The 56826-nt window shown below is 64.0% G+C and carries 55 protein-coding genes (2 of these 55 cut by a window edge); 30 read left to right on the forward strand and 25 right to left on the reverse strand.

The features are described 5' to 3' along the window. Positions 1-548, reverse strand: partial view of a DNA repair protein RadA gene (radA, locus tag V2I30_RS07795; RefSeq protein ID WP_330661549.1) — the beginning only. 835 nt of this gene lie to the left of the window's left edge; 548 of the gene's 1383 nt are visible here — the first part of the coding sequence; the start codon lies at positions 546-548; its stop codon lies beyond the left edge, outside the window. Between the two features lie 76 nt (positions 549-624). On the opposite strand from radA, the gene V2I30_RS07800 reads away from it, so the two are divergent. Then, entirely contained in the window at positions 625-2946 is a 2322-nt protein-coding gene (locus V2I30_RS07800; protein WP_330661646.1) for a patatin-like protein, read from the forward strand. Here V2I30_RS07800 and V2I30_RS07805 read toward each other — a convergent pair. The 4 genes from V2I30_RS07805 to dnaK all read right to left on the reverse strand — a co-directional run bounded on the left by V2I30_RS07805 (position 2943) and on the right by dnaK (position 8322). Beyond that, positions 2943-3839, reverse strand: a complete 897-nt coding sequence (locus tag V2I30_RS07805; RefSeq protein ID WP_330661550.1) for an MBL fold metallo-hydrolase — start codon at positions 3837-3839, stop codon at positions 2943-2945. The genes V2I30_RS07800 and V2I30_RS07805 overlap by 4 nt on opposite strands. A gap of 66 nt (positions 3840-3905) precedes the next feature. Then, the gene (locus tag V2I30_RS07810) at positions 3906-5141 is read right to left on the reverse strand and encodes a putative 2OG-Fe(II) oxygenase (RefSeq protein WP_330661551.1); all 1236 of its coding nucleotides are present in this window, start codon (positions 5139-5141) and stop codon (positions 3906-3908) included. A 24-nt stretch (positions 5142-5165) separates the two neighbouring features. Next, positions 5166-6314 carry a molecular chaperone DnaJ gene (dnaJ, locus tag V2I30_RS07815; protein WP_330661552.1) on the reverse strand — a complete coding sequence of 383 codons (1149 nt, stop codon included), beginning with the start codon at positions 6312-6314 and terminating at the stop codon, positions 5166-5168. A gap of 73 nt (positions 6315-6387) precedes the next feature. Beyond that, entirely contained in the window at positions 6388-8322 is a 1935-nt protein-coding gene (dnaK, locus tag V2I30_RS07820; RefSeq protein ID WP_330661553.1) for a molecular chaperone DnaK, read from the reverse strand. Positions 8323-8510: 188 nt separating this feature from the next. Here dnaK and V2I30_RS07825 point away from each other — a divergent pair, with 188 nt between their 5' ends. The 3 genes from V2I30_RS07825 to V2I30_RS07835 all read left to right on the forward strand — a co-directional run bounded on the left by V2I30_RS07825 (position 8511) and on the right by V2I30_RS07835 (position 10098). Continuing rightward, positions 8511-9005: a copper chaperone PCu(A)C gene (locus V2I30_RS07825; RefSeq protein WP_330661554.1), complete on the forward strand. Its 495-nt coding sequence runs from the start codon at positions 8511-8513 to the stop codon at positions 9003-9005. 65 nt (positions 9006-9070) lie between these two features. Then, positions 9071-9526 carry a vgr related protein gene (locus tag V2I30_RS07830; RefSeq protein WP_330661555.1) on the forward strand — a complete coding sequence of 152 codons (456 nt, stop codon included), beginning with the start codon at positions 9071-9073 and terminating at the stop codon, positions 9524-9526. Further along, positions 9523-10098: a hypothetical protein gene (locus tag V2I30_RS07835; protein ID WP_330661556.1), complete on the forward strand. Its 576-nt coding sequence runs from the start codon at positions 9523-9525 to the stop codon at positions 10096-10098. The genes V2I30_RS07830 and V2I30_RS07835 overlap by 4 nt, the downstream gene beginning before the upstream one ends. 65 nt (positions 10099-10163) lie before the next feature. Here the strand turns inward: V2I30_RS07835 and V2I30_RS07840 are convergent, their stop codons facing one another. From V2I30_RS07840 to hrcA, 3 genes are read right to left on the reverse strand one after another with little or no spacing between them, the layout of a single operon-like run. After that, a complete protein-coding gene (locus V2I30_RS07840; protein WP_330661557.1) occupies positions 10164-11363 on the reverse strand; it encodes a threonine synthase in 1200 nt (399 codons plus the stop codon). Between the two features lie 3 nt (positions 11364-11366). Beyond that, positions 11367-11999 (reverse strand): nucleotide exchange factor GrpE, encoded by a 633-nt coding sequence (grpE, locus tag V2I30_RS07845; RefSeq protein WP_330661558.1) that lies wholly within the window; start codon positions 11997-11999, stop codon positions 11367-11369. A gap of 18 nt (positions 12000-12017) precedes the next feature. Beyond that, the gene (gene hrcA, locus V2I30_RS07850; RefSeq protein ID WP_330661559.1) at positions 12018-13073 is read right to left on the reverse strand and encodes a heat-inducible transcriptional repressor HrcA; all 1056 of its coding nucleotides are present in this window, start codon (positions 13071-13073) and stop codon (positions 12018-12020) included. A gap of 78 nt (positions 13074-13151) precedes the next feature. On the opposite strand from hrcA, the gene rph reads away from it, so the two are divergent. From rph to V2I30_RS07870, 4 genes are read left to right on the forward strand one after another with little or no spacing between them, the layout of a single operon-like run. Next, on the forward strand, positions 13152-13865 hold the full coding sequence (gene rph / locus V2I30_RS07855) for a ribonuclease PH (protein ID WP_330661560.1): 714 nt from the start codon (positions 13152-13154) through the stop codon (positions 13863-13865). Then, a complete protein-coding gene (gene rdgB, locus V2I30_RS07860; protein WP_330661561.1) occupies positions 13862-14497 on the forward strand; it encodes an RdgB/HAM1 family non-canonical purine NTP pyrophosphatase in 636 nt (211 codons plus the stop codon). The genes rph and rdgB overlap by 4 nt, the downstream gene beginning before the upstream one ends. Before the next feature lie 49 nt (positions 14498-14546). After that, positions 14547-15698 carry a radical SAM family heme chaperone HemW gene (gene hemW, locus V2I30_RS07865; protein ID WP_330661562.1) on the forward strand — a complete coding sequence of 384 codons (1152 nt, stop codon included), beginning with the start codon at positions 14547-14549 and terminating at the stop codon, positions 15696-15698. Beyond that, positions 15695-16606: a tyrosine recombinase XerC gene (locus V2I30_RS07870; protein ID WP_330661563.1), complete on the forward strand. Its 912-nt coding sequence runs from the start codon at positions 15695-15697 to the stop codon at positions 16604-16606. The genes hemW and V2I30_RS07870 overlap by 4 nt, the downstream gene beginning before the upstream one ends. Before the next feature lie 29 nt (positions 16607-16635). Here the strand turns inward: V2I30_RS07870 and V2I30_RS07875 are convergent, their stop codons facing one another. From V2I30_RS07875 to rsmI, 4 genes are read right to left on the reverse strand one after another with little or no spacing between them, the layout of a single operon-like run. Beyond that, positions 16636-17115: a hypothetical protein gene (locus V2I30_RS07875; RefSeq protein ID WP_330661564.1), complete on the reverse strand. Its 480-nt coding sequence runs from the start codon at positions 17113-17115 to the stop codon at positions 16636-16638. A 55-nt stretch (positions 17116-17170) separates the two neighbouring features. After that, the gene (gene gshB / locus V2I30_RS07880; RefSeq protein ID WP_330661565.1) at positions 17171-18130 is read right to left on the reverse strand and encodes a glutathione synthase; all 960 of its coding nucleotides are present in this window, start codon (positions 18128-18130) and stop codon (positions 17171-17173) included. A 23-nt stretch (positions 18131-18153) separates the two neighbouring features. Next, complete coding sequence (locus V2I30_RS07885) at positions 18154-18510, reverse strand: YraN family protein (RefSeq protein ID WP_330661566.1); 357 nt, start codon at positions 18508-18510, stop codon at positions 18154-18156. Further along, positions 18507-19394 (reverse strand): 16S rRNA (cytidine(1402)-2'-O)-methyltransferase, encoded by an 888-nt coding sequence (rsmI, locus tag V2I30_RS07890; RefSeq protein ID WP_442896913.1) that lies wholly within the window; start codon positions 19392-19394, stop codon positions 18507-18509. The genes V2I30_RS07885 and rsmI overlap by 4 nt, the downstream gene beginning before the upstream one ends. Before the next feature lie 37 nt (positions 19395-19431). Here rsmI and V2I30_RS07895 point away from each other — a divergent pair, with 37 nt between their 5' ends. The 5 genes from V2I30_RS07895 (at position 19432) to V2I30_RS07915 (ending at position 25350) form a co-directional block, all read left to right on the forward strand. Then, a complete protein-coding gene (locus tag V2I30_RS07895; RefSeq protein WP_330661567.1) occupies positions 19432-20643 on the forward strand; it encodes a penicillin-binding protein activator in 1212 nt (403 codons plus the stop codon). 78 nt (positions 20644-20721) lie between these two features. Further along, positions 20722-22698 (forward strand): DNA topoisomerase IV subunit B, encoded by a 1977-nt coding sequence (parE, locus tag V2I30_RS07900; RefSeq protein WP_330661648.1) that lies wholly within the window; start codon positions 20722-20724, stop codon positions 22696-22698. Continuing rightward, positions 22698-23072 (forward strand): hypothetical protein, encoded by a 375-nt coding sequence (locus tag V2I30_RS07905; RefSeq protein ID WP_330661568.1) that lies wholly within the window; start codon positions 22698-22700, stop codon positions 23070-23072. Before parE ends, V2I30_RS07905 begins: the two co-directional genes overlap by 1 nt. 34 nt (positions 23073-23106) lie before the next feature. Next, positions 23107-24426 (forward strand): serine hydrolase, encoded by a 1320-nt coding sequence (locus V2I30_RS07910; RefSeq protein WP_330661570.1) that lies wholly within the window; start codon positions 23107-23109, stop codon positions 24424-24426. Between the two features lie 381 nt (positions 24427-24807). Next, on the forward strand, positions 24808-25350 hold the full coding sequence (locus V2I30_RS07915) for a hypothetical protein (RefSeq protein ID WP_330661571.1): 543 nt from the start codon (positions 24808-24810) through the stop codon (positions 25348-25350). Between the two features lie 24 nt (positions 25351-25374). On the opposite strand, the gene V2I30_RS07920 is transcribed toward V2I30_RS07915, so the two are convergent. Further along, a complete protein-coding gene (locus V2I30_RS07920; RefSeq protein ID WP_330661572.1) occupies positions 25375-25821 on the reverse strand; it encodes a hypothetical protein in 447 nt (148 codons plus the stop codon). 257 nt (positions 25822-26078) lie between these two features. On the opposite strand from V2I30_RS07920, the gene V2I30_RS07925 reads away from it, so the two are divergent. Further along, complete coding sequence (locus V2I30_RS07925; RefSeq protein WP_330661573.1) at positions 26079-26948, forward strand: AAA family ATPase; 870 nt, start codon at positions 26079-26081, stop codon at positions 26946-26948. A 22-nt stretch (positions 26949-26970) separates the two neighbouring features. On the opposite strand, the gene V2I30_RS07930 is transcribed toward V2I30_RS07925, so the two are convergent. Further along, on the reverse strand, positions 26971-28398 hold the full coding sequence (locus V2I30_RS07930; protein ID WP_330661574.1) for a methyl-accepting chemotaxis protein: 1428 nt from the start codon (positions 28396-28398) through the stop codon (positions 26971-26973). Positions 28399-28524: 126 nt separating this feature from the next. On the opposite strand from V2I30_RS07930, the gene V2I30_RS07935 reads away from it, so the two are divergent. Both V2I30_RS07935 and V2I30_RS07940 read left to right on the forward strand, forming a co-directional pair. Further along, positions 28525-29709 (forward strand): vWA domain-containing protein, encoded by a 1185-nt coding sequence (locus tag V2I30_RS07935; RefSeq protein ID WP_330661576.1) that lies wholly within the window; start codon positions 28525-28527, stop codon positions 29707-29709. 59 nt (positions 29710-29768) lie between these two features. Beyond that, positions 29769-30173 carry a hypothetical protein gene (locus tag V2I30_RS07940; RefSeq protein WP_330661577.1) on the forward strand — a complete coding sequence of 135 codons (405 nt, stop codon included), beginning with the start codon at positions 29769-29771 and terminating at the stop codon, positions 30171-30173. 3 nt (positions 30174-30176) lie between these two features. On the opposite strand, the gene V2I30_RS07945 is transcribed toward V2I30_RS07940, so the two are convergent. Beyond that, positions 30177-31193, reverse strand: coding sequence for an aspartyl/asparaginyl beta-hydroxylase domain-containing protein (locus tag V2I30_RS07945; protein WP_330661578.1), 1017 nt, complete (start codon positions 31191-31193; stop codon positions 30177-30179). A 4-nt stretch (positions 31194-31197) separates the two neighbouring features. After that, entirely contained in the window at positions 31198-32424 is a 1227-nt protein-coding gene (locus V2I30_RS07950) for an exo-beta-N-acetylmuramidase NamZ family protein (RefSeq protein WP_330661579.1), read from the reverse strand. An 83-nt stretch (positions 32425-32507) separates the two neighbouring features. On the opposite strand from V2I30_RS07950, the gene V2I30_RS07955 reads away from it, so the two are divergent. After that, the gene (locus V2I30_RS07955; RefSeq protein ID WP_330661580.1) at positions 32508-33005 is read left to right on the forward strand and encodes a TspO/MBR family protein; all 498 of its coding nucleotides are present in this window, start codon (positions 32508-32510) and stop codon (positions 33003-33005) included. Here the strand turns inward: V2I30_RS07955 and V2I30_RS07960 are convergent. Beyond that, positions 32984-33520 (reverse strand): hypothetical protein, encoded by a 537-nt coding sequence (locus V2I30_RS07960; protein ID WP_330661581.1) that lies wholly within the window; start codon positions 33518-33520, stop codon positions 32984-32986. The genes V2I30_RS07955 and V2I30_RS07960 overlap by 22 nt on opposite strands. Positions 33521-33650: 130 nt before the next feature. Here V2I30_RS07960 and tyrS point away from each other — a divergent pair, with 130 nt between their 5' ends. The 4 genes from tyrS (at position 33651) to cysK (ending at position 37685) form a co-directional block, all read left to right on the forward strand. Next, the gene (tyrS, locus tag V2I30_RS07965) at positions 33651-34877 is read left to right on the forward strand and encodes a tyrosine--tRNA ligase (RefSeq protein WP_330661582.1); all 1227 of its coding nucleotides are present in this window, start codon (positions 33651-33653) and stop codon (positions 34875-34877) included. 142 nt (positions 34878-35019) lie between these two features. Next, the gene (locus V2I30_RS07970; RefSeq protein ID WP_330661583.1) at positions 35020-35358 is read left to right on the forward strand and encodes a PilZ domain-containing protein; all 339 of its coding nucleotides are present in this window, start codon (positions 35020-35022) and stop codon (positions 35356-35358) included. Positions 35359-35445: 87 nt separating this feature from the next. Beyond that, a complete protein-coding gene (locus tag V2I30_RS07975) occupies positions 35446-36768 on the forward strand; it encodes an MFS transporter (protein ID WP_442896914.1) in 1323 nt (440 codons plus the stop codon). Further along, positions 36765-37685: a cysteine synthase A gene (cysK, locus tag V2I30_RS07980; protein WP_330661585.1), complete on the forward strand. Its 921-nt coding sequence runs from the start codon at positions 36765-36767 to the stop codon at positions 37683-37685. Before V2I30_RS07975 ends, cysK begins: the two co-directional genes overlap by 4 nt. A gap of 139 nt (positions 37686-37824) precedes the next feature. On the opposite strand, the gene V2I30_RS07985 is transcribed toward cysK, so the two are convergent. The 5 genes from V2I30_RS07985 to V2I30_RS08005 form a co-directional block, all read right to left on the reverse strand. Beyond that, positions 37825-40104, reverse strand: a complete 2280-nt coding sequence (locus V2I30_RS07985) for a penicillin acylase family protein (RefSeq protein ID WP_330661586.1) — start codon at positions 40102-40104, stop codon at positions 37825-37827. 160 nt (positions 40105-40264) lie between these two features. Beyond that, positions 40265-42070 (reverse strand): acyl-CoA dehydrogenase C-terminal domain-containing protein, encoded by a 1806-nt coding sequence (locus tag V2I30_RS07990; protein ID WP_330661587.1) that lies wholly within the window; start codon positions 42068-42070, stop codon positions 40265-40267. Between the two features lie 55 nt (positions 42071-42125). Further along, complete coding sequence (locus V2I30_RS07995) at positions 42126-42584, reverse strand: MerR family transcriptional regulator (RefSeq protein WP_330661588.1); 459 nt, start codon at positions 42582-42584, stop codon at positions 42126-42128. Positions 42585-42616: 32 nt separating this feature from the next. After that, positions 42617-43018 carry a phosphoribosyl-AMP cyclohydrolase gene (gene hisI, locus V2I30_RS08000; protein WP_330661589.1) on the reverse strand — a complete coding sequence of 134 codons (402 nt, stop codon included), beginning with the start codon at positions 43016-43018 and terminating at the stop codon, positions 42617-42619. Positions 43019-43358: 340 nt separating this feature from the next. Further along, positions 43359-44213 carry a ComF family protein gene (locus tag V2I30_RS08005; protein WP_330661590.1) on the reverse strand — a complete coding sequence of 285 codons (855 nt, stop codon included), beginning with the start codon at positions 44211-44213 and terminating at the stop codon, positions 43359-43361. Between the two features lie 59 nt (positions 44214-44272). Between V2I30_RS08005 and V2I30_RS08010 the strand changes: the two genes are divergently transcribed. Continuing rightward, on the forward strand, positions 44273-45037 hold the full coding sequence (locus V2I30_RS08010; RefSeq protein WP_330661591.1) for a methyltransferase: 765 nt from the start codon (positions 44273-44275) through the stop codon (positions 45035-45037). Here the strand turns inward: V2I30_RS08010 and ppdK are convergent. From ppdK to V2I30_RS08025, 3 genes are all read right to left on the reverse strand, one after another. Continuing rightward, on the reverse strand, positions 45034-47721 hold the full coding sequence (ppdK, locus tag V2I30_RS08015) for a pyruvate, phosphate dikinase (RefSeq protein WP_330661592.1): 2688 nt from the start codon (positions 47719-47721) through the stop codon (positions 45034-45036). The genes V2I30_RS08010 and ppdK overlap by 4 nt on opposite strands. Before the next feature lie 54 nt (positions 47722-47775). Continuing rightward, positions 47776-50145 carry a glycine--tRNA ligase subunit beta gene (gene glyS / locus V2I30_RS08020; RefSeq protein WP_330661593.1) on the reverse strand — a complete coding sequence of 790 codons (2370 nt, stop codon included), beginning with the start codon at positions 50143-50145 and terminating at the stop codon, positions 47776-47778. Between the two features lie 120 nt (positions 50146-50265). Further along, entirely contained in the window at positions 50266-51162 is an 897-nt protein-coding gene (locus tag V2I30_RS08025) for a glycine--tRNA ligase subunit alpha (RefSeq protein WP_330661594.1), read from the reverse strand. 327 nt (positions 51163-51489) lie between these two features. Here V2I30_RS08025 and V2I30_RS08030 point away from each other — a divergent pair, with 327 nt between their 5' ends. From V2I30_RS08030 to V2I30_RS08065, 8 genes are all read left to right on the forward strand, one after another. Continuing rightward, entirely contained in the window at positions 51490-51618 is a 129-nt protein-coding gene (locus tag V2I30_RS08030) for a hypothetical protein (protein WP_330661595.1), read from the forward strand. A 273-nt stretch (positions 51619-51891) separates the two neighbouring features. Then, positions 51892-52092, forward strand: coding sequence for a helix-turn-helix transcriptional regulator (locus V2I30_RS08035; RefSeq protein ID WP_330661596.1), 201 nt, complete (start codon positions 51892-51894; stop codon positions 52090-52092). After that, positions 52089-52535: a hypothetical protein gene (locus tag V2I30_RS08040; RefSeq protein WP_330661597.1), complete on the forward strand. Its 447-nt coding sequence runs from the start codon at positions 52089-52091 to the stop codon at positions 52533-52535. Before V2I30_RS08035 ends, V2I30_RS08040 begins: the two co-directional genes overlap by 4 nt. An 81-nt stretch (positions 52536-52616) precedes the next feature. Further along, positions 52617-53594, forward strand: a complete 978-nt coding sequence (locus V2I30_RS08045; protein ID WP_330661598.1) for a TraB/GumN family protein — start codon at positions 52617-52619, stop codon at positions 53592-53594. Between the two features lie 195 nt (positions 53595-53789). Further along, a complete protein-coding gene (locus V2I30_RS08050) occupies positions 53790-54482 on the forward strand; it encodes a 50S ribosomal protein L25/general stress protein Ctc (protein ID WP_330661599.1) in 693 nt (230 codons plus the stop codon). 211 nt (positions 54483-54693) lie between these two features. After that, entirely contained in the window at positions 54694-55797 is a 1104-nt protein-coding gene (locus V2I30_RS08055; RefSeq protein WP_330661600.1) for a serine hydrolase domain-containing protein, read from the forward strand. Between the two features lie 30 nt (positions 55798-55827). Continuing rightward, positions 55828-56400, forward strand: a complete 573-nt coding sequence (gene pth, locus V2I30_RS08060; protein ID WP_330661601.1) for an aminoacyl-tRNA hydrolase — start codon at positions 55828-55830, stop codon at positions 56398-56400. 28 nt (positions 56401-56428) lie between these two features. Then, positions 56429-56826, forward strand: the beginning of a protein-coding gene (locus V2I30_RS08065; RefSeq protein ID WP_330661602.1) for an SDR family oxidoreductase. Its footprint extends 598 nt past the window's final position; only the first 398 of its 996 coding nucleotides appear in the window; it begins with the start codon at positions 56429-56431; the stop codon falls past the right edge of the window.

Raw genomic sequence — 56826 nt, forward strand, 5'->3', positions numbered from 1 at the left:
TGCATGGTCTGGATCGAATCTATGACAAGCAGCGCGGGCGGATCGCCCTCGCCCAGCGTCGTCAGGATGTCGCGCACCGAGGTTTCCGAGGCGAGCCGGATCGGCGCATCCGCTACCCCAAGGCGTTGCGCGCGCAACCGCACTTGGCCCGCGGCCTCCTCGCCGCTGACATAGACGACGTCGCCGCCGGGCTCTCCCTTGCGACCGCGCGCGATGCTGGCGGCGGTTTGCAGCAGCAGGGTCGACTTGCCGATGCCTGGATCGCCGCCCATCAATACTGCCGAACCTGGCACGATCCCGCCGCCCAGCGCCCGGTCGAACTCGGCAAGGCCGGTCGATTTGCGCACCAGCAATTCCGCCGGACGATTGAGCGGCACGAACTCGATGCCGCGACCGCCGCGCGACAGATCGTGCTTTTGCGAAAAGACCGTCGCGGGTACATCCTCGGTCAGCGTGTTCCACTCACCGCAATCGCCGCATTGCCCCTGCCAGCGCGGGGTCACCGTGCCGCAATTCGCGCAGACATATCGCTTTTTCGCCTTGGCCATGGGCGGGCACTGGTATCAGAACATTTGCGGAACGCAATTGCCAAGCGGCGTTTTCCTCGGCATCACGCGCTTCGCAATGCGGCAGAAGGAACTCCGGATCGCGCTGGTCTGTTACGGCGGCGTCAGCCTCGCGGTCTACATGCACGGCGTTACCAAGGAGGTCTGGCACCTCGCCCGCGCCAGCCGCGCGCATCATGCGGGCGAGAAGCTCGACGGCGTCGCCGCCGCGTATCAGGCGCTGCTCGAGGATATCGAGGCCGAGCAGGCGCTCAAACTGCGCATCCTGCCCGATATCCTCACCGGCGCCAGCGCGGGCGGCATCAACGCAGTGTTTCTGGCACAGGCGGTGCATTCGGGCTGTTCGCTCGAACCGCTAACCGATCTGTGGCTCGAAAATGCCGATGTCAGCGAACTGACCGATCCCGATGCGGAGCCGGTCTGGCGGTTCGCGAAGCTGTGGGCGCAGCCGATAGCCGAATGGTTCCTGAGCCGCCCGGGGAACGCGGTGAGCGAGAGCGTGTCGCCCGAAACCCGCAACGAAGTGAGAAACAAGGTATCACGCCTGGTGCGCGGGCGCTGGTTCAGCCCGCCTTTTTCCGGGGCGCGGTTTTCCGCGATGCTGTTCGAGGCGCTGCAGAGCATGGCGGCGGGCGGGCGCGGGCCGGTCCTGCTGCCGCCGGGCCATCCGATCGACCTGCTGGTGACGGTCACCGATTTTCGCGGGCACCCGGAAATGCTGCGGCTCAATTCGCCGCCGGTCGTGCGCGAGACCGAACACCGGATGCCGATCAGCTTTCGTGCGCTCGCGGGCGAGACGTTCGAGGGGCCGCTGGCCGACCCGCTCGAACTGGTGCTCGCCGCGCGGGCGACCGCCAGCTTTCCCGGCGCGTTTCCGCCGCTGACGCTGAAGGAGATCGACCGGCTTGGGCGCGACAACGGCCACGCCTGGCATACGCGGGGTGAGTTTCTTTCGCGGGTCATGCCGGTCCATGTCCAGGAAGGCACGGCCGAGGACATTGCGCTGATCGACGGGGCGGTACTGGTCAACGCGCCATTCGGCGCCGCGCTGGAGGCGATGCGGGTGCGCACGTCGCAGCGTGAGGTCGACCGGCGCCTCGTCTATATCGAGCCGCGCCCCAACCGCACCCGGTTCGGCACGGCCGCACAAAACGCTGCGGCCTCAAGTCCGGTCAGCTGGTTCGGCGCGATCTTTGGTGCGCTCTCCACGATACCGCGCGAACAGCCGATCCGTGACGATCTCGAACGGATCGAGCAGCAATCGCGCGACGCGGCGCGGCTGCGGCGGATCATCATGGGGCTGAGACCGCAAATTGAGCATGTGGTCGAGACCTTGTTCGGGCGCACCTTTTTCCTCGACCGGCCCACGCCCAAGCGGCTCGCGAGCTGGCGTGCGCGGGCGCAGCAGGCGGCGGCGCAGGATGCAGGCTATGCCTTCGGCGCCTATGCCCAGGCCAAATTCAGCTCGATCGTCGATCGCCTCGCGGCGCTGACCCATGCGGCCGCGCCCGGCCTGGCGCTGCCCGATCCGGGACCAATCGCGGCCGCCCTGCGCAACGAACTGGCGGCGCGCGGGCTCGAGACGCTGACCGATGGAGCGGCGGGCGCGAGCGAGGCGGCGATTGCCTTTTTCCGCGCGCACGACATCGGTTTTCGCATCCGCCGGCTGCAATTGCTCGCCCGCCGGTTGTCGCGCGACTGGGAGGTCGATCCCGACATTCCCGACGACGCGCTCGATCTCGCGCGCGAGAAGATTTTCGATATCCTGAGCGTCTATCGCCGCGCGGATGACGATGCGATACTGGGCGACGCGTTCGCAGGGCTCGCGGCGCGGGTGTTCGAGGATCCGGGAGCGGTGCTGGACTATCTCGCCGATACGCGGCTCCTGCCCGAAACCGACCTGGAGGCGGAAATCCTGCTCGCCGACGCGCTGCAGGCGATGCCCAAGAACCTCAAGCGGCGGATGCTGCTGACCTATCTCGGCTTTCCGTTCTACGATGTCGCCACCCTGCCCCTGCTGCAAAGCGAGGGGCTCGACGAGTACAATCCGGTGAAGATCGACCGTATCTCGCCCGACGATGCACGCTCGATCCGCGAAGGCGGAACGCTTGCCACTCTGCGGGGGGTCGAATTCTACAATTTCGGTGCCTTTTTCAGCCGCGCCTATCGCGAGAATGACTATCTTTGGGGCCGGCTGCACGGTGCGGAGCGGATGGTCGATCTGATCGCCTCGACCGTCGAACAGGGCCTTGCCGAAGGGGCGATCCGGGCGGCGAAACGACGTGTCTTCCTCGCGATCCTCGACGAAGAAGCCGAAGCCGCGCGCTGCGGCGCCGGGCTGGTCGCGGAAATCCGCTACGAAGTCGACAAGAAGCTCTAATCCGCGCTGTTCCAGACCGCGGTGACGAAGGCGTCGGCGTCGATGAAACCGCCCTCGCCCCGATCGATATCGGCAAGCAGGTTCGCGGCGAGCGCCTGTTCGAGGGTCTGCCCCTCCGCGCGCGCCGCCTCGACCCGGCGCACCACCTCGCCGATCATCGCGCGGTAGGCGACGAGTTCGGCCTTGTCCGACATCGGACCGTGCCCGGGAATGACCTTGGTCTCGTCGTCGATCATCGCGATTACGAGATCGAGCGAGAGCATCGCTGCATAGACGCTGCCGCCCGAGGCGACGTCGATGAAGGGATAGCCGGGAATGGCGAAATAGAGATCGCCCATATGGACGATGTTCGCCTCTTCCCAAAGCGCAATGCTGTCCCCGTCGGTATGTCCCCCGCCAAGGAACATGAGGTTGATCGTATCGCCGTTGAGATGGAAGCGCAGTCCCTGCGGATAGGTGACCAGCGGCAGCGCTTGCGGCGGCGCCGGCGGGACGGTGGTGCCCGCCGCGGTGCCGCCTTCCATCATGCGGATGCGGACATTGTCATGCGCGAAGATGGTTGCGCCGGTCCCGCCGAAATGTTCGTTCCCGCCGGTATGGTCGAAATGCCAGTGGGTATTGACGACATATTTCACCGGCGTCGCGCCCAGATCGTCGATTGCCATCTCGATCTTGGCGGAGAGCGGCGCGAACTGATCGTCGATGATGAGGGTCGCATCCTCGCCGTGGCTCACCCCGATATTGCCGCCCGCGCCGAACAGCACGGCGACGCCTGGCGCAATTTCCTGCGCGGTCACCTCGACCTCGCTGAAATCGGGCTGCGCCGCGGCGGGCGCGGCGAGTAGCGCGGCGGCACCTGCCAGGGGCGCGATGTTGCGGGCGAATGAAGCCATGTCGATCTTCCTTGTTGCGCCTGCGGTCTAGCGGCCGCCCGCACCCCTTGTCGAGATCGTGTAGATCTAAACCGCGTCGAAAGCGACGCTGAGACGTTCGCCCGCGGCGAAAGGCGAGGTTGCGTGGTAGACGAAGCTGGGAAACAGAACGAGGTGTCCGGGCTTTGCCGCGAACCGCGCGAGGGGTTCCAGCGCGAGCGGGATGTCCTCGGGCGGGCGGCCGAGCTCGAGCGCCCCTTCGGCCTCGGCCAGAGCTGTGGGCACGGCAATATGCGCCGCCGAACTGACGCGCCCGCCATCGTGAAGATGCGGGACGTGCCGCCCTCCGGCGGTAAGGCGGATCGACCAGCTGGCGGTGATGCACGGAGTATTCTCTCGGATCGCGTGCATCGGGTGGTCCGCCGCGATATCGGGTAGGCTGGCGGCGTAGTGGCGCAGTGCCTCTCCGATCGCTTCGAACAGGGCGGCGATTGCGGGCTCGCGGCGTTGGCGCAGGTCGCCATGCGTCTGCGTGCTGCCCTCGACGCTTTGCCTGAGCGGGGTTGCATGCGCCGTGTGCAGCGCGCGCAAGGTGGAGGCGAGCTGCGCGAGGTCGGCCTCCGAAAGACCGAGTTGGCACTGAACCATGAGGCTGTCGCCCGGAACGAGCCAGTCATGTCGCGCATCGCCCCGCGCGCGCCAGGCCAGTTCGGCGAGCGCCCACGCCCCGATATCGCTCAGGTCGCGCGCCAGCTGCCGCTCGATCGCTGCGCTCGCGTCGTCGGGTGCATTTCGGCGCAGAGCATTGCGCGCATATTCGTAATCGCGTTCGGGCAGATCTGCGGGCAGGTCGTCGAGCAGGCGCTGCGCTTCCACCACTTCCCCGGCGAAGCCACGGTGGCGTGCTTCGAGCAAGCGCAATTGCGGCAGGTCGGCGATTTCGCGGCGTAGTTTGCGCGCATGACGCGCGGCGTCGCTGTGGCGACCCGCCGCGCCGAGCAACCCGAGATAGACCATCCAGAGTTTGGGATGTTTCGGCGCCTTGGCGATTGCCGCTTCGAGCGATGCGAAGGGTTGGCCATCGCCCGCTTCGACCTTCAGCCGGCACAATGCCTTGTGCCCCTCGACCCAGTCGGGCGCCCGTGCGAGCACACCTTCGATACGGTGAAAGGGGCGCTCTGCGCCAGCGCGAAGGAGCGCGGTGGCTTCGGCGATGAGCAGCGCGCCATCGCCGGGCGCCTCTTGCGCCGCCGCGCCGAGCCGCGCCGCCGCATCCTCATCGCCGCGCGCGAAGGCGGCAAGCGCTTCTTCGCGGCCGGGCAATGCTGATGCCCCGCCCGCCATCACTCAGGCGCCGAATGCGTCCTTCAGCTTGGAGAAAAAGCTGCGGCTTTCGGGACATTCATCGCCGGTTTCAGTCTCGCGAAACTCTGCCAGGATTTCCTTCTGGCGGCGGCTCAATCTGGTCGGGGTTTCGACCTTGATCTCGACCACCAAGTCACCGCGCCCGCGTCCCTGCAGCACCGGCATACCGGCCCCGCGCACGCGCAACTGTTTGCCCGACTGGATGCCCGCGGGGATGTCCACATTGTTGGTCGAGCCGTCGAGATCGGGGATAGCGATTTCGCCCCCCAAAGCGGCGGTGGTGAAGCTGACCGGCACGCGCGTCGCCAGTGTCGTTCCCTCGCGCTCGAACAGAGCGTGCGGTTTGACGTGAATGAAGATGTAGAGATCGCCCGCCGGCGCGTCGCGCTGTCCGGCTTCGCCCTTCCCCGAGAGGCGAATGCGCGTGCCGGTATCGACGCCGGGCGGAATCTCAACCTCGATCGTCTGTGCGCGATCGACGCGGCCCTCGCCGCGGCAATCGCCGCAAGGTTCCTCGATAACCGCGCCGCGCCCGCCGCAGGTTGGACAGGGGCGCTCGACCACGAACAGGCCCTGTTTCGCGCGCACCGCACCCTGGCCGTGGCACAGATTGCAGGTCCGCTCGCCGGTTCCAGGCTTGGCGCCGGTGCCCTCGCAGGTGTCGCATGGCTGGCTGACCTCGATTTCGATCTCGGTCGTCTTGCCGTCGAACGCCTCGTCGAGGTTGATCTGCATGTCGTAGCGCAGATCGGCGCCGCGGCGCTGCTGCTGGCGCCCGCCGGCTCGGCCTCCGCCGCCGAAAGCGCTGCCGAAGATGGTTTCGAAAATATCGCCGATATCGGCGAAATCCTGCTGGCCCCGGCCACCGCCAAAGCCACCGCCGCCGCCATTCATGCCCTGCGTAAATGCCTCGTGGCCGAAACGATCATAGGCGGCGCGTTTCTGAGGATCCTTGAGGCATTCATAGGCCTCATTGCAGGCCTTGAACTTCGCCTCCGCCTGCGCATCGCCCGGATTGCGATCCGGGTGCCACTTCATCGCGAGTTTGCGATAGGCGCTCTTGATCGTCGCCCCGTCGGCATCGCGCGCGACGGAAAGCGTCTCGTAATAGTCTGTCTGGGTAGCTGCCATTGTCTTGATCCCAAAAGGTCATCGCCACCGATGCGCTTTGGCATCGGCGGCGAGTACCATTTCCATCAGGACATCAGCCCTTCTTGTCGTCGTCGACTTCGGAGAACTCGGCGTCGACAACCTCTTCGTCGTCGTCCTGCGAGGCAGCTCCATCGGCATCGCCCTCGGCCGACGCCGCGGCGCCCGCTTCCTGCTCCTGCTTGTAGATCTGCTCGCCCATCTTCATCGCCGCCTGGGTCAGCTCCTGCGACTTGGCGTTGATCTCGTCGGCATCGTCACCTTCGAGCGCGGTCTTGGTCGCGGCGAGCGCTTCCTCGACGGCCGACTTGGTTTCGGCGTCGATCTTGTCGCCGTTCTCTTCCAGCTGCTTCTCGGTCGCGTGGACGAGGCTGTCGGCCTGGTTGCGGGCCTCGGCCTGCTCCTTGCGCTTCTTATCCTCGTCGGCGAACTTTTCCGCATCCTGGACCATCTGGTCGATGTCGGAATCGGAGAGACCGCCCGACGCCTGGATCTTGATAGTCTGCTCCTTGCCGGTGCCCTTGTCCTTGGCACTGACGGAGACGATGCCGTTCGCATCGATGTCGAACGTCACTTCGATCTGCGGCACGCCGCGCGGAGCGGGCGGGATCCCGACAAGGTCGAAATTGCCCAGCAGCTTGTTGTCGGCCGCCATTTCGCGCTCGCCCTGGAAGACCTTGATCGTCACCGCGTTCTGGTTGTCCTCGGCGGTCGAATAGGTCTGGGTCTTCTTGGTCGGGATCGTCGTGTTGCGATCGATCATGCGGGTGAATACCCCGCCCAGCGTTTCGATGCCGAGCGAAAGCGGCGTCACGTCGAGCAGCAGCACGTCCTTGACGTCGCCCTGCAGCACGCCCGCCTGGATCGCGGCACCCATGGCGACGACTTCATCCGGGTTCACACCGGTATGGGGCTTTGTGCCGAAGAAGTTTTCAACCACTTCGCGGACCTTGGGCATGCGGGTCATCCCGCCGACCAGGATCACTTCGTCGATGTCGTCCTTCTTCACGCCGGCATCTTCGAGCGCCTTCTTGCAGGGATCGAGCGTGCGATCGATCAGCTTGCCGACCAGCTTTTCCAGATCGGACCGGCTGATTGTCTCGACCAGGTGCAGCGGTGTGGACGAGCCACCTTCCATGCGCGCGGTAATGAAGGGCAGGTTGACTTCGGTCGTTGCCGAGCTCGAAAGCTCGATCTTGGCCTTTTCGGCGGCTTCCTTGAGACGCTGCAGCGCGAGCTTGTCGGTCCGCAGGTCCATGTTCTCCTTCTTCTTGAACTGGTCCGCGAGATATTCGACGATCGCGTTGTCGAAGTCTTCACCGCCCAGGAAGGTATCGCCGTTGGTTGACTTCACCTCGAAAACGCCGTCGCCGATCTCGAGGATCGAGACGTCGAACGTACCGCCGCCGAGGTCGTAGACGGCGATGGTCTTGCCGTCTTCCTTGTCCATGCCATAGGCAAGCGCGGCCGCGGTCGGCTCGTTGATGATGCGCAGCACTTCGAGCCCTGCGATCTGGCCAGCGTCTTTCGTCGCCTGACGCTGAGCATCGTTGAAGTAGGCCGGAACGGTGATGACCGCCTGCTTGACGTCTTCGCCGAGATAGCTTTCGGCGGTTTCCTTCATTTTCTGGAGGATGAAGGCCGAAATCTGCGAAGGCGAATATTCCTCGCCGCCCGCTTCGACCCACGCATCGCCGTTCTTGCCCTTGACGATGTCGTAGGGGACAATCTCCATGTCCTTCTTGGTCATCGGATCGTCGAAGCGGCGCCCGATCAGGCGCTTGATCGCGAACAACGTGTTGTCGGGATTGGTGACCGCCTGGCGCTTGGCCGGCTGACCGATCAGGCGCTCGTTATCTTTGGTGAAGGCGACGATCGAAGGCGTCGTGCGCGCCCCTTCCGAATTCTCGATAACCTTCGGTTTTCCGCCATCCATGACAGCGACGCAGCTGTTGGTCGTACCTAGGTCGATACCGATTACTTTACCCATGAGTTTCCCATCTCTTCAATCATTGTTGGACACCGCGCCTTGCGCCTCCCGTCCATCGGCAAGGCAGCTCGGCGGCTCGAATATGCTTCGCGATATAGGTGCGCTTTCTCTTGGCACAAGAACCGCAAGCGCCTAGTTTTCGGCCATCCACAAGACACGTGCCAGAAGAAGGGGCAAAGCGACCCGCGATGACCAACTCACTACCTTATCTGCGAATTCTTCCTGCGCTCGCGCTCGCCGGCGCGGCTCTGACGCTCACTGCCTGCGAGGAAGAGGCCGCGCCCCCAGCCCCCGCCGCCGATGTCGTCGAGGGTCTGACCATCACCGATCCGCGCCTCGTGCTGGCGCCGGTTTCGGGCAATCCCGCGGCAGTCTATTTCGACCTTGCCTATGACGGAACGCGCGCGCTGACGCTCTACGATGCCGAGGTCGAAGGCGCAGGGAGCGCGACCATTCACCAGTTCGGCGAATACGATTTCAAGGTGCAGATGATGGAGGCGCTGCCCATACCGCTGACGCAAGGGACTGAAATCGCCTTCGAGCCAGGCGACTATCACGTCATGGCGATGGAAGTCTCACCCGAGCTGGAAGCGGGCGGCACCGCGAAAGTCACGCTCAAGCTTTCGGGCGGCGGCACGCACAGCTTCGATGCCGAAATCCGCGCCGCCGGGGACGAGCGCTGAACGAAGCGCACCCGGTCGATGCATCGCAAGCCGCACCTGCCTGCCCGGTAGGCGGCGAGCGGCACATGACGACCGGCGAGGTCGAGCTGGCGCGCGGCGTGTTCGGCGACGCGATCGATTACGGCGCGGTCAAGCTCAAGCGGCGCAAGTGGTTCCCCTTCCAGCCGCGCCGCGTCACCATGGCTCCGCGCGGCCATCTCCACTTTCATCCCGGCGGCACGTCCTATTGCGACGATTTCGCGGCCGAGACGCTGGGGCGGCAGGGGCTGCTGATCCACGAGCTGACCCATGTCTGGCAGACGCAGACGCGCGGGGAATGGTATCTGGTGCTGAACCGTCACCCCTTCTGCCGCTACGATTACGCGCTCAAGCCCGGCCAGCCGCTCACCAAATACGGGATCGAGCAACAGGCGATGATCGTGCAACACGCCTTCTGGCTGCGAAATGGCGTTAAAATTGCCGGGGTCGCCGACCGGGCGGCTTATGATGTGCTGGTGCGGTTTCCGGGCGCGACGCGTTGATCGAGTTCGAATTCGTCTTCGTCCTCTACGCGCTGGTCCTGGGCCTTTCGATGGTCGAGCTGTTGTCAGGCTTCGGGCGGGCGATGGAATACAAGTTCGCCCGCGATGCCGCGCAGAAGGCATTCGAGATCGGATGGTTGACGCCGCTCTTCGCGATTTTCGTCATGCTCGACCTCATCAGCTTCTGGGTTTTCGCGTGGGTGGTGCGCGACCTCATCACGGTCGACAGCGTGACGATTGCTGGCGTCACAGCCTTTGCCGCCTCCTACTATCTCGCCGCGCGCCTCGTTTTTCCGACACAGCCGCAATCTTTCACCGATCTAGACGTGCATTTCTACCGCGTGCGACGGATCGTGCTCGGCATTCTCATCGCGCTCGTCGTGGTCCAGTGGATCTATCTGGCGACGCAGACGAGCCTCGGCGCGATCGCGTCCAACCCGTTCGCGATCGGAATGACGGCGCTTTTGCTCGTTCTCATGCTCCTGGCGATGATATGGAGAAACGACCGGCTCAACACCGCGCTGCTAGGCGCTCTCATCGCGCGCTACCTGTTTCTTTACTTCGTCATTTAAGGCGCCGGGGCGAGCGGGAAATGGTCCGGTCGGAGGAGCCTGACAGGACGTGTCAGCGCAGACGTTCACAGCGAAGAAAGATCGGGCAATGCGTTTTTGCGCAGGCTTCCCGCACGTTCGGCGAGCGGGTATTTAAGGCCCGTCGCGCAATTGAACAGAACGACATCCTCGCCCTCCCCGACCCATCCGTTTGCCAGCGCTTCGCGATATGCCAGCAAGGTCGTCGCGCCTTCGGGACATAGGAGCAGACCGTCTTTAGCCGCGATTTCGTCGCGCGCCGCCAGAATGTCTTCCTCTGGCACTGCGATGGCACTCCCGCCGCTTTCCCGCACTGCGCGCAGGATGAGGAAATCGCCGATCGCCTTCGGCACTCTGATGCCGGAGGCTATCGTCGAAGCGTTCTCCCACCGCTCGGCATGCTCCTCTCCCTTGCGATAGGCAGCCACAATCGGCATGCAGCCGGTCGATTGCACGGCGAACAGTTTGGGCCGGTCCGGCCCGATCCAGCCGAGAGCTTCCAGCTCCGCGAACGCCTTCCACATACCGATAAGAGCCGTTCCGCCTCCCGTGGAATAGAAAACCGCATCGGGCAGCTTCCACCCGAACTGGAGGGCAAGCTCCAGCCCCATCGTTTTCTTGCCCTCGACCCGATAGGGTTCCTTGAGCGTCGACATGTCGAACCACAGTCCTTGGGCGGCGCCGCGCGAAACGATCGCGCCGCATTCGTCGATGAGCCCGTCGACCCGGTAGACGCGGCCGCCATGCGCGGCGATTTCGCGAACATTGGCCTCGGGCGTTTCGAGCGGACAAAGTATGATGCACTCGATGCCCGCACGGGCGGCATAGGCCGACAGGGCCGCTCCCGCATTTCCGTTGGTGGGCATGGCGATGCGGGTGACGCCGAGCTCCTTCGCCATCGACACCGCCGCGGACATGCCTCGCGCCTTGAAAGAGCCGGTCGGCAGGCGCGATTCGTCCTTTACGACAACGCCGCGGCCGCCGGAGCGCGGGATCGGCACGAGCGGGCTTTCTATCTCACCCAGCGTGACGATGTTTCGATCGTCGCGCACCGGCAGCAATTCCCGCCACCGCCACATATCAGCCCGGCGTGACGCGATTTCCTCACGCGATACAGCCTTTCGAACCGCATCGAGATCATAGCGGGCGAATAGCGGCTTTCCGGCGTCCGAAAGGTTGTGCAGTCGGCCTTCGGGATAGCGTTCCCCGGTGAACGAACACTCGAGGTGCGTCGCATAGCCGCCCATGCGTCAGTCCGGCTTTTTCGCCACCCCGACCATGGCGGGACGCAGCAGACGGTCCTTGATCATCCAGCCCGACTGCATTTCCTGCACCACCGTTCCCGCTTCGGCATCGTTGCTGGGAATCTCGATCATCGCCTGATGCTGGTTGGGATCGAGCGGCAGGCCGACCGCCGCGACGCGGGTGATGCCGTGTTGCTTGAAAACCTTCTCGAGCTCGCGCTGCGTCGCTTCAATACCGGTCACCAAACCCTTCATCTTGTCGTCTTCGCGCAAGCTATCGGGGATCGCCTCGACCGCGCGCGACAGATTGTCCCAGACGCTTAGTATGTCTCGGGCAAAGCCGGTCGCGGCATAGTTGCGCGCATCCTGAATGTCCTTCTCCGCGCGCCGGCGCACATTCTGCGCCTCGGCCTTGGCGTAGAGGACTTCCTGTTCGAGCGTCCCGACCTGCGCCTTAAGCCCGGAAATCTCGGAGGACGCGGCGATCGCATCGTGATCGACCCCCTCGTCGAAATCATCGAAACCTTCTCCCTCGGGCAGGTCGTCGCCTTCGAGGAACTCCTTGGGCACGCCTTTCAGCTCTTCCTTGACTTCCTGGTCCTGCGCGCCGTCCGCGCGCGGCTTGTCGTTATCGGTCATTGCTCAAATACGCTCATATCATGTGATGAATTTGCCCAGCGATCGGGCGGTCAGGTCCACCATGGGGACCACGCGCGCGTAATTCAAGCGAGTCGGCCCGATCACGCCGAGCACGCCGACCACCCGCCCTTCGAGGTCGCGATAGGGCGAGGCGATGACGGCGGAACCCGACAGTCCGAACAGCCGATTTTCGCTGCCGATGAAGATCCGCGTCGCATTCGCCTCGCGCGCGCTTTCGAGGAGCATGCCGACCGATTGCTTGTCTTCCAGATCTTCGAGCAGCGAGCGCACCCGCTCGATATCGTCCTTCGCCGCCTCGTCCAGAAGGTTCGCCGCGCCGCGCACGATCAGCACCGGGCGGCGGTTCGCATCCGCGCTCCAAACGGCAAGCCCGCGTTCGACCAGCGCGCGGCTCGCATCGTCGAGCTGACTCTGCCCGGTCTCGATCTCCGCCGCGATGGCCTGCGCCGCTTCGGCTAAAGTGCGTCCGGCGAGCCGCGAGGTGATGTAATTGCTCGCCGCTTCGAGCGATCCGAAAAGCCCGGTATCGAGGTCGATCACCCGGTTTTCGACCCCGCCATCCTCGCCCACCAGCACCGCGAGCGCGCGCTCCTTTCCCTCCGGCCCGGGGGCGAGCGGGACAAGGCTGAACTGCGCCAGTCGCGTCTCGCGCGTCGGCACCATTACCATCCCCGCCGCGCCCGATAGCTCGGACAGGAGCGCGCTCGTCTGTTGCAGCGCCTGTTCGACGGGGCCGCCCTCGGACAGGCGCTGCTCGATCTGCGCGCGCTCTTCGGGTGTGGGTTCGGCCACGCGCATCATGCCGTCGACGAATATTCTGAGACCGAGATCGGTCGGCATCCGCCCCGCGCTCGTATGCGGCGCTTCGAGCAGGCCCAGCCCTTCGAGCTCGGCGAGAACCGAGCGGATCGAGGCGGGAGAAAGGTTCAGCGCGCCGCCCTGCGCCAGCGTCTTCGAGCCGACCGGCTGCCCATCCTCGAGATAGCCCTCGACGACACGGCGGAAGATATCGCGGGCGCGGTCCGTTAGTTCGGTGATCGGGGGCGAGGCCATCGCGCCAACATGCGTGTTTGCGCTTGCCGCGGCAAGCACGCGGTGCCTATGGGCGCAGCGAAAGCCACAGGAGTAGGAATGCGACCTTCAGGACGTAGCGCGGACGAAATGCGCGCCATCGACATCGAAACAGGGTTTACCAAGCATGCCGAGGGGTCGTGTCTCATCAGTTTCGGCGACACCCGCGTGCTGTGCACCGCCAGCGTCGAAGAGCGCATTCCGCCCTGGCTGCGCGGCAAGGGCGAAGGCTGGGTCACGGGCGAATACTCGATGCTCCCGCGCGCCACGCACACGCGCGGCAGCCGCGAGGCGGCGCGCGGCAAGCAGTCGGGACGCACGCAGGAAATCCAGCGCCTGATCGGACGAAGCTTGCGCGCGGTGGTCGACCTGAAGAAGCTCGGTGAGCGGCAGATCACATTGGATTGCGACGTCATTCAGGCCGATGGCGGCACGCGCACCGCCGCGATTTCGGGCGCGTGGGTGGCGCTACGGATCGCGGTCAACACACTGATGGAGCAAGGCGCGATCCTCGAAGATCCAATCACCGGCAAGGTCGCGGCAATCTCCTGCGGTATCTACGAAGGCACCCCGGTGCTCGACCTCGATTACGACGAGGACTCAAGCGCCGATGCTGATGCCAATTTCGTGCTTATCGAAGGGGGACAGATCGCCGAGGTGCAGGCCACCGCCGAAGGCGCGACCTACGACGAGGAAGGCCTGCTACGCCTCCTCCGCCTCGCCAATATCGGATGCGAGCGTGTCTTCAAGGCGCAGGCGGATGCGGTAAAGTGACCCGGAAGCTCGCCGGCGGATCGCTGGTTATCGCGACCCACAATGCGGGGAAGCTGAAAGAGATTTCCGCGCTGCTCGAGCCTTACGGGATGAAGTGCATTTCCGCAGGATCGCTCGGGCTGCCCGAACCGCCCGAAACCGGCAAGACCTTCGTCGAAAATGCGCTGATCAAGGCGCGCGCTGCTGCGGAGGCTTCGGGGCTCGCGGCGCTTGCCGACGATAGCGGGCTCGCCGTCGATGCGCTGGATGGGCGGCCTGGGGTCTACACCGCCGACTGGGCCGAGCGGCAATGGTTCGAGGGCGATCCGGGGCGCGACTGGTACATGGCGATGGGCAAGGTCGAGGGGATGCTGCAGGAACTAGGCCCAGATACCGACCGCAGCGCGGCCTTCCATTGCGTGCTCGCAGTCGCGTGGCCCGATGGTGAGTACGTGGTTTATGAAGGCACCTGCCCCGGCGCGCTGACCTGGCCGCCGCGGGGTGAGATGGGGTTCGGCTACGATCCGGTTTTCGTGCCCTCGAGCCGCGAGGGTAACGAAACCTTTGCCGAAATCGATCCAACGGAAAAGCACGCGATCAGCCACCGCGCCGATGCCTTTGCGAAACTCGTCGTCGATCAGTTCGGCGACTGACCCGGCATTCCCGTTGCCGCGCGCCGGTGCGCGGCGTAAACCGATATCGATGGCCCGCGCTCTTTACATACACTGGCCCTTCTGCGCGAAGAAATGCCCCTATTGCGACTTCAATTCGCATGTGCGCGAGAGCGTCGATGTGGCGCGCTGGCAGGCGGCGCTGATCGCCGACATGCGCGCCGAGGCTGCGGCCGCGGGCGGCGAGAAGCTCGGCTCGATCTTCTTCGGCGGCGGCACGCCCTCGCTGATGCCGCCCGCGCTGGTCGCCGCGCTGCTGGAAGAGGCGGAGACGCTGTGGGGCTTCGCGCCCGAGATCGAGATCACGCTCGAAGCCAATCCATCCTCGGTCGAAGCGGCGAATTTCGCGCGGCTTGCAGATGCCGGGATCAACCGCGTGTCGCTCGGCGTCCAGTCGCTCGACGACACCATCTTGCGCTGGCTCGGCCGGTTGCACGGCGCGGATGAGGCGATGCGCGCGCTGGAGACGGCGCAGGCGCATTTCGCGCGGCTCAGTTTCGACCTTATCTACGCCCTGCCAGAGCAGACCTCAGCCGCGTGGAAGAGCGAACTTGCGCGCGCGCTCGCCTTCGGCACCTCGCATCTCTCGCTCTACCAGCTGACGATCGAGCCGGGCACGCGCTTTGCGAGCGATTTTCGGCGGGGCCTGCTGACACCGCTCGGCGACGATGAGGCGGCGGACCTGTTCGCGATGACGCAAGACATGACCCGCGCCGCCGGCCTCCCCGCTTACGAGACAAGCAATCACGCGCGGTCCGGCGAAGAGAGCCGCCACAACCTCACCTATTGGCGCTACCAGGATTATGCCGGGATCGGACCGGGCGCGCATGGCAGACGCGGCGGCTTTGCGACGGTGCGACATCGCAAGCCCGAAAACTTCCTGCGCGCCGTCGAGGAACGCGGCCACGGCATCGTCGAGCAACGCCGACTTCCGGCGCCCGAACAGGCTTCCGAAGCACTGTTGATGGGCCTGCGTTTGGCCGAAGGGGTGGACCTGGCCGTGCTCGAAAACCGGTTCGGTATCGAGCGCAAGGCCCTGATCGATGAGGGCAAATTGCGGCATCTCGAACAGATCGGCATGGTCTGGCGGAATGGCGCGCGTGTTGGCGTGACCGGTGCCGGCGCGCCGCTGCTCGATGCGGTGCTGGGCGAACTTGTCGCGGGCGAGCTGGTGCAGGCGTGAGCGAGGCGGCGCTGCTGGAGCAATGGGGCGCACATCTGGCGCAGGGTCGGCGGCGTTCGCCGCATACGGTGCGCGCCTATGTCGCCACCGCCCGGCGGCTGATCGCGGCGCGCGGGCTGACGACGCTTTGCGAGGTTGCGAGGGTGGAAGCGCAAGATCTGCGCGCCCATCTCGCCGCGCGCCGGGCCGAGGGTCTCGCCAACAGCAGCGCCGCGCGCGAATTGTCGGCGCTCAAATCCTTTATCGCATGGGCGCGCGCCGAAACCGGCGATCCCGATCCGACCGCGCCGCGCCTGCGCGGACCGCGGCTGAAGAAGGGTCTGCCCCGCCCCGTCACACCTGACGAAGCGGTGAATATCGCCGAAGAGATCGATGGTAGCGCCCGCGCGGAATGGATCGGCGCGCGCGACCGGGCGGTGCTGCTGCTGATGTATGGATCGGGCCTCCGCATCGCCGAAGCCTTGTCGCTGACGGGTGCGGATGCGCAGTTGGGCGATGTGTTGCAGGTAACCGGCAAGGGCGGCAAGCAGCGGGTGGTACCAATCCTGCCGATCACGCGCGAGGCGGTCGCGGCCTATGTCACTGCCTGCCCCTGGCCGCTCGGCACAGACGAACCGCTCTTTCGCGGCGCCAAGGGGGGCGCGCTGGCGCCCGGCATGGTGCAGAAGGCGGTCGCGCGGGCGCGCACGGCGCTCGGTCTTCCGGCAAGCGCCACCCCGCACGCTCTGCGCCATTCCTTCGCTACGCATCTGCTAAGTGCGGGCGCGGACCTGCGGTCCTTGCAGGAATTGCTCGGCCACGCCTCGCTTGGCTCGACGCAGATTTACACGAAGGTCGATGCGGCGAGCCTGCTCGAAACCTATCGCGGCGCTCATCCGCGAGCGCATCGTCGCAAGGACGAAACCTAAGGCTCTCGCTAACGAAAGCGCGTGGAAAATCACTGAAGCTCGGAAGGGATGCTCAGTGCCCCATTGGTCGCGGTCGAAATCTTTCGTGCTACTCGGGCAATTATTGTCAGAGTGAAGGGATCATCCGGACCCGCTTGCAATCCACAAGCCTTTATGCCGGTCACTCTCATGGTCACCGCCACGGAAGTGATAGCATCCCACCGTAGGAAGATCGGCTTGAAGACAAGCGCAAGACCGGGCCAAACTGAAATCCGAAGTCCGCTCTTACAAGCGATCAGGCTCACAAAGCCCTGAATATACGGCCCGGGCAACGGCCTGCCCGGCTTTGCAACAAACAGGGATTGAAGATGGTAGCGCGAGATGACCGGATCATTCGGTCGATCCGGAAAAAGCTCTTCAAGCCGAGACCAACCCATGATTCGGCGAGCGAAAATAAGCACCAGTACGAGCAGTATCGCCGCGAACAGCAGCATTCCACCAATTGCGAACGGAAGATGAGAGTCGTCCATCGCGTCCCCCCTTGCGCAACGCGACCCGCGCAAGGTTGTGACCGAGATTCGAACCTCAATCAAGTGCTCGCAACCGCGCCTCGATCGCGTCCCAAATCATTCCGGCCAAATCCGTCCCGTCGAACTCGGATATCGCCACAATTCCGGTCGGCGAGGTCACGTTGATCTCTGTCAGGTATTTTCCCCCGATCACGTCGATGCCGACGAAAGTTAGGCCGAGGCGCTTGAGGTCCGGCCCCATCGCCTCGCAGATTTCTACCTCGCGCTCGGTAAGCGTCGTCGCCTCCGCACTTCCGCCCATGGCCAGGTTCGAACGGAACTCGCCTTCGCCCGGTATCCGGTTGATTGCGCCCGCTATTTCGCCGTCGATCAGCACGATCCGCTTGTCGCCGGTCGCGACTTCGGGGAGGAAGGGTTGCACCATGTGCGGCTCGGGCCAGGTCTGGTTGAAGACCTCGAACAGTGCGGTGAGATTGTCGCCATCCGCCGGCACGCGAAAGATCGCCTTGCCGCCATTGCCGTGGATCGGCTTCACCACCACCGCGCCGTGCTCGGCCATGAATCGCTTCACCTCGTCCACCGAGCGCGTGACCAGCGTGGGCGGCATGAAGCGGCGATAATCGAGCACCATCACCTTTTCCGGGGCGTTGCGCACGCTCGCCGGATCGTTGACCACCAGCGTCTCACCCGCGATCCTCTCGAGCAGGTGGGTGGCGGTGATGTAGCCCATGTGGAACGGCGGATCCTGCCGCATCAGCACGACGTCGATATCGCGCCCGAGATCGAGCCGCCGCGCCTTTTTCTTCTCGAAATGATCGCCCTCGACACGGCGGACGGTGACGGGAAAGCATTCGGCGAACAGGCGATCCCCGGCATCGAGCGTCAGGCTTTCGACGTGATATTCGAACACCTCGTAGCCCCGCTCCTGCGCGTCCAGCATCAACGCGAATGAGCTGTCGCCGGCGATTTTGATATTCTCGATCGGGTCCATCTGGACCGCCACTTTCAGGCTCATCCCAACTCCGTTTTTGGTGATGTTCAGGGCATCCACGCATTCTCGATGTGGCGGGGACGGGTGCCGGGCGCAAGCAGCAATACGTCGATGCGAATGTCGTCGCAGGGCCCGGCATATTCGTGCGCGACGATCTCGACCGCTGCGGCGACGCGCGCGAGGCGGCGTTCGTCGATGGCGGTGGCAAGATCGGCGCTGCGGGCGCGCCATTTGACCTCGATAAAGGCGGTCATGCCGGGGCGCTGTGCGATGAGGTCGATCTCTCCGAGCTTGGTTTTCACCCTTTCGGCAATCACCTGCCAGCCCTGCTGCATGAGCCATTGCGCCGCCTGCGCCTCGGCTTCGCGGCCTTTGCGGTCGGCGATAATCCGCTTTTCGTTCATTCGCCGCGTAACTCCACCGCGCGGGCATAGAGCGTCTGCCGCTCCAATCCGGTGAGCTTCGCGACACGCCCCGCCGCCTTGCTCGCGCTCATTTCGCCGAGCGCCTCGCGTAGGAGTGCGTCGGTGTCGAAACTCTGCTCCTCGTTCTTCGGCGGCCCCACCAGCAGCACGATCTCTCCTTTGGGCTGATGCGCGCTGTAATGTTCGGCGAGTGCCTGGGCGGTGCCGCCGCGCGCCTCCTCATGCAGCTTGGTGAGTTCGCGCGCCACCACCACCTCGCGCCCAGGCCAGATGTCCGCCAACGCGGCAAGGCTCTTCGCCAGGCGCGGTCCGGTTTCGTAGAAGATCAGCGTCGCCGCGGCCGTCCCGACTTCATCCAGCACCTCGCGCCGCGCCTTGTCCTTGACCGGCAGGAAGCCTGCGAACAGGAAACGATCGGTCGGCAGACCGGACAGGGTCAGGCCGGCAATCGCCGCGCATGGCCCCGGCAGCGCCGTCACCGCGACGCCCGCGCCGCGCGCTTCGCTGACAAGGCGATAGCCCGGATCGGATACGAGCGGCGTCCCCGCATCGCTCACCAGCGCGACCGCCTCCTTCTGCGCCCGCTCCAGCAACCGCGCGCGCCGTTCGGCTGGCGCATGGTCGTCGTAACGCTGCATCCGCGTGTCCACCCCGATCGCCTTCAGCAGCTTGCCCGTCACCCGCGTATCCTCGCAAGCGATCAGCGCGGCCCGGCGCAACACGTCGATGCTGCGGAGCGTTATATCGCCGAGATTGCCAATCGGCGTGGCGACAATATAGAGACCGGCATCGAGCGGTTCGGCAGGCGGCGTTGCACCGGGCAACACCCGCTCTTGCGCCGGATCGGGGGACCGTGTGCTCACACCCGGTCTTTGCAGCACCTCCGAGGGGTCGGCAAGAATGAAGCGATTGGTGAAGGCGATTTTCGGCGCGGGTCGCGCGCGTTCGTTCACAAGCGCGGGAACCGGGCGGTTCCTCGCTCTGGCGGGCGCGGCGGGCGTACTTGCGGGCTGCCAGGTGGTGCCGCGCACCGAAACCGTCTCGGCCCCACCGCCGCCCACCGCCGCTCCGTCGCCCAGTCCGACCGCGCTGCCCACCGACACGACGCGCCACCGCGTGGCGCTGCTGGTGCCGATGGGGGGAAGCGCGGCCGATGTCGGCCAGTCGCTCGCCAATGCGACGACCATGGCGCTGCTCGACACCAATGCCGAGAACCTTCGCCTGACGACCTACGATACGTCGCGCGGTGCCGGCGAGGCGGCGCGCCAAGCGATTGCCGATGGCAACAAGCTGATCCTGGGCCCGCTTCTCGCCGACAATGTCCCCGCGGTCGAATCGGTTTCCGGACCCGCCGGCGTTCCCGCGATCGCCTTCTCCAACGATGCAACGGTGGCGAGCGGCGACGTCTTCGTGATGGGCCACATCCCCGAACAATCGGTCCAGCGCTCGATCCAATATGCGCGCGGCAACGGGTCGAACAACTTCGCAGCGCTCCTGCCCGAAGGCGACTACGGCCAGCGCGCCTACAAGGCGCTGCAGAATTCGCTCGGCGATTATGGCGGCAATCTCGTCGCGTTCGAGCGTTATGCGCGCGGCAACACCTCGATCGTCGGCGCGGCGCAGCGGCTGCGGCAGCGGGGCGGCTACGACACCGTGCTGATTGCCGACGGCGCGCGCCTATCGATTCAGGCGGCGGGGCAATTGCGCAGCCAGGGGGCAGGAAATACGCGCCTGATCGGCACCGAATTGTGGAGCGGGGAATCAGCGCTGACGCGGGCGCAGGCGGTCGAGGGCGCGCTGTTTTCTGCCGTTTCCGATGCCCGCTTCCGGCGCTTTGCGGAAAGCTACGAAGCGCGTTTTGGCGCCCGCCCCTATCGCATCGCGACGCTGGGCTACGATGCCGTGCTGCTCGCGCTCAGGATCGCGCGCGGGTGGGAGGTCGGCGACGACTTTCCGGTGCGCCAGCTTTACGACAGCGGCGGCTTCCTGGGCGTCGACGGACCGTTCCGCTTCGCGCGCAGCGGCGTGGCGCAACGCGCGCTCGAAGTGCGACAGGTGCGGGATGGCGATATCGTGGCCGTCGACGCTGCACCTTCGAGCTTCGGCAACTGAAGCGCTCGCGCGCTCACTTGCGCATAAGGATCGCCCCGGTCTTGTGAGCGCACCGTGCGCGCGCCATATCCTGTGATGATGGCCGAAGACCTCTTCGAAAACGCGCCCGCGACCAGCGGCGACTACGATTCCTCCTCGATCGAGGTGCTGGAGGGGCTCGAACCCGTCCGCCGCCGGCCGGGCATGTATATCGGCGGCACGGACGACCGCGCGCTGCACCACCTCGCCGCCGAAGTGCTCGACAACGCCATGGACGAAGCGGTTGCGGGCCATGCAAGCCGGATCGAGGTCAAGCTGGAGGAAGGCAACCGCCTTTCGATCAGCGACAATGGACGCGGCATCCCGGTCGACGAACATCCCAAGTTTCCGGGGAAATCGACGCTCGAAGTGATCCTCTCGACGCTCCATTCGGGCGGCAAATTCTCGGGCAAGGCCTACGCGACCAGCGGCGGGCTTCACGGTGTCGGGGTGAGCGTCGTCAATGCGTTATCCTCGCATACACGCGTAGAGGTAGCGCGCGACAAGCAGCTTTACGCGCAGGAATTCTCCAAGGGCCAGACGCTCGGACCTATCGAGGTGGTAGGCGCGGCGCCAAATCGGCGCGGCACCACCGTCACCTTCACGCCCGACAGCGAGATCTTCGGTAACCGGCAGTTCAAGTCGCACCGCCTGTTCAAGCTGGCCCGCTCCAAGGCCTATCTCTTCGCAGGCGTCGAAATCCGCTGGAAATGCGCCGAAAGCCTTGTCTCCGAGGACGTCCCCGCCGAGGCCGTTTTCAAGTTCCCCGGCGGCCTTGCCGATCACCTGGCCGAGCAGGTGGGCACGCGCGAATGCGTTACCGCTCAGCCCTTCACCGGGCAGCAGGATTTTCCGGACGACCAAGGCCGCGTCGAGTGGGCGATCGCCTGGCCGCTCTATTCCGACGGGTCGACGAGCTGGTACTGCAACACCGTGCCCACCCCTGATGGCGGCACGCATGAACAGGGTTTGCGCGGCGCGCTGACAAAGGGGCTTCGCGCTTTCGGCGAATTGACCGGAACGAAAAAGGCCAAGGACATCACCGCGGATGACGTGATGAACGGCGCCGAAGTCATGCTCAGCGTCTTTATCCGCGACCCGCAGTTCCAGTCGCAGACCAAGGACCGCCTGACCTCGCCGGAGGCTGTGCGCCTCGTCGAAAACGCCGTGCGCGACCATTTCGACCATTTCCTCGCCGACAATATGGAGCGCGGCAAGGCGCTTCTCGGCGAAGTGATGGAGCGCATGGAAGAGCGCCTGAAGCGCAAGCAGGAACGCGAGATCAAGCGCAAGACGGCGACCAATGCGAAAAAGCTGCGCCTGCCTGGAAAACTTACCGACTGCTCCGGCGAAGGCGACCGCGAAACCGAACTGTTCATCGTCGAAGGGGATTCGGCCGGAGGCAGCGCCAAACAGGCGCGCGATCGCAAGACGCAGGCGATCCTTCCGATCCGCGGCAAGATCCTCAACGTCGCTTCCGCCACCGCCGACAAAATCCGCGCCAACAGCGAAATCGCCGACCTGGGCCTCGCGATGGGCTGCGGCACGCGCAAGGATTGCGATGCGGAAAGCCTTCGCTACGACCGGATCATCATCATGACCGATGCGGATGTCGACGGCGCGCACATCGCGACGCTCCTGATGACGTTCTTCTTCCAGGAAATGCCGGATATTGTCCGCGAGGGGCACCTCTTCCTCGCCCAGCCCCCGCTCTATCGCCTGACGGCGGGCAAGGAGAGCCGCTACGCCCGCGACGATGCGCACCGCGCCGAGCTGGAGGAGACGGTGTTCAAGGGCAAGAAGGTCGATGTCGCGCGCTTCAAGGGCCTTGGCGAAATGAACCCGCAGCAGCTGCGCGAAACCACTATGCATCCCGACACACGCAGCCTAGTTCGCATCACCCTGCCCCAGGAATTTGAACAGCGCGCGAGCGTTAAGGAACTGGTCGATCAGCTGATGGGCCGCAACCCCGAACACCGCTTCAACTTCATCCAGAACCGCGCGGGCGAAATGGACCGCGACATGATCGACGCGTGATGGCCGAAAGAGGCGAGCGCCCCGACCCCAACACCGAGGACATCATGGCGGGCGATCGCCGCATTTCGCGGCCCGACGCCTCGCTGCCCGATTGGGAAGTGCCCGACAGTGCCTATCGCCCGATCCCCATCGTCTGGTTCACCGGCGCGATGGTGGGGCAGATCGCGGTGTTGTTCGCGCTGCTCTGGCTGCTTCCCTATGTGCCCGGACTTGTGATCGTCGGGGCTGCCGGTATCGCCACCGGATTGATTGCCGCCTGGACCTGGGCGCGCGGCATGGCGGGGGCGGCGCAGGGTTGGCGGATCGCGACCGGGGTGGTGCTCGCATTGCAGCTGGGACTGGTTCTGCTCGCGGTGATCAACACGCAGGTGTAGGGGTGCCTGGTGTCCCGCCCGATCGGAGAGATTTATGCACCGTAATGCCCAGTTCGCCCTTCCCATCGCGCTCGCTGCCCTTGCCCCGCTCGGCTTCGCCGTGCCCGCTGATGCGCAGGACGGCGAGCCAATGGTCCAGGAACCTGCCGAGCAATACGCGCTCGAAATGCGCGCGCGTCAGGTGGTCGATCTCGTCAATGGCGACATCGAGCCGGAGGCGATCTTCACCGACAGCTTTCTCGCCTCGGTCCCGCCAGCGCAGTTCAAGGCGATCTCGCAGCAGCTGACCTCGCAATTCGGCGCCGCGCTGGCGGTAGAAAGCCTCGACGTGCCCGGGGGCATCCGCTCGGGACTGGCGCTGCGCATGGAACGCGCGATTGCGCGCGGCGGCATCACCATCGATCCCGAAGACGAGAACCGGGTCAGCGGCCTCCTTTTCCAGACCTTCGATCCGATCGGCGACAGCCCGGAGAAGATCGCCGCCGATCTGGCCGCGCTGCCCGGCACCAGTAACGCCCTCCTCGCGCGGCTCGGCGACCTCGACAATCCGGTCTTCGCGCACAATCCGGAGACGCAGCTGGCGCTCGGTTCGACGTTCAAGCTCTACGTGCTCTCGGCGCTCACCGGTGCCATCGAAAGCGGACGGCTTGCCTGGGACACGGTCGTCCCGCTCGACCGCAAATCACTGCCGAGCGGACAGATGCAGGATTGGCCCGACAATTCGCCCATCACGCTTCACACGCTCGCGGTGATGATGGTCTCGATCAGCGACAACACCGCGACCGACCAGCTGATTGGCGTGCTGACCCGCGAAGGCGTGGAGGCCGAGCTGATCGCGAGCGGCAATGCCGATCCCTCGCGCACGATCCCGCTTCTGACCACGCGCGAGCTGTTCGGCTTTCGCGGGGTGAGCGAGGCGTTCCTTGCCCGCTACCGCGCCGCCGATGACGAGGCCCAGCGCGCAATCCTGGAAGCTTTGACCGAAGACGACGTCTCGCAGGAGCAAGTCGAGCAGACGTTTGCCAGCGAGACGCCCGGCGCGATCGACATCGAATGGTTCGCTTCCCCGCGCGACCTCGCCGGCCTGCTCACCCGCATCAGTGCCTATGAAAGCGACACCGCGCTCGGTGTGATGGCGGTGCGCCCGAGCCTGCCCGACAGCGCCCTGGCGCAGTGGGACTATGCGGGCTTCAAGGGCGGGTCGGAACCGGGCGTGCTCAACCTCACCTGGCTGCTGCGCGACGAAGCGGGCGAGGACTGGATCCTAACCGCTGGCTGGAACAACCCGGAGTCCAAGGTCGAAACCGCGACCCTCGAAGCGATCGCTCAGCGCATCCTGGCGCTGCCCCGCTGACCCCTTGCGCGCTTCCTATTGCGATCCAGTATATAGAAATGTCATGAGAACAAAAGGAAAACTTATCGCTTTCCTACAATCTACGGGACCAACTATCGACGGGTTCCCTGGCGAAAGCCTATAACAGGAGCACCTATGTCGATCATTGTGACCGGAAAGAGAGAGCAATAGTCCGACGGATCGTTCGTACTGAATTATTCGATATCTACGGATGGAGTACCGGGCGTACGATTTTACACCCCGCGAACCATTCCAGAAGACGGCTCTACACCACAAAATACAATCGAAGTCTCAATCCGAACCGAGAAAACTGATCCCAATACAGATCAGAATGATCTCAATGAAGCGGCCAAGAAACTTGCTGCTGCAGTCATTCGAATCTTGGAAAAACTCGATGCTGCCAACGCTCTGCAAACCGTAACCATATTGAATCGGACGATTTCGGTTGCGACCCTTCGCGCAGAGTTAGTGGGAACTGCATTCACCGTCACCGACAGGACAAACTTTAATAATAGAGGTGTCGGTTCGGCCGAGTTTGTACCCATTGGACAAAACAACGACTTTATCAACTACGGGTCGATTATTGGGGACGGACAAGGATCTGATTACTATGGCGACTCATCCTACGTAGATAACTCCGGAATGCACGCTTTGGTTTTACATGAACTTGGACATATGAACCAAATCGCCCATGATTTTTGGGAATTGAGAGTCGATGTGCAACGGCTCGACCCCACCTCCTCGGGCGATTTCTACTCTAGCGAATACGGGGCGAATAACGAAGCTTTTGCTGAAGAGATGGGTCAGCAGATGGCTAGCTTGATTGGCCTGAATCTGTATAGCGCGAGCACCGGAAATCATCCTACACCCAGAGACCCGAAAGATATTTACCGGTCAAACACCGGGCAACCGTATCCAAACTAGGTCGCAGACTTCGCGGAGGCAGCATCAGTCACGCGTTGCTGCCTCCATACCATCTTTTTCATGTGGTGGCGGCTCCGGGGGTGGTGGAGTTGGAATGCCGCATAGCAAAACTACGACACAACGGATAAACTCAACCGAATCTTTCTCGGCGATGTCGAAACCCAAATACAAATCATTTTCCACGAGCTCCGTTTCATCCCTATTAACGACAAACTCAGAGATTAGCTTCTCGGTATAACGGACCAGCGTCTCATCATCATGAGAATACTTGATGTCGATACACTCACCAACTTTGCCATTGGTTGAAACTCTACATCCAATAGCTGAAACTTGAAACCGCTTGAGGGAAGTTGCACTCAGCGCCTCGCGCATCAACTGAGCGGATGGTGTTTCGAAAAATACTGCTTGCTCTTTCGCGAAAGCGTGTTTCGCATAAATACGAAGCTCAGGCTCGGCTTCCAACTGAGCCATTTGTTGCTTCGTCGTGCTCTGACAGCCCGAAGCACCAAATAAGAACAACGAAATGACCGTGCACGTGAAACTTCTACTAAAAGTTGTCATTCCTATTTCTCGACCCTCAAAACGCTCTATTACGCGTCAGTTACTGCTGCCCAATTGCGTGCCTTACAACGGCATTGTAGCTACTTTCCTATCGAAAGCCATGGCCTTGCGTGCGATGGCGTACCCGCTTATCGCTCCTGCGCGAAAAAAGTTTTTAAGGGAAACTCATGAGCGACAACCAGACCGAGCAGCAGCGTTTCGAAGGCACCAGCGACTATATCGCGACCGAGGATCTGAAGGTCGCCGTCAACGCCGCCGTCACGCTGCGCCGCCCGCTGCTGGTCAAGGGCGAGCCTGGCACCGGCAAGACCGTCCTCGCGCATGAGATTTCCACGGCCATCGGCGCGCCGCTGATCGAGTGGAACGTCAAGTCGACCACCAAGGCGCAGCAAGGTCTCTACGAATACGATGCGGTTGCGCGCCTGCGCGACGGGCAGCTCGGCGAAGAGCGCGTTCACGACATTCGCAACTACATCAAGAAGGGCAAATTGTGGGAGGCCTTCACCAGCGAGGAGCTTCCCGTCCTGCTGATCGACGAGATCGACAAGGCGGATATCGAGTTTCCGAACGACCTGTTGCAGGAGCTCGATCGGATGAGTTTCGATGTGTACGAAACGCAGGAGCGGATCGAGGCGAAGGAACGTCCCATCGTCGTCATCACCTCGAACAATGAAAAGGAACTGCCCGACGCCTTTCTGCGCCGCTGTTTCTTCCATTACATCAAGTTTCCCGACCGCGAGACAATGCAGTCGATCATCGACGTGCACTATCCCGGCATCCAGAAAACCCTCGTCAAGAAGGCGATGGATATCTTCTACGAGCTGCGCGAAGTGCCGGGCCTCAAGAAAAAGCCCTCGACCAGCGAACTGCTCGATTGGCTGAAGCTGCTGCTGAACGAGGATATGCCGCTCGAGGTGCTGCAGGACAGCAATCCCAACAACGCGATCCCGCCCCTGCACGGTGCGCTGCTCAAGAACGAGCAGGACGTGATGCTGTTCGAACGGCTCGCCTTCATGGCGCGGCGCAACCCGAACTAATTCGCAAGCGGAAAAGCCCCCGTCAGGCCTTGTCCATCAGATGCTGGTATCCGCCCAGCATGTAGGCGAATTTGAGATCGCCCCAGCGCCTGCCCTGGATGAATAGCGGCACGTAGACGCTGCGCACGATGTAATAGTTCTTGCCATCGCCTTCCTGCCGGAAGACCGACATGCGATAAGGCGCGTTGCTTTCGAGCGCCGCTTTGTCGGCCAGGTCCATGACGATGCGTCCGTTGCGGCAGAAGCGCGTATCGTGAGCGACATCGCCGGTCGGCGCCTTGGAGAACATATCGATATGGGTGGGCATGTGCCCATCCATGTTTGCGCAAACCGCTGCGACGCAATCGTCGACCTGATCGGTGATGCTATTGAGGATCGGCTTCCATTCCCGCTCGGCGTAGTTCGTGAAGCGCGTCGTGAACCTTTCCGGGTTCGATCCTGGTATGCACTTGTAATCGGTGTCGAAGACGTCCGCGACCGACACGATATTTTTCTCGATCCCCTCTTCGACCGTCTTGAGCAGCTTGCGCGCGGTGGCCTGCGCGTGGTCGACCATCGCGCTGTCGCGTGGTGAAAGACCCGTTTGAACCAACTCGTCGAACATGTCGTTGGCGGTCATCTCAAGCTCTTCCATGCGCTTTTGCGCGCCGTTGAGCTGTTTCTCGTTGGATCGCCCGGCCTCGTCGAAACTCGTGAGCACCCGCTGGACGGCATCGACATGGCCGCTGATCGTACCGGTCGAGCGCGCGATGACGTCGTTCTGCTTGTCGACTTCCTCGACGAGCTCGCCGACGCTCTCGATCGTGCTTTCGATCCGGGCAACCGATTCCTTGGCCTGCCCGCTCGCCTTGGAGCCTTCCTCGATCCGGGTGATGACGACGCTCGCTTCTTCGCCCAGCGCATCGATGGTCGAGGCGATCTCCTCGGTCGCCTTGCGCGTATCGTTGGCCAGGCTCTTCACCTCGCTCGCCACCACCGCGAAGGTGCGTCCGGCGTCGCCCGCCCGCATCGCTTCGATCGTGGCATTCAGCGCGAGGATATTGGTGGTTTCGGCAATGTCGTCGATATCCTGCGCGCTGCGGCGGACCTGCTCCATCGCGGCGGAAAAACTGGTGACGTGCTGGCCGAGCGTGTCGACGAGGTCGAGCAACGAGCCGATCTGCCCGAGCGAAGACTGGATGAGCGACGTCCCCTCGCCCAAACGCTCGATGGCACGTTCGGACAGCAGCCGCGCTTCATCGCTTGCCTCGGCGACCTTGTCCTGATCCGCTTCGAGCGCGCTGACGGTGCCGCTGAGCGCCTCGTATTCCTCGCGCAGTTTTTCCGACGACTGGATGACCGCCTCGACAACGCCGGCAACATCGGCGCAGCCGACTGTCACCGCCCCGCATCTTTCCGGGATGGCATCAAGCGCGGCAGCGTTCGCGGTGTCGATTTCGATCGGCTTCATGGCGGTGGCGTCCCCTGAATGGCCCCGCCCTAACTCCGATATGGTTATCGAAGGTTTAAGGGGTCGCGCAAAGGTCGCGATCGAGAAGACTGGAAACGCATCGCCATCGGGTTTAGACCGCAGCCCATGTTCTTCAATTTCATGGACGAGCTGCGCGAGGCCGGGATCGGCGCGAGCTTCAAAGAACACCTGACGCTGCTCGAGGCGCTCGATCGTGACGTGATCGAGCAGACACCCGAGGCGTTCTACTATCTGAGCCGCGCGACCTTTGTGAAGGACGAAGGGATGCTCGACACGTTCGACCAGGTGTTTCAGCGGGTCTTCAAGGGGATCCTGTCCGATTACGGCCAGAACCCGGTGGACGTGCCGGAGGACTGGCTGAAAGCCGTCGCCGAGAAGTTCCTCACCGAAGAAGAAATGGCGGAGATCGAAAAGCTCGGCGACTGGGACGAGCTGATGGAGACGCTCAAGCAGCGGCTCGAGGAACAGGAAAAGCGCCACGAGGGCGGCAACAAGTGGATCGGCACGGGCGGTACCTCCCCATTCGGCAATTCGGGCTACAATCCCGAAGGCGTGCGGATCGGCGGGGAAAGCCGGCACAAGCGCGCCGTCAAGGTGTGGGAAAAGCGCGAGTTCAAGAACCTCGACAACACCAAGGAGCTCGGCACCCGCAACATCAAGATGGCGCTGCGGCGGCTTAGGCGTTTCGCGCGCGAGGGCGCAGCGGACGAGCTGGACCTGGATGCGACGATTGACGGGACGGCCAAGCAGGGCTGGCTCGACATCCATATGCGGCCCGAGCGTCACAACGCGGTCAAATTGCTGCTTTTTCTCGATGTCGGCGGATCGATGGATCCGTTCATCAAGCTGGTCGAAGAATTGTTCAGCGCGGCCACCGCCGAATTCAAGAATCTCGAATTCTTCTACTTCCACAATTGCCTCTACGAAGGCGTGTGGAAGGACAATAAGCGTCGTTGGCAGGAGCGGACGAAGACCTGGGACGTGCTGCACAAATACGGACACGATTACAAGGTCATCTTCGTCGGTGATGCCGCGATGAGCCCCTATGAAATCACTCATGCCGGCGGCAGCGTCGAACACATGAACGAGGAAGCCGGCGGCATCTGGATGAAGCGGGTGACCGACACCTACCCTGCGACCGTTTGGCTTAATCCGGTGCCTGAAAAGCAGTGGGGCTATTCGCAGTCGACCAAGATCATGAAAGAGTTGGTAAACGACCGCATGTATCCGCTGACGCTCGATGGGCTCGACGACGCGATGCGCGAGCTCTCTCGCAAGCAGGGGCACTGATCGACCTCCTCAATGCCGCTCGCTTGTGTTATGGCGCTGATAAGCCACGGAAAAACGACATGCGCATCATCCTAGCACCCGCTATTGCCTTCACGCTGATCGGAGCATCCGGTGAAGTCGCGAAAACGCCTGACCAGCAGGGAATGGCCATTGCCGCGCAGAGCGTATCGCTCGAACGCTCGAAAGCCATTGACGAATCCGTAGTCGTGCTGCCGCATGCAAGGTCTGCCGACAAAGAACTCTGCAACGACCGCATCACCCAGGCCCGCGAGGAAAATGGGCAACCACCCTTGCTCGACCGCGAACCCGCTTCGCCGGAAAGGCCCTATGCGATCTATGCGGTAGACCGCGAGCAGGACGGGTGTTCGGTCGTGGTGATGATGGGCGACCGCGAGGATATCCGACCGCTTCCGCTCCCACCGGAGAAGGGCGGCGCGCTGCTGCCTGCCGAACCGTCGAAGTAGCCGCTAATAGGCATCGACCGCGCGGAATAGCGCACGGATCTGTTCGCGCTCGTCTTCGCCGATTTCGGGTCGCCAGACGTCGAAGATCAAGACCAGGCGATCGATGGCGGCGTCGTTCCATGCCTCGTGCTCGACTGTGTCGTCGAAGATCAGGATTTTGTCCTGTTCCCACGCGCGCTGACTGGTGCCGACCCTGAGCACTCCATCGCCCGGTACGATCAGCGGCAGATGACACACATAGCGGGTGTTGATCATGCCGGTATGCGGCGGGATGCGCGCACCCGCACGTAGCAGCGAAAACATTACCGACGGCGCGCGGTTGGGAATATCGCATAGCGGCGCTTCGCTCGAGATGGTGGTCCAACTGTGTGGAGCAAGCGCGACCTTCCGCTCGTCCGGGTTCCCTTTTTCGGTTAGGTCGAGCGTGCTCCACGAGGGATCTTCGAGCATGCCGTGAACATCGCCCTGCGGACGGTCTACCGCGGCCTTCACATAGGGGCGGAAGTCCGAGGCGCCTTTAAGAAGACTCTGCGCTTCGCCGAGTATCGTCTCGGTTTCGCGCTCGATCGCCCGCGTCCACGCCATGCCGGAAACATCGGCAAATTCCACGTCCGGCAGACCCGGATAAAAGTACATGTTCGGCATTTGCGGGTAGCGAACATGAACCGGATCGCGCGGCCGCTCGCCGAACATAATCGCCAGCGATTTGGCAAAGCGCGGATGCATGTCCCCCGGCCCGATCCCTTCGGCCGCGAGACCATCGACGATCGACTGTCGGAAACGTTGCGCCAGCCATTCGCAGGCATCACGCGCCCGCAGCAATTCGTCGCGGTCGATCGCCGCGCCCTCGCCCGCGAGCCGACCGACCTGCCCGTAATAGGCATTGGCCGCGCGGTGATCGCCGGCACGCATCCGGTTGTCCGCCTTGGCCAGCATGGCGATCGCATCGCGTTTGTCGACGGTCAGCCGCCGGTCAGCTTCGGCCTCGTCGAAAGTTGGGTCTGGGTGCTCGATCGTCACGGCGTCAATAGAGCAGGTGGTGACGAACCATCTGCACCCACGCTGCCTCGTCATGCGACGCCAGCGCATCGAGATCGTCGGAAGCGGCGGCCGCGTCGTCAACCCATTCCCGCAACCCCGGGCCGCCATTGATGACGTCGATCGCCAGCCTGCCGAGCTCGTATTCGTAGGGAAAATCGCGCCATAGGTCGTAGGAGGGGTAGAGCCTGCGGATCGCCTTGAAAGCTAGCGCCTGGAGCCGCCAGGGCTTGAACCGGGCGTGATCGTAATGCGGCCCTTCCGCGTGCAACATCAAGGCGTTGCACAGCGTTCCTGCATGTTTGTGGAAGGTCGGCTCGAACCAGCATTCGCGTAAAGCCACGCCGTCGTGCCAATCGGGCGCCATGCGCTGCATCTCACCCGCGACCGCTTTGGCATCGATATCGGGTGCGCCGAATAGAACCTCGAGCGGGCGGGTCGTGCCGCGCCCTTCGGACAGGGTCGTGCCTTCGAGCATCACCGTCCCGGCATAGCAGCGCGCCATGTTGACGCTCGCCGCATTGGGAGACGGATTGATCCAGATGCGCGAGGCGGGCCAGCCATACCCGCTCGCCACCCGTCCATCGCCCGCATCGGGGTTCCAGCCTGCCATCGTCACCACGTGGTAGGCGACATCGAGATCGAAATGTTCGATGAACCAGTGGCCCATCTCACCCATGGTCAGCCCGTGACGCATTGGCATCGGCGCGGCACCGACGAAGCTCTCCTGCCCCGGTACCAGCAACGTCCCCTCGACTGGACGCCCGGCGGGATTGGGCCGGTCCAGCACCCAGACCTCCTTGCCGTATTTCGCCGCCTCTTCGAGCAAATAAAGCAGCGTCGTAACGAAAGTGTAGATGCGGCAGCCCAGGTCTTGCAGGTCGAACAGGAAGACGTCCGCGCTGGACATCATTTGCCCCGTGGGACGGCGCACTTCGCCGTAGAGCGAGAACACCGGGATGCCGTAAGCGGCGTCCATCTCGTCCGCGGTCTCGACCATGTTGTCCTGCTTGTCGCCTTTCAGGCCATGCTGCGGGCCGAAGGCGCTGGTGACGTTCACGCCGCGGGCGATCAGCGCATCGAGGCTGTGGGTCAGATCCTGCGTGACGCTCGCCGGATGGGCTACGAGCGCGACACGGCGTTCACCCAGTTCGGCGAGAAGGGTCTGGTCGGCAAGCAGCCGGTCGATGCCGAAGTCAACGCGTTCCATCATGCGGCCAAGCGAGTGGCGCAGTCAGAGAGCAAAGGCAATGCGTGTTTCGGGAACCTCGATGGAGGCGAAGCGCTCTCTCAGCCATGGAGATCGAATGGACGCCCGCGATCGTCGCCGCACTGTGGGCTATCGTGCTAGGCGGCGCTGGCGGGCTGCTTACCGAGATCGGCGATTGGTATCACCGTCTCGAGAAGCCCAGCTGGCAGCCGCCCGACTGGCTCTTCGGCCCGGCTTGGACGATCATCCTCGGTCTCTCCGCCTGGAGTTTCTACCGCGCCTGGGTCCGTGCCGAGTCGCTTGAAGGCGGGATCATCATCGGCGCGCTGTTCGCGGCCAATTTCCTACTCCACCTCGCCTGGTCGCCGCTCTTCTTCAAATTGAAGCGCCCCGATTTCGCGCTCGTCGAGAACATCTTCCTGTGGTTTTCCGTGCTTGCCCTATTCGTCGTGCTGCCGCGCTTCGATCCGCTCGGTGGGTGGCTCAACCTGCCCTATCTGCTGTGGGTCAGTTTCGCTTTCGTGCTCAACTGGAAGATCGTCCAGTTGAACGGTCCCTTCGGTCAGCGCCCCGAAGAGGCCTGATCGCGCTCGACGATCAGCTGGCGGCAGGCCTCGGAATGAAAGTCAGGTTGGCCCGGCGGGAAGGCAAGTGCCCAATATTGCAACGCGCCGCCGGCATGCTCGAGAACGGCGCTGAGCGCGACCTGCGCCGGGTCGTCCAATTCGGCGGCGATATTGGCGATCAGCTCGAGGTTTTGCGAGCCGCCTTCCGACGAGGATGCGGTGCTGATCGAGATGGCATCTACCGGCGCGTCGCGCATCCCTTCGCGGAACGCAGCGAAATCGTAGGCGGCCCAGCGCCCCGAAGGCGAGAGGTTGAACTCGCGGTAAGGCGTGTCCCCGATCGGCTGCCAGAATATCTCGAAGCACGTGGTTTTCCACAAGCCATCGGTGCGCAGCGGCGGCGCCGCCTCGGGCATGCGGATCGCGCCGACATTGCCTTCGAGCCGAAAGCGCGCTTCGCAGCCGGTCGCAGTCGCCTCGATCCGTGCGGTGATGGCCTTTATCGGTCCGAGATCGCAGCTGCGATGGAGCATGAGGGGGTGTTCGCGCGCCGGCATCGCCGCCGCTATCGCCCGACGCGCCGCCCCGTGGCAAGCCCTTCTCCGCGCCCCCTTCCCCGCGCAGGCCCTCGCTGTTAAGCGCGCCGAAAGGACGACACGCACGATGAGCTACACTTCCGATCTCCTGCGCTTGCTCGAGGAGCGCGGCCATCTTCATCAGGTCACCGATGCCGGCGCGCTCGATGCGTTGGCGGCGAAGCAGATCGTGACCGGCTATGTCGGTTTCGACCCGACCGCGCCGTCCCTGCATATCGGCAATCTCGCTTCGATCATGCTGCTGCGCCGGCTGCAGCAGGCGGGGCACCGGCCGATCGTCATCATGGGCGGCGGCACCGCCAAAGTCGGCGATCCGTCGGGTAAGGACGAGACCCGCACCATGCTGACCGAAGAGCGGCTTGCGAGCAATATCGAAGGCATCAGGGGCAGTTTCGAGCGCATGCTCGACTTCGGCGGCGGCGAGACCGGCGCGCTGCTCATCAACAATGACGATTGGCTGAGCGAGCTCAGCTATATCGAGATGCTGCGCGATGTCGGCCCGCATTTCACAATCAACCGAATGCTGACCTTCGATTCGGTGAAGCTGCGGCTCGACCGCGAACAGCCGCTGAGCTTCCTCGAATTCAACTACATGATCATGCAGGCCTACGATTTCCTCGTGCTTGCGCGCGATTACGATTGCCGGTTGCAGCTGGGCGGCAGCGATCAGTGGGGCAATATCGTCAACGGCATCGAGCTCAATCGCCGGATCGATGCCCGCGAGGTCTATGGGGTGACCGCGCCGCTCATTACCCGCGCGGACGGCGCGAAGATGGGCAAGTCGGTGGACGGTGCGGTCTGGCTTAACGAGGACGCTCTCCCCGCTTACGATTTCTGGCAATATTGGCGCAACACCGACGATCGCGACGTCGGCCGGTTCCTGCGGCTTTTCACCGACCTGCCGCTGGACGAGATCGCACGTCTGGAGGCGCTCGAAGGTGCGGAGATCAACGCGGCGAAAGTCGCGCTCGCCAATGAGGTAACGGCGATGGTGCGCGGCCACGAAGCCGCACGCAGCGCTGAGGCGACCGCGCGCGAGACCTTTGCCGGCGGGGGCGCAGGCGATGACCTGCCGAGCCTTGCGGTGGGCGAGGAAGGGCAGCGCATCGGCGCGGTGCTGACCGGACTTGGCTTCGTCGCCTCGGGTGGGGAAGCGAAGCGCAAGATCGCCGAGGGCGCGGTCAAGGTCGAGGAGCGAAGCGTGACCGATGCCGGAACGATGGTCCTGCCCGGTCCGGGCGAAACCTGGCGCGTCAGCCTTGGCAAGAAGAAGCACGGCCTCGTCACCCGCTGAGCCGTCGGAAACCGCGTCGCACGGCGGGTCTCTGCCCCTGCGTCCCACGCATTTTACCAAATATCAGCCTTTGCGCCCCTATTGCGGCTATTCCCCAAGCGCCGCGATATTCACGGTGCCGCTGTACAGGAGGGTGGGAGCCGTGGTTGCAGGTGCAAATCTGAGCGTGACCGACATGCGCCGGGCTGCGCGCCACCCGGTCGACTTTCCGACGATCGTCGAGCATTTCTCCGCCGGCGATCTCAATCTGCATATCTGCAACATCTCCGCCCACGGCTTCATGGTCGACAATGCCGATAACCTCAACCGGGGCGACCGGGTCATCATCCGCCTGCCGGTGGTCGGCCGGATCGAGGCCTATGTGATCTGGACCCGCGACGAGCGCGCGGGCTTTCAGTTTGAGCGCATCATCCGGCTCGACGATTTCGTCGAGATCATCGACACGTTGCAACCCAATCCGCGGCTGCGCCGCGGCCGCTGAGCCGCCCACCCGGCATATCGCCGGGCAGGTTTACGACGGCGGCACGGCACAAAACATTTTGTCTGAGCCGCCGGCCCTGCCAATGGCTTGCAGGTGACCGACGCCGCGCCCAGCCCCCGCCCCCACCCGTTCCGCATCCGCAATTTCCGCTGCTACTGGATCAGCCGGCTGGCGATGACGCTGGCGCAATATGCGATGCTGCTCATCATCGGGTGGCAGACCTACAATATCGCGCGCGACGGCGGGATGAGCATCGCCGAGGCTTCGGGACAGCTCGCGCTGATCGGGCTGTTGCAGTTCCTGCCGCTCTTCCTGTTGACGCCCTTTTCGGGGCTTGCGGCAGACCGATTCGATCGCCGGGCTTTGGGGCAGTTGACAGTGGTGTTGCAACTCGCCTGCGCGGCGGTGCTCGGCTGGGCGACCTATAGCGGCGCGATCGGGCTTGCAGTACTTTATGGCGTTGCCATCGTGCTGGGTATCGCGCGCGGCTTTGCCGGGCCGGCGCTTTCCGCCCTGGCGCCCAATCTCGTGCCCAAACCGGTCCTGCCGACGGCCATAGCGCTGTCCTCGATCTCGTGGCAGGTCGGCATGATCGGTGGACCGGCGCTGGGCGGCTATCTCTACGCGCTCGAACCCCATCTGCCCTATGCGGTCGCCTGCGCGCTGTTCTTTGTCTCGATCGTCGCCCTCACCCTGATCGGCCGCGTGCCGCAACCGCCCAGGCGCAGGGATCAGCGCCCGATCGGCGCCATCGTCGACGGCATGCGCTACGTGGTGAACAACAAGATGGTGCTGGGCGCGATCACGCTCGACCTTTTCGCGGTGTTCCTCGCCGGTGCCACCGCGCTCTTTCCCGTCTATGCGCGCGACATTTTGCAGGTGGGTGAGACGGGTTTGAGCCAGCTCGCCATGGCCCCCGCCATCGGCGCGGCGATCACCGCGGCATGGTTCTCCTTTCGCCCGATCGCCACCAATGTCGGACCCAAGATGCTGGGCGCGGTGGCGATTTTCGGGCTGGCCACAATCGTCTTCGGCCTGTCGCACTCGATGCCGCTCAGCCTTACCATGCTGTTCATCGTGGGCGCGGCGGACATGTTCAGCGTCTATATCCGCCAGTCGCTCATCCAGCTGCACACCCCGGACGACAAGCGCGGGCGGGTATCCTCGGTATCGCTCCTGACGATCAGCGCCTCGAACGAAGGCGGCGACTTTTTCTCCGGAACGCTCGCCTATCTCATCGGCCCCGTGGCCGCAGTTGTTGCCGGCGGCGTGGGCGCGGTCGTCACCGTGGCGGCGTGGAGCCGGGTATTCCCCGTATTGCGGACGACGAAGACCTTCGATCCGCCCGCAGATTTGCTAGAAGACCCCGAAAGAACGAGCGACAAACACCCGCAAGGAGGCCTGACATGAAAGCGAAGAACATTCTCGAGACGATCGGCAACACCCCCCATATCCGCCTGTCGCGGCTATTTCCCAATCACGAAGTCTGGCTGAAATCCGAACGCGCCAATCCGGGCGGGTCGATCAAGGACCGGATCGCGCTCGCGATGGTCGAAGATGCGGAGGCGAAGGGGTTGTTGAAAGAGGGCGGCACCATCGTCGAGCCGACCAGCGGCAATACCGGCATCGGCCTCGCCATGGTCGCGGCAGTCAAGGGTTACAAACTCGTCCTCGTCATGCCCGAATCGATGTCCATCGAGCGCCGCCGCCTAATGCTGGCCTATGGCGCGAGCTTCGATCTGACGGCCAAGGAAAAAGGCATGAAGGGCGCGATCGAACGCGCCGGCGAGATCGTCGCTGAAACCGACGGGGCGTGGATGCCGAGCCAGTTCGAGAACGACGCCAACCCACAAGTGCATGCGCGCACCACCGCAAAGGAGATCCTCGACGATTTCCGCGATGCGCCGATCGACGTGATGATCACCGGCGTGGGCACCGGCGGCCACCTGACGGGCTGCGCCGAAGAGCTCAAGAAGGTCTGGCCCGACTTCAAGGCGTATGCCGTCGAACCCGAAGCCTCCCCCGTTATCAGTGGCGGCGAGGCCGGCCCCCACCCCATCCAGGGCATCGGCGCGGGCTTCATCCCCGACAACCTCCACACAGATTCGATCGACGGCGCGGTCAAGGTCGAGGCCGAGGCCGCCAAGGACATGGCCCGCCGGGCCGCGCGCGAGGAAGGCATGCTGATCGGCATATCGAGCGGCGCCACGCTGGCGGCGATCGCGAAAAAGCTGCCGGAGCTCGATACCGGAGCGCGGGTGATGGGCTTCAATTACGACACCGGCGAGCGGTATCTAAGCGTGCCGGATTTCCTGCCGGAGCGGTGAGGAAACCAGTGTCATTCCCGCGAACGCGGGAACCCAGCTAGAACTCCTTGTCATTCCCCCGCACGCGGGAACCCAGGCTGGCCGGCGGTGCTTATGGCCCCTGGGTCCCCGCTTTCGCGGGGATGACAGCAAAGGCTCCTTACTCGCTTATAGTCAGCGTCTCGCCGATCCTGCCCGCCTCGATCTCCGGATCGCTGAAGGGCAGGCGGACCCATTCCTTATCGGAGTAGAGCAGCGTCTGGTCGGCGTAGAAGGGCGAGTTCGGATCGGTCGATTGCGAATAGGAGAGGACCGCATCGGCCACCGGGCCGTCCTCGTCGAAGCCGACGATCTGGACGTAGCTCGAACCGTGAACCGGGGTTAGCCCGCCTTCGATCTCACGGCTGCGCTGCATGTTGAGGATGCCGAGCTGGTGCGGGCCGCCATGGACCGCGATCCGGTCCCCATCGCTCAGCCGCACCTGAACCTCGCCCCAGGGCGCGTCCACCGCGATGCCGCGCGCTTCGATCTCTTCCGCCGCCTCGGCCAGCGCCGCCATCAGCGCCGCGCCCGCTTCGCCTTCGACTTGCAGGCCCGCCGGCGTGGCGACGGGGTTTTCGGGATCGAACGGCATCTGCCAAAGATCGCTGCGCCCGCGCACCTTGTCCCAGAAGGCAAGGAACAGATAGGCGCCCCGGCTCGCATTATCGTAGCGGCGATCCCATCCGCGTAGCACCGCGCACGGTTCCGCTGCCGAGTTGCTCGTCGCACACGGCCCGGCGAGCAGCGCGTCCAGCGCCATCTCCGCCGCCTGCGCCTTGTTGCCGAAGACCAGCGCCTGCGCCCGCTCATGGTTCACCGGTCCGGCCGACAGCATCGCTTCGGTCTCGGTGAAATTGGAGCGAGTGCGCAGCGAGAGCTCGGTCTTCCAGGCGCCGAGGATGGGTGAGAGCTGCACATAGGGTTCGCCCGCATGGCTGAGCCAATAGCTGTCGTTCGAATTGGTGACGTAGTCGCGGCGGGTGCGCGAGGCCTGCTCGGACGCGGGCAGGAGCCCCGCATGATCGGCGGCGGTCGGCTGCGCCTTCCAATTGCACTGCGAGCGCGTGCCGTCGAGCAGGGTCACCATATTCGCGACTAGGCCCGAGATCGGCGTTGCGCAGGCGCTTGCAAACTCGGCGCTGACATTGGGGATGGTGGTAATGTCGGCGTGGAGCGCATTCCCGTCGCGGTCCGCGGCGATCGTGTTGACCCAGGGTATGCCCAGCGTCTCGCTGACCGCCGCCTCGATCTCGGCGACATTGCGCGCGCGCCCGATGCCCAGCCAGGCATCCATCGCGCGGATATTGCCGAGATTGGCATCGTTGATCGCAAAGGCCATCGCCCCGGTCCACTGGATGCCCGTTCCCGGTACGGTGACGATCGGTCCGAACTCGCTCGAATAGAGCACCCGTTCGATCGCGCCCTCACCGTCGGGCATTGGCACGGTGACGATGGTCTCGGTCATTTCGACGGGCTCGCCGTCGAGCATGTAGCTGGTCGGGTCGCCGGGCACGAGCTGGAGGGCGTGGAGCGTGAAATGCCGCGCCGCGGTGACGGTGTGGGTCCAGGCGACGTCCTTGTTGAAGCCGAGGGTCGGGATCGGCGTGCCAGCTATGCCGACGCCCATCACGTCGTAGCCGTCGGGGCCGCGCACATGCATCTGCCAGAACCGCGCCGGCCCTTCCCAAGGGAAATGCGGATTGCCGATGACGAGCCCGCGTCCATTATTCGTGGCATCGCCGCCGAAGGCCCAGCCATTGCTGCCAAGCCGCGGACCGTCGGGCGAGAGCGCGTCCGGAAGTTCGCCTTCATCGCTGCGCGCAGACGCGGTTCCCGGAGGCGCGGCGGCAACGATTCCCTCGGCGAGCGCGAGCGAACTTGCGAGCAGCATGGTGCGCTCGTTCAGACGCAGCATGTCGTCTGTCGTGATTGGACGCACCCATTCCGCCTCGTCGCAGGCGGCGGGCAGTTGCCCGCGCGGATGATCGAACAGGTAGCGGTTATAGCCCGCGACGAACCCTTCGATCAGCGCGGCGGTCTCGGCGCTCTGACCTTCGGCGTCCGCGCGCAGGCGCTCGATATCGAGGAGGCCGAGATGGAACACGTCGGAAGTCAGATTGTCGGTCGCCGAAGTCCCGATCAGCGCGCGGCCTTCGGGCCCGAAATGGAAGGAGCGCTCGCCCTTCACGCTTACAAATTCCTCGGCCAGCATGCAGAAATTGTCCTGCGCATAGGCGTAGGCGACACCGTAGCCCACGCCCTGCCACGTCTCGGCCTCTATATGGGCGATATTGTGCGTCGTGCGCGTGATCTTCGCCTCGAAAGGCGTCTGTGCGGTAGCGACCCCGCCGAAAACGAGCGCCGCGCCGACGAAGGGCGCCAAACCGAATATGCGCAAAGACTTTCTCCCCATCCCCATCTGTCGGCGGAGACTAGAAAGCGCAGCCGATAAGCACAAGCGCCGCCTGCCGTTTGTGACGGATGGGCAGGCGGCCGGGGATTGAAAAAGGCCCGGTCCCCCCGGACCGAGCCTTTCTCGTGACGAACTGGATGTGTCGTTATGCGGCGGTCGCGAAAGCCTCTTCGGGCAGCGCCATCATGTTTTCGCTGCCTGCTTCGAGTTTGCGCCGCAGAGCTCCTGCATCGGGCAGGAAGCGTTCGGCGTAGTAATTGGCAGACGTCAGCTTCGCTTCGTAGAAAGCCTTATCGTCCGTCCCGGCTTTGAGCGCAGCGTCGGCGACCTTGGCCATCTTCAGCCAGAAGAAACCGAGCGTCACAATGCCCATGATGTGCATGTAGTGGTGCGCACCCGCGCCCAGATGGTTGGGGTTGGCCATCGCGTTCTGCATGAACCACATGGTCGCCGCCTTCTGCTCGCCCAGTGCCTTCTCGAGGCGTTCCGCGATCGGCGCGAGCGCTTCGTTGCCCTTTGCTTCGGCGATTTCGTCGTCGAGCATCTTGAAGAAGGCCTGGATCGCGCGGCCACCCTTGCTCGCGAGTTTGCGCCCGCACAGGTCCATCGCCTGCACACCGTTGGTGCCCTCGTAGATCATGGCGATGCGGCTATCGCGGACGAACTGCTCCATGCCCCATTCGCGCACATAGCCGTGCCCGCCATAAACCTGCTGCATGTTGTTCGCGATGTCGTAGCCCTTATCGGTGCCGTAGCCCTTGATGACTGGGGTCATCAGCCCGATGAGATCGTCGGCCAGCTGGCGCTCTTCCTCGGTCTGGGCCTTGTGCGTGAGGTCGACCTGAAGCGCGCCCCACAGGCACAGCGCGCGCATGCCTTCGTTGAAGACCTTTGCGTCCATCAGCATGCGGCGAACGTCCGGGTGGACGAAGATCGGATCGGCCTTCGCGTCGGGATCGGCCGGGCCGGTCAGAGCGCGGCCCTGACGGCGATCGAGCGCGTAGGTGACGGCGTTCTGATAGCTGACTTCGGCCTGCGCGAGGCCCTGAATACCGACGCCCAGTCGCGCGGCGTTCATCATGATGAACATCGCGGCGAGACCCTTGTTCTCCTCACCCACCATATAACCGGTGGCCTCGTCGTAGTTGAGCACACAGGTGGCGTTGGCGTGGATACCCATCTTCTTCTCGATCGACCCGCAGGTGACGCCATTGCGCTCACCCGGCTCGCCGTTTTCGTCGAGAATGTACTTGGGAACGATGAAAAGCGAGATGCCCTTGGAGCTGTCCGGTGCGCCCGGCGTCTTCGCGAGGACGAGGTGGATGATGTTGCTGGTGAGGTCGTGCTCCCCGGCGGAGATGAAGATCTTGGTGCCGGTGATCTTGTAGCTGCCGTCGCCCTGCGGCTCGGCCTTGGTACGGATCATGCCCAGGTCCGTGCCGCAATGCGGCTCGGTCAGGTTCATGGTGCCCGACCATTCGCCCGAGATCATCTTGGGAAGGTAGGTTTCCTTCTGCTCCTGCGATCCCGCAGCCTCGATCGCTGCCGACGCGCCGTTGGTGAGGCCGGGATACATGCCGAATGCCTGGTTCGCCGTCGCGGTGTATTCCTCGACCACGAAGCCCAGCACGTGTGGGAGGCCCTGCCCGCCGAACTCTTCCGGCTTAGCAAGCGTGCCCCAACCGCCTTCGACATAGGCGTCATAGGCCTCCTTGAAGCCCTTGGGCGTCGTCACGCTGCCATCATCGTGGCGCGTGCAGCCTTCCTCGTCGCCGCTCTGGTTGATCGGCGCGAGCACTTCTGCGGCGAATTTGCCGGCTTCGTTGACGATCGTATCGACCATATCGGGCGTCGCGTTCTCGAAGCCCGGCAGATTGCCGTAGCTCGCCAGGTCGAGCATCTCATTGACGACGAAGCGCGTGTCGCGGGTGGGGGCGTTGTAGGTCGGCATCGGGGATCCCTTCGAAGCGATTATAGTTGAAACTGAGCGATGGTGTGGCTCGGCGTCAACCGAGATCGAGCTGTTCGATCTCGTCGACGAAGCCGGTCAATTCCTTGATCGAGCTGTCGATATCGGCCCGCTGCGCCTTCAGCTTTGCGATATGCGCGCGGCATTTCTCGATAGTGACACGGCGCTGTTCGACCCGGCCGTCGTCGAGATCGTAAAGGTCGATCATCTCGCGAATTTCAGTAAGGCTGAAGCCGACATTCTTCGCCCGCATGATCCATGCGAGACGCGCGCGGTCCCGCTTGGAATAGACGCGGGTGAGGCCGACGCGGGCCGGACTGATCAGGCCCTCATCTTCGTAAAAGCGCAGCGCACGGGCGGTGCAGCCGAATTCGCTGGTGAGGTCGGAGATCGAGAATTGTTCACGCGCCAGCTTGTCAGGGCGATCGAGATGGGCGCCGTTGCGGCGGCCCTTTTCCTGCGGAACGTCGGACGAGCGATCGGGTGCGGTAGCCATGACCCGATTTCTAGCTTACCTTTACGTGAGCGTCAAGTATTGACCTTTACGAGAGCATGCGCGTCGGGGGCATCGGGATCGAGGCGGCGGTAAAAGCAGGAGCGTCGCCCCGTGTGGCAGGTCGGGCCGGCAGGACGCGCGCGGATGACCAGCGCGTCCTGATCACAATCGACGAGGATGTCCTCGACTTCGAGCACGTTTCCCGATGTTTCGCCCTTCTGCCAAAGACGCCCGCGCGAACGCGACCAGAAATGCACCCGCCCGCTCTCGCGCGTACGTGCGAGCGCCTCCGCATTCATGAAAGCAACCACCAGCACATCACCCGAAGTCGCGTCGACCACTACGGCGCTCAGCAGACCGTGCGCGTCGAACTTCGGCAGGAAGGCGGCGCCCTCCTCACGCTCGACAGTAGTGAGACTTGCAGGCTCGGTCACGATAACACTCCATCTGTTGCAAGCCGCGCAATTCACAGCGGCCAGCGGTTCGCCCCATGCGGCGGATTGTTGCAGGATAACAACAGAACCACACCAAAATCGACCGCCAAACACGAATCATCTTCCGGTTCGGGAACCATAATGGAAGAAGACGCTCACAGGGTGCGAGAGCGCTCTTCCACCGGACACCGGCGCTACGAACGCCAGGTTCAGGGGGTGTCGATCACCGGCGACAGCGGGGTGTTGCCGAAGGTCGATTGAACGAATGAGGGATAAGGTCCTGATGGCGAAATTAGGGGGTCGCCATCTGAGCTCTTTTGAGCGGATCTGAACCATTTCGTCACGCGGCGCCCGGGGTCTTTACGGCCCCGGGCGTTTCGTTTTTCGGGCCGCGCTCGAAAGCACCGCCCGGACTCATCGCGCCTTCGTCACTCGAATCGCTCAATACGCGCGCGAAACAGGCGATGCGAACGCTAGCGGCGCTCGCATCCAGCAGGGCATCGACGCAGGCATCGCTGGTCGCACCGCTGGTCAGCACGTCATCCACCAGTATGACCTCGCGCCCCGCGATGATCGAACGAGCGCTGTCGCGCGCCGAAATCGCGCCGTTCAGCGCCCGGCGTCGCTCGCCCTTGCCCAATCCGCCAAGGCTCGGCGTGCGCCGCCGTCGGATCAGCCCATTGACCAGCAGATGGCCCTTACCCAGCTTTTCGAGTTCGCATGCGAGCAGCGCCGCCTGGTTGAAACCGCGATGCCAGATGCGCCAGCGATGCAGCGGAACGGGGATCAGCAGAGCCTGCCGCTCTCCCGCGCCCTCCCGTGTATCGAGCCGCGCCGCAATCAGCCGCGCGAGCAGCGGCGCGAGCGCGAGCTTGCGTCCATGCTTGAAATTGAGGATCAGGCGGCGCGAGGCATCATTGTATCGGGTGGCGGCGATAATGCCGGAATGGCGGGGCGGCGCATCGCGGCAGGGCCAGCATTCGAGCGGCCCGTTGCTGCCATCCGTCATCGGACGCTGACACGCGTTGCAAGCCGGCTCGCCCGGAACATCGAGCTCGCTCCAGCAGTCGAGGCACAATCCACCCTGCGCCGCGGTCGCCGTGCCGCAGAGCGGACAACGCGGCGGATAGACGAGGTCCACTACCGGGCGCAGCCCATCCCTTACATGCGTACCGATCTGAGCGCCCCAGTCCATTCGCAGCAGGCTGTCGCACGCCTTGCCATGTGCAGGCAAGCGCGGCAGGGACCTGGGCCGTGGCGTTCTCCTCCCCTCCCCCCGCACGGGTTCCGCAGATCTTCGCCCGGTCGTCGGCAAAGGCGAAGTGGGCGCGGGCGCGCGATCGCCTTTCGCAGCAGGGCAGCGCGGCCTATCTGCACGAAGCATTGGCCGAGGAAGTGGGCGAGCGGCTCGCGTTCATGCGCTTCGACCCTGCCCGCGCACTGATCGTCGGCGATGCGACGGGGCAGCTGGCGGCGCGGATGCCCGAAGCCGATCTGCTGACGACGCGTCTGGGGGAGTTCGACGAGGAAGCGCCGTGGTCTGCCGAGCCGGTCGATCTGGCGGTGCACCTCATGGGGCTCGGCGTGGTGAACGATCTGCCCGGCGCCCTGATCCATGCGCGCCATGCTCTTCGCGGTGGCGGACTGTTCGTCTCCGCCTTTCCCGGCGCCGGCTCGTGCCCTGCCCTGCGCGCCATCGCGCTTGCCGGCGATGGCGACAGGCCCGCGCCGCGCATGCATCCGCTGGTTGACAATCGCGCCGCCACCGGGCTGCTGCAACGCGCTGGTTTCGCGCGCCAGGTTGTCGACACCTTCGCGATCCGGGTGCGGTTTTCCTCGCTCGGCTCGCTCGTCTCCGACCTGCGCGATGTGGGCCTGACGCGCTCGCTCGCCACCTCTGCGCCGCCGCTCGACCGCGCCTGGCTCGCCCGCGCCGAGGCGGCGTTCGACGAGCTGCGCGGCGAGGACGGCAAGGTCACCGAGACTTTCGAGATCCTTGTGTTGACCGGCTGGCGCTAGCCCTCGCGCGCCTTCAACGCCGCCTGAGCCGCCGCGAGCCTTGCGATCGGCACACGGTAGGGCGAGGCGCTGACGTAATCGAGGCCGACACTTTCGCAGAAAGCGATGCTCGCCGGGTCGCCGCCATGCTCGCCGCAAATGCCGAGCTTGATGTCGGGCCGCACCCGCCGCCCGTTCTCCGCCGCCATCTCGACCAACTGCCCGACCCCATCGATATCGAGGCTGACGAAGGGATCGCGCGCGAAGATACCCTTCTCCACGTAGGGGCCGAGGAAGCGGCCCGCATCGTCGCGGCTGACACCCAGGGTCGTCTGCGTAAGATCGTTGGTGCCGAAGCTGAAGAAGGCGCCTTCTTCCGCAATCTCCCCGGCCATCAACGCAGCGCGCGGCAGTTCGATCATCGTGCCGACAAGGTAGTCTAGCCTGATGCCCTTCTCCTCGAACACTTGATCCGCGATCCGATCGACCAATGCGCGTAACAACTCGAGCTCGCGCCTGGTCGCAACCAGCGGGATCATGATCTCGGGCAGCGGCGCTTCGCCCGACGAGGCCTTCACATTGCAGGCCGCTTCGAAGATCGCGCGCGCCTGCATCTCGTAGATTTCGGGGAAAGTGATCCCCAGACGGCACCCGCGATGGCCGAGCATCGGGTTGAACTCATGCAATTCGCCCGCTCGCCGTTTTAGGTGATCGACGCCCAGCCCCGTCGCATCGGCGAGCTCCTCGAATTCGCTCGCCTGGGTCGGCAGGAACTCGTGCAGCGGCGGATCGAGCAGGCGGATCGTGCAGGGCAGCCCTGCCATCGTCTCGAAGATCGCGGCGAAGTCGGCGCGCTGTTCGGGCAGCAGCTGATCGAGCGCGCCGCGCCTCCCGGCCTCGTCCTCGGCAAGGATCATCTGCCGCACCGCCCGGATCCGCGAGGCGTCGAAGAACATGTGCTCTGTCCGGCACAGCCCGATCCCTTCCGCGCCGAAGGAGCGCGCCATGCGGCAATCCTCGGGCGTCTCGGCATTGGTGCGCACCCTCATGCGGCGAAGCGCGTCCGCCCATTCCATCAGCACGCCGAAATCGCCTTCGAGCTCCGGGTCGACGGTGGGGACGATGCCGAGCATGACCTCGCCCGTTCCGCCGTCCAGCGTCACCTCGTCGCCTTCCTTCATCTCGCGTGAGCCGATGCGGAGGGTGCGCTCGGTGCGGTCGATCGAGATGCCGTTCGCTCCCGATACACAGGGGCGTCCCATCCCGCGCGCGACCACCGCCGCGTGGCTCGTCATTCCGCCGCGCGCGGTCAGTATCCCTTGCGCGGCATGCATGCCGTGGATGTCCTCGGGGCTGGTCTCTACCCGCACCAGGATCACCTTGTCGCCGCGGTTCGCCCATTGCTCGGCGGTGTCGGCATCGAGCACGATCTTGCCCGCCGCCGCCCCGGGCGATGCCGGCAGGCCTTTGGTCAGCACGTTGCGCTCCGCCTCCGGGTCGAGCGTCGGGTGGAGCAGCTGATCGAGCGCCATCGGGTCGATGCGCGCGACCGCCTCCTCGCGCGTGATCAGCCCCTCGCCCTCCATGTCCACCGCCATCTTGAGCGCGGCCTTCGCGGTGCGCTTGCCGGTGCGGGTCTGGAGCATCCAGAGCTTTCCGCGCTCGACGGTGAACTCGATGTCCTGCATGTCCTTGTAGTGGCCTTCGAGCAGGTCGAAGACGCGCGCCAGCTCCCCGTAAGCGTCGGGCAGCGCCTCTTCCATCGAGAGCGGCTTGGCCCCGGCTTCCTCGCGAGCGACCTTCGTGAGGTATTGCGGCGTGCGGATCCCCGCGACCACGTCCTCGCCCTGCGCGTTGATCAGGTACTCGCCATAGTAGCGCCGCGTGCCAGTCGAAGGGTCGCGGGTGAAGGCGACGCCGGTGGCGCTGGTATCGCCCATATTGCCGAACACCATCGCCTGCACGTTGACCGCGGTGCCCATGTCGTGCGGGATGTCGTTCAACCGCCGGTAGATCTTGGCGCGTTCGGTGTCCCAGCTGTCGAACACCGCGCCGATCGCGCCCCAGAGCTGCTCGTGCGGGTCCTGCGGGAACGGCTCGCCCAGTTCGCTAGCCACGATGCTCTTGTATTCGTCCACCAACGTGCGCCATTCCTCGGCGCTGAGCTCGGTGTCGGCGTAGTAGCCGTTGTCTTCCTTCACGATCTCGAGCGCTTCCTCGAACAGCCCGTGATTGACGCCGAGCACCACGTCGCCATACATCTGGATGAACCGTCGATAGCTGTCCCAGGCGAAGCGCTCGTCTGTGCTTGTCGCGGCCAACCCTTCAACCGTCTCGTCGTTGAGGCCGAGGTTCAGCACCGTGTCCATCATGCCCGGCATCGAGATCGCCGCGCCCGATCGCACCGAGACAAGCAGCGGCCCCGGCCCGTCGGGCGATGCATCACCGAAGCGCTTGCCGGTCGCGCGCTCGATGTGAGCGACCGCATCGGCGACCGCGCTGCGCAGACCGTCGGAGAAGCCCTTCTCGCCCGCGAGGTAGGTGAGGCACTCCTCGGTCGTGATCGTGAAGCCCGGCGGGACCGGCAGCCCAATGCTCGCCATCTCGGCAAGGTTCGCGCCCTTCCCGCCCGTGATCGTCTTGTCGCCCTGGCGGGGGTCGTCATGGGGCGCATCGCCGCCGAAGGTGTAGACGGTCTTGGTCATGCTTGAAGTCCTACAGGATGGAACACATGGAACACGGTCCTAGCGGTGAAAACCTCACCCCTCGATCCGGCTGAAATCGGCGACGCGGTGAACGGCATCGCGAAAGCGTGCAAGGAGTGCGAGACGGCGGCTGCGTTTGTCGGGATTGTCGTCATTCACCGTCACCTCGTCGAAAAAGGCATCGATCGGAAGCCGGAGCGAAGCGAGCGCGGCCATGGCGGCCTCGAAGTCTTCCGTCTCAATGGCCCGCGCCGCCTGCGGCTGCGCCTCGGCCAGCGCGTCGATCAGCGCCTTTTCGGCCGGTTCGGGCGAGTAGGAAAGGTCTGTGCCGGACGGGTTCTGCGCAGCGCGGATTGCAGCATCGAATTCAGGCTGGCCTACGAGGGCCAGCGGATCTTCCTCGCCGGTGTGCTCAATCTCCGCGTCCCCGCGCAGGCGGGGACCCAGTTGGTCGGCTTCGGCCTGGCCGCTCTGGGCCCCCGCCTGCGCGGGGGCGCGCTCATAGCCCTCTTTCTTCAGAATATTCGCCGCGCGCTTGTAGCCTGCGAGCAGGTTTTCGCCATCCTCGGTCTCGACGAAGGATTGCAGCGCATGGACGCGAGCGAGCAGGCGGACGAGATCGTCCTCTCCGCCAAGCGCAAACACCGCGTCGATAAGGTCGTGACGGACGCCCGCCTCGCGCTGCTGGACTTTGAGGCGGTCGGCGAAGAAATCGAGGAGTCCAATTCCCTCAACCGTTCGTGCTGAGCTTGTCGAATCACCGTCTTTTTCTTCGCGAGCAGCGCCGGAAGTGAAGGACGGCCCTTCGGCAAGCTCAGGGCGAACGGCAGAAAGATTAAGGCGAAGCTTGTTGGCGTCGATCAGCTGGATCACTCCAATCGCCGCACGCCGCAAAGCGAACGGATCCTTCGACCCCGTTGGCTTTTCATCGATCGCAAAGAACGACACCAGCGTATCCAGCTTATCTGCCAGCGATACCGCCACCGTCACCGGCTCAGTGGGCACTTCATCGCCCTGCCCAACCGGCTTGTAGTGATCGCAGATCGCGTCGGAGACCTCGATCGGCAGGCCTTCCTTTTCGGCGTAATAGCCGCCCATTAGGCCCTGCAATTCGGGGAATTCGCCGACCATCTCGCTGACAAGATCCGCCTTGGCGAGCCGCGCGGCCTGTTCGGCAAGGTTGGCCAATTCCTCACGTGTGAGTCCCAGCGCAGGCTGGGACCTCCCGCTGTCTGGCGCTTCGTCGGACGAGGTCCCAGCCTGCGCTGGGACTCGCTTTGCCGTCACAATCCCTTCCTCCACCAGCCACCGCGCGAGCTTCGCCACGCGGTCGACCTTGTCGGCGACCGTGCCCAGCTTCTCATGGAAGGTGATCCGCTCCAGCCCCTTAACGTGTTCTTCAAGCGGAGTCTTCTGATCGAGCTCCCAGAAGAAGCGCGCATCCGCCAACCTTGCGGCTAGGACCTTGCGATTGCCGTCGACCACCACCGCCGGATCGACCGCCTCGATATTCGAGGTGCAGATGAAGGCGTTGGCGAGGCGGTTTTGGCCGTCATTCGCGGCTTCCTCGCATACGAAATATTTCTGGTTCACCCGCGCGGTGAGCTGGATGACTTCGGGCGGCACGTCGAGAAAATCCTCGTCGAAGTGCCCGAGCAGCGGCACGGGCCATTCGGTGAGGCCGGCATTCTCGATCACCAGCCCCTCATCCTCGACCAGAACGAGCCCGGCCCCCTGCGCGGCTGTGCGCGCGCTTTCGCGGATTCCGTCCTCGCGCTCGGCATGATCGACGATGACGTGGGCCTCGCGCAATTGCGCGGCGTAGCTGTCGGCATCGGTGACGGCGATGCTGCCTTTGTGGTGGAAGCGGTGACCCATCGTCTCGCGGCCGCTGGCGAGGCCCTCGGTCACGATAGGGACGACTTCGCCATCGAGCAGCGCGACGATGCCGGAGAGCGGGCGCACCCAGCGCGTGCTCTCGCTGCTGATCGAGGCCTCGCCCCAGCGCATCGATTTGGGCCAGGAGAAGTCGCGGATGATCGCCGGGATCGCGGCGGCGAGGAGGTCGCTGACGGACTGCCCCGGCTTCTCAATCACCGCAAAATAGGTTGCACGGCCTTTGACCTCGCGCTCTTCGAGTTGGTCGGTCGTGATGGCGTTCTTGCGGCAGAAGCCCTCGATTGCCTTGTCCGGCGCGCCGACCGGCGGCCCCTTGGCCTCCTCGCGCACCGCTTCGGTCTCAAGCGGAAGGCCGCGCGCAATCAGCGCAAGACGGCGCGGGGTGGACCAGATGGTGAGGTCGCCGACCGCAACGCCTGCCACTTCCATCTCACGGCGGAAAAGCTTTTCGAGTTCCTTGCGCGCGCCGGCCTGCATGCGCGCAGGGATTTCTTCGGAGCGGAGTTCGAGGAGGAAGTCAGCCATTCCAAACTCCGCTCGTGCTGAGCTTGTCGAAGCACCGTACTTTCTTCAAGTTCGACGCCGAAAGTGAAGAACGGCCCTTCGACAAGCTCAGGGCGAGCGGGTTTATGGGGCAGCGCATCGTCACAGCGTCCACTCCGGATACTTCTCCGCCCATTCAGGAGCAATCAGCTGGGCGTATCTCTCGCAGGAACCGCGCGCCAGGTCGCGCACGCGGCCCATGTAGCTGGCGCGTTCCTGCACGCTGATTACGCCGCGCGCCTGCAAGAGGTTGAAGATATGGCTCGCCTCGATGGCCTGTTCGTAAGCCGCGATGGGAACATCGGCTTCCAATGCATTCTGGCATTCCGCCTCGGCCTTGGCAAAGAGGTCGAACAAAGCGTCGGTTTCCGCGACCTCGAAGTTCCATTTCGACATCTGCTTCTCGTTCTCGAGAAACACTTCGCCATAGGAGACGCCGCGCCCGTTGAAGTCGAGCTCGTAGACGCTGTCGACGCCCTGGATATACATCGCGAGCCGCTCGAGCCCGTAGGTGAGCTCGCCGGCGACCGGTTTACAATCGAAGCCGCCCATTTGCTGGAAATAGGTAAACTGGGTGACTTCCATCCCGTCGCACCAGACTTCCCATCCAAGGCCCCAAGCGCCCAAAGTCGGGCTTTCCCAATCGTCCTCGACGAAGCGGATGTCGTGCTTCAGGGGATCGATGCCGATCGCGGCAAGGCTGGCGAGGTAGAGCTCCTGAATGTCGGCGGGGCTGGGCTTCAGGATCACCTGATACTGATAGTAATGCTGGAGCCGGTTGGGGTTCTCGCCATAGCGCCCATCGGTCGGGCGGCGGCACGGCTGCACGAAGGCGGCGTTCCACGGCTCCGGGCCGAGAGCGCGTAGGGTCGTCGCGGTGTGAAACGTCCCGGCCCCCATGCGCATGTCGTAGGGCTGGAGAATGACGCAGCCCGCCGCCGACCAGAAGTCGTGCAGCGTCAGGATCATGTCCTGGAACGAGCGCGAGGGATTACGCATAGGCACCGCGGTGTCGGAGTGCGGATCGATCGGCGGTGTTCGGGGGACGGGATTCGTGTCGGGATTCATTTCGAAGGGGGCCATGGCCGATGGGGTCAGAAGGGTCAACGACCGAGGGGGGCGCGACCGTGAGCGAAAGGCGCGGGAAACGCCCGGGCATGCGCGCCTTCGGGACGGGTTTCGTGGGGTCATCTGGAAGGTAAATATGACCAAATGTCAGGTCATATTGATATGTCAGCGAATCACTACATATAGTCAGCACAACCTGACATATCGGAAGGTTGTCACGACTACCGCAAACCTTCTTCCTCCCCAGGAGACTTCAAGATGAAACACCTCACCGCCGCCCTCGCCGCATTGCTGACGACCGCCATTCTGGTCAGCCCCATCGCCGCCGATGACACCAGCGGCATTTCAGGGATTATCGCGACCCTAGCCCCTGTCGTCCTCGCCTGACTGACGCACCGAAGCTGGGAGACCCACGTGATGCTCCCACGACTCCGAACCTGCCGCGCCAACCGGGCGACCCACGCAACCGATGTGATCTGGGGCATCTTTATCGAGCTTCAGCTCTACATCATCGCCGCAAGCTAAGGACGACTGCCATGAAAAACCTCACCGACACGATCTCCATGAAGCGCTGGCAGGCCTACGTTCTGCTCGGCATGGCCGGCTTTGCCGTCGGCAATGTCCTTGCGAAGACCACCACGGCCCTCGGCCTTTGAGCGCATGAAGAACCGCCTCAAAGTGCTGCGCGCCGAGCGCGACTGGAGCCAGGCCGAGCTGGCCGGGCGGCTCGACGTCTCGCGCCAGGCGGTCAACGCGATCGAGACCGGCAAGCACGACCCCTCCCTCCCCCTCGCCTTTCGCATCGCGCGCCTGTTCGAGATGCGGATCGAGGAGATTTTCGACGATGGAGAAAACGCATGACCGACAAGAGCGAACTCTCCCCCGGCGAAGCGCGCACGCGTCAGCGTCAGCGGCGGCAGATAGGCTATGCATTGGTTGCCGCCCTGGCCGGCCTGTTGATAGGCTACTTCACCGGCTTCTTCGACCAGGGCGACGGCGATCTGTTCGCGGGCAACTGGGAACAACTGAAGCTCTCGCCCGCGGCCTCGATCGGTCTCGCGATCGCGCTTGCAGCGGCCTTCCTCGCATTGCCGCTGTGGGGCTTCAGCCAGATCGACGATTACAAGCGCCAGCAGAATCTGATCGGTTTTACCGGCGGTTGTCTTGCCGTGCTCGCGGGCTTCCCGATCTGGGTGGCGCTTTATGCGGGCGGGTTTCTGCCTCCGCCCGATGCGTTCGGTGTCTTCCTGCTCGCTTTTGGCGGCATGCTGGTCACCTTCGTCGGCGCCAAACTGCGCGGCTAGCCGGCACACACGGCTTGCCCCTTCGTTCAACCCGCTGTCATATATTACGACTAGAGACTTACCCCTGAAAGGAACTATCCCATGAAATTGCGCAACATGCTTACCCTCACCGCCGCAGCTCTCGCACTCAGCACCGCACCGCTGGCCGCACAGGACCATTCCGGCCATGCCGACCACGCCTCGCACAGCGCAGACGAACATGCGGCCCACATGGCAGCGCAGGAAAGCGCCACCGCCACCGCGCTGCCGAGCGGCCCCGAAGGCCCTGCCCTTTGGAAGGTCTCCGACGAGGACACGACCATTTACCTCTTCGGCACGGTCCACGTCCTGCCCGCCGATCTCGAATGGTACGATGCCGAGATCGACGAGGCGCTGATGGCCTCGGACACGGTCGTCACCGAGCTGTTGATGGACCCGGCGAGCGAAGCGGCGATGCAGCAGCTCGCCATGAGCCGCGGCGTCTTTACCGATGGCACCACCCTGCGCTCGCTGCTGACCGAAGAGCAGGCAGCCGCCTACGAGGCGGGCGTCGCCAGCATCGGCGCACCGCCTGCCGCCTTCGACCAGCTGGAGCCGTGGATGGCGGGTCTTACCCTCACCATGGTGCCGGTCATGCAGGCCGGTTACGATCCAAATTCGGGCGTCGACAAGGTGATCATCGCCAAATCCGGCGATCGCGCCAAGGAGGCGCTCGAAACGCCCGAATTCCAGCTCGGCATCTTCGACAATCTGCCGACCGACAAGCAGATCGAGTTCCTGATGGAAGCGGTCGAAGCCATGCCGGAAGCCAAGACCACGCTCGATGAGATGGTCGGCGAATGGGCGCAGGGCGACCCCGTAGCTCTGGCCGAGGTGATGAACGCCAATATGGACGATCCCGCTCTCGCCGAAGCGCTGCTCTATGCGAGGAACGCAGCCTGGGCGCAGTGGATCGACGAGCGGCTCGACACGACGCCGGGCACCGTCTTCGTCGCGGTCGGCGCCGGTCACCTGGCGGGCGACAAGAGCGTACAGGCCTATCTGAGCGAGCGCGATATCGAGACCGTGCGGGTCCAGTAAGACCCAAGCGAGAATCTCCCGAACGCGCCCGGCCCGTCCTTCCCCGGGAGGACGGGCCGCCACGCCTTCACCGCAACAATAAGTTGAACTTTCCCGCGAGCGCGCTATGAGCCTCGCCCTTCGGCGCCCTGGTCATCCCTGGAGGCGGGGCAGAGCCGAAAGACATATCAATCACGTTTTCGAAAGGTCAATGTCATGAGCGATGCTCTTACTTTGCCCGCCGAAGCGCGCGAACGGGCAGGCAAGGGAGCCTCCCGTGCACTTCGCCGCGAAGGTCGGGTTCCCGCCGTTATCTATGGCGGCAAGGACAATCCCACGCCGATCCATGTCGAGGAGAAGGAACTGGTCCGTCAGTTGATGACCGGCCACTTCATGAACTCGATCGTGAAGATCGAAGTCGGCGGCAAGACCGTCCGCACGCTGCCCAAGGATGTCGCTCTGCACCCGATCACCGATCGCCCGATGCACGCGGATTTCTTCCGCCTGGCGCGCGATGCCAAGGTCGAGGTCTCGATCCCCGTGGTCTTCACCGGCGAAGAGCTGTCGCCCGGCCTCAAGAAGGGCGGCGTCCTCAACGTCGTGCGCCACGAGCTCGACCTGATCTGCGAAGCCGACAAGATCCCCGGCGAGATCGAGCTTTCGGTCGAGGGCAAGGAAGTCGGCGATTCGATCCATATCAGCGAAGTGAACCTGCCCGAAGGCAGCGTAAGCGCGATCACGGATCGCGACTACACGATCGCAACGCTCGTCGCCCCGTCCGCGCTCAAGAAGAGCGAAGAGGAAGGCGACGAAGAGGAAGTCCCCGCAGACGGCGTGGCCGCGACCGAACAGGGTCCGGACGACGATGCCGCACAGGAGCAGGAAGACAAGGCGCCCGAGGGCGAGTAAGCTTCCCGCGAACGCAATCACCAAGGCGCCGGGCTGGGAAACCAGTCCGGCGTTTTTCATAAGTCACCCCGAACGCGGCGCCCGCGATCGGTGGTGCTTGGCTGTTCATCGAAGCTCTATGTCGCTTCTCGAAAGCTGGCCATAGGACGCGTCGGGCTACGCGCGGTGACAATGAATCGCGCGCTCCCGTCCGCCTCACCTTGGATGTTGCATGTTCACGATCTACATGGCCGCTGCATTGAGCGCTGGGTCCGCCTGTCACTATGAGGGCCCGCCGCGCCACGCACCTGTCGAATTCCCACTGTCCGACAATCCCCTGAGCGGACACAGCGAGACCGATGGTCTCGAACAAGTCATGGCCCGCGCGGAACTGGCCTTTGCTAACGCTGCAATTGCGGTGGCAGTCAGCTATCCTGGTGGAAAGGTTTGGAGCCGGACATCGGGCGCAGACGATGCCGCCCTCTTTCAATGGGCGAGTGTGGGCAAGACCTTTACCGCCAGCGCCGTTATGCAACTTGCCGAGGAAGGCGCGCTTTCGCTCGAAGATCCGATTTCGGCTTTTGTCCCCGGCGTACCGAATGGCGATGTTGCGACTATCCGCGACCTGCTCGGCCACACGGCGGGACTGCCCAATGTGCAGGCCCTCGTCGCGCTGAAGCGCGCCAAACGGCCCGAAACACTCGAGGAGGAGATGACACTTCTCCGCGAGGCAGGGCCGCTGAATTGTCCGGGCGGGGATTTTGCCTATTCCAATTCCGGCTATGCGATCCTCGCGAAGGTTCTGGAACGGGTTACGGGCCGACCGTGGCGCGAAGTTATCGCGCAGCGCACGATCGTGCCGCTTGAACTCGATAGGCTTATCGTCGTCGACGACACCGGTTCGGGACGAGGTGATAAACGGATCGTCGAGGCTAGGCCCGCACAGGGTGAACCCCTGCCCGTCGACGCGCCCGGCGCGGCTGGACCGATAGCAGGCACGGCACACGACATGGTGCGCTTCTGGCGCGACTTTCTAGCCGGTAAGGTCGTCTCGCAGGACAGCCTCGATCTGATGTTCGAATACCTTCACCCCTTCCCAGACGGCGACAACTACTATGGCCTGGGGGTTCAATTGTTCGATCTCGATCCGCCAGGTGGCGAGAGCTATTACCTGGGGCATCTCGGAGGAATGCCCGGCATCAATACGGCGGTTATCTATTCACCGGAAGAAGATATCGTGGTCGCAGTAGCGGTCAGCGGCGATGCGCCTGCCGCCGCAATCAGCGCGCAATTGCTGCGCGCGGCAAGCGGGGACGAAACCACGCCCGCGTCTTGACGCGGCGTGAGGCATTGGCAGGAGCGCCCCATGCAGATCTGGACTGGCCTCGGCAATCCTGGCCCGAAATACGCGCTTCACCGGCACAATGTCGGTTTCATGGCGATGGACGTCATTGCCGAGATGCACGGCTTCGGGCCGGTGCAGAAGAAATTCTCCGGTTGGGCGCAGGAAGGGCGGATCGGCAGCGCGAAGGTGCTGCTGTTGAAGCCCGCGACCTTCATGAACGAAAGCGGGCGCAGCGTTGGAGAGGCGATCCGGTTCTACAAGCTGGGCACCGGTGCGCTTACGGTCTTCCACGACGAGCTCGATCTCGCGCCGTTCAAGGTGAAGGTCAAACAGGGTGGCGGGACGGCGGGTCACAACGGCCTGCGCTCGATCGACCAGCATCTGGGCAGCGATTTTCGCCGCGTTCGGATAGGCATCGGCCATCCCGGGCACAAGGACCGCGTCACGGGCCATGTCCTGGGCAATTATACAAAGGCCGAGCAGGACGATCTGGTCGCGATGCTCGGCGCGTTGAGCGCGGAAGCCGAATGGCTCGCCAAGGGCGAGGATGCGCGCTTCATGAGCGATGTAGCGCTTAGGTTGCAGGACGGCTAGGCTCGCGCTCCGGACAAAGGAGATCGCCATGCCACAGCTCAACCGCCGCACCCTGCTCGCCGGTGCCGCCGCAACCGGCGCGCTCGCCGCCACCGCCGTGCTCGCGCAGCGCGATGTCTACGCCCCGCCCGCCGACATGTCGGGCACCAGCGTTCTCATCACCGGATGCTCTTCGGGCTTCGGTCGGCTGATGGCCGAGGATTTTGCGCGCAAAGGTGCGAAGGTCTTCGCCACCATGCGCAATCTACCGCGCGTCGAGGCGGACGAGCTCGAAGCGCTGGCGGCGGCCGAGAACCTCGATCTCACGGTGATCGAGATCGACGTTATGTCCGACGACCAGGTGACGGCCGGCGTCGCCGAGGCGGGGCGTCTCGCCGGCGGTGCGCTCGACGTGCTCGTGAACAATGCCGGCATCGGCTATGCCGG

This window comes from Erythrobacter sp. (assembly GCF_036351135.1).
Lineage (GTDB): Bacteria > Pseudomonadota > Alphaproteobacteria > Sphingomonadales > Sphingomonadaceae > Erythrobacter.

Coding starts and splice junctions, on each gene's coding strand:
- V2I30_RS07800 (WP_330661646.1), top strand. CDS start 625: ATGCGGCAGAAGGAACTCCGGATCGCGCTGGTCTGTTACGGCGGCGTC.
- V2I30_RS07805 (WP_330661550.1), bottom strand. CDS start 3,839: ATGGCTTCATTCGCCCGCAACATCGCGCCCCTGGCAGGTGCCGCCGCG.
- dnaJ (WP_330661552.1), bottom strand. CDS start 6,314: ATGGCAGCTACCCAGACAGACTATTACGAGACGCTTTCCGTCGCGCGC.
- dnaK (WP_330661553.1), bottom strand. CDS start 8,322: ATGGGTAAAGTAATCGGTATCGACCTAGGTACGACCAACAGCTGCGTC.
- V2I30_RS07825 (WP_330661554.1), top strand. CDS start 8,511: ATGACCAACTCACTACCTTATCTGCGAATTCTTCCTGCGCTCGCGCTC.
- V2I30_RS07830 (WP_330661555.1), top strand. CDS start 9,071: ATGACGACCGGCGAGGTCGAGCTGGCGCGCGGCGTGTTCGGCGACGCG.
- V2I30_RS07840 (WP_330661557.1), bottom strand. CDS start 11,363: ATGGGCGGCTATGCGACGCACCTCGAGTGTTCGTTCACCGGGGAACGC.
- grpE (WP_330661558.1), bottom strand. CDS start 11,999: ATGACCGATAACGACAAGCCGCGCGCGGACGGCGCGCAGGACCAGGAA.
- hrcA (WP_330661559.1), bottom strand. CDS start 13,073: ATGGCCTCGCCCCCGATCACCGAACTAACGGACCGCGCCCGCGATATC.
- rph (WP_330661560.1), top strand. CDS start 13,152: ATGCGACCTTCAGGACGTAGCGCGGACGAAATGCGCGCCATCGACATC.
- hemW (WP_330661562.1), top strand. CDS start 14,547: ATGGCCCGCGCTCTTTACATACACTGGCCCTTCTGCGCGAAGAAATGC.
- V2I30_RS07875 (WP_330661564.1), bottom strand. CDS start 17,115: ATGGACGACTCTCATCTTCCGTTCGCAATTGGTGGAATGCTGCTGTTC.
- gshB (WP_330661565.1), bottom strand. CDS start 18,130: ATGAGCCTGAAAGTGGCGGTCCAGATGGACCCGATCGAGAATATCAAA.
- V2I30_RS07885 (WP_330661566.1), bottom strand. CDS start 18,510: ATGAACGAAAAGCGGATTATCGCCGACCGCAAAGGCCGCGAAGCCGAG.
- V2I30_RS07895 (WP_330661567.1), top strand. CDS start 19,432: ATGAAGCGATTGGTGAAGGCGATTTTCGGCGCGGGTCGCGCGCGTTCG.
- parE (WP_330661648.1), top strand. CDS start 20,722: ATGGCCGAAGACCTCTTCGAAAACGCGCCCGCGACCAGCGGCGACTAC.
- V2I30_RS07905 (WP_330661568.1), top strand. CDS start 22,698: ATGGCCGAAAGAGGCGAGCGCCCCGACCCCAACACCGAGGACATCATG.
- V2I30_RS07910 (WP_330661570.1), top strand. CDS start 23,107: ATGCACCGTAATGCCCAGTTCGCCCTTCCCATCGCGCTCGCTGCCCTT.
- V2I30_RS07920 (WP_330661572.1), bottom strand. CDS start 25,821: ATGGCTCAGTTGGAAGCCGAGCCTGAGCTTCGTATTTATGCGAAACAC.
- V2I30_RS07925 (WP_330661573.1), top strand. CDS start 26,079: ATGAGCGACAACCAGACCGAGCAGCAGCGTTTCGAAGGCACCAGCGAC.
- V2I30_RS07930 (WP_330661574.1), bottom strand. CDS start 28,398: ATGAAGCCGATCGAAATCGACACCGCGAACGCTGCCGCGCTTGATGCC.
- V2I30_RS07935 (WP_330661576.1), top strand. CDS start 28,525: ATGTTCTTCAATTTCATGGACGAGCTGCGCGAGGCCGGGATCGGCGCG.
- V2I30_RS07940 (WP_330661577.1), top strand. CDS start 29,769: ATGCGCATCATCCTAGCACCCGCTATTGCCTTCACGCTGATCGGAGCA.
- V2I30_RS07950 (WP_330661579.1), bottom strand. CDS start 32,424: ATGATGGAACGCGTTGACTTCGGCATCGACCGGCTGCTTGCCGACCAG.
- V2I30_RS07955 (WP_330661580.1), top strand. CDS start 32,508: ATGGAGATCGAATGGACGCCCGCGATCGTCGCCGCACTGTGGGCTATC.
- V2I30_RS07960 (WP_330661581.1), bottom strand. CDS start 33,520: ATGCTCCATCGCAGCTGCGATCTCGGACCGATAAAGGCCATCACCGCA.
- tyrS (WP_330661582.1), top strand. CDS start 33,651: ATGAGCTACACTTCCGATCTCCTGCGCTTGCTCGAGGAGCGCGGCCAT.
- cysK (WP_330661585.1), top strand. CDS start 36,765: ATGAAAGCGAAGAACATTCTCGAGACGATCGGCAACACCCCCCATATC.
- V2I30_RS07990 (WP_330661587.1), bottom strand. CDS start 42,070: ATGCCGACCTACAACGCCCCCACCCGCGACACGCGCTTCGTCGTCAAT.
- V2I30_RS07995 (WP_330661588.1), bottom strand. CDS start 42,584: ATGGCTACCGCACCCGATCGCTCGTCCGACGTTCCGCAGGAAAAGGGC.
- V2I30_RS08005 (WP_330661590.1), bottom strand. CDS start 44,213: ATGGACTGGGGCGCTCAGATCGGTACGCATGTAAGGGATGGGCTGCGC.
- ppdK (WP_330661592.1), bottom strand. CDS start 47,721: ATGACCAAGACCGTCTACACCTTCGGCGGCGATGCGCCCCATGACGAC.
- glyS (WP_330661593.1), bottom strand. CDS start 50,145: ATGGCTGACTTCCTCCTCGAACTCCGCTCCGAAGAAATCCCTGCGCGC.
- V2I30_RS08025 (WP_330661594.1), bottom strand. CDS start 51,162: ATGCGTAATCCCTCGCGCTCGTTCCAGGACATGATCCTGACGCTGCAC.
- V2I30_RS08030 (WP_330661595.1), top strand. CDS start 51,490: ATGAAACACCTCACCGCCGCCCTCGCCGCATTGCTGACGACCGCCATT.
- V2I30_RS08035 (WP_330661596.1), top strand. CDS start 51,892: ATGAAGAACCGCCTCAAAGTGCTGCGCGCCGAGCGCGACTGGAGCCAG.
- V2I30_RS08040 (WP_330661597.1), top strand. CDS start 52,089: ATGACCGACAAGAGCGAACTCTCCCCCGGCGAAGCGCGCACGCGTCAG.
- V2I30_RS08045 (WP_330661598.1), top strand. CDS start 52,617: ATGAAATTGCGCAACATGCTTACCCTCACCGCCGCAGCTCTCGCACTC.
- V2I30_RS08050 (WP_330661599.1), top strand. CDS start 53,790: ATGAGCGATGCTCTTACTTTGCCCGCCGAAGCGCGCGAACGGGCAGGC.
- V2I30_RS08055 (WP_330661600.1), top strand. CDS start 54,694: ATGTTCACGATCTACATGGCCGCTGCATTGAGCGCTGGGTCCGCCTGT.
- pth (WP_330661601.1), top strand. CDS start 55,828: ATGCAGATCTGGACTGGCCTCGGCAATCCTGGCCCGAAATACGCGCTT.